The following is a 56775-nucleotide window of genomic DNA, read 5'->3' on the forward strand; positions in this document are numbered from 1 at the left end:
CTGCAGCATCGTGTTTGCCGCCAACCAGCAACCCACCCCGCGGCTCGCGATTACCTGATCATCCGGCCGCAACGACAACTCGTCCACCACCGCCACACGCACAGCCTCGAGACGAAGAATCTCCACACTCGCCGACACCGCAGCAGCACGCAACTCAGAAGCCGTCAACCGCCACAGTCGTCCGCGCAACCCCACCGCAGAACCAGACACCACATCCGACAGATAGACACTCATTGAATCCCCCGATCCCCACCCCAGACAATACTCGAACACCCGTTCGAGTCAAGAGTGGTAGACCTCGAGCGCCCGCGCTACCGATTCGTCACTCGCAGGTAGCAACGGCAGTCGCACATGGGGAGTCGGAATCTGCCCCAATGCATGCAACACGCCCTTGATGACAGTCGGGTTCGATTCGGAAAAGAGAGCTCCTGACAGCGTCGACAACCGTCGCCCAAGATCGCGAACACTGTCCACATCTCCACTGTCCCAAGCCTTCACCAGGCGCACGAACTCGGCGGTCGACAGATGAGCGGACGCCAAGATTCCACCTGACGCACCCAAGGCCAGAAGCGGCGCGAGAAACAGATCATCCCCCGCCAGTACGGCGAAGTCGTCCGGAAGATCCGCGAAGAGTTCGACGGCAGCTGCGTCGATACCGCCCGCGGCATACTTCACACCAACAATCCCGGGCAAAGCACCCAGCTCCCGCAAAGTGCCGCTGTCCAGATCGCACGCAGTTCGGTACGGCACGTGATAGACGATCAGCGGCACGCGGCTCGACGACTGCAGATGCGCGAAATGCGCCACCACACCGGCTTTCGACGGCCTCGTGAAGGAGGGAACCGGCACCAAGGCCGCCGAGACATCAGGCCACCGAGTCAGCCTCCCGAGCGCCTGCGCACTGCCCGCCGTGTCGTTGCTACCCGCGCCCACGATCAACGTCGCACCTCTCGCACGGCACACGCTCGCACAGATATCCAGAACGGTCACTCTCTCTTGCTCGGTGAGGGTTGCGGCTTCCGCTGTAGTCCCCAGCGCAACGAGTCCGACCGCACCGTCGGAGAGGGCCTGGTGCGCAAGCTGTTCGAGTGCGTCGGTTGCAATACGACCGTCGCTCTCGAAGGGCGTGATCAGTGGTACATGGATTCCGGCCAGGTCAACTCGAGTCGTAGTCATAGAACTCAGCCTCACCGAACAGACCTTATAGGTCTAGTTCGCATTTCCATCGTCGAGCGTAAGCTGAGCTGATGCTCGATGTTCGTCGACTGAAGCTATTGCGCGAACTAGCGCTGCGCGGAACCATCGTTGCCGTTGCCGAGGCGCTGTCGTTCAGTCCCTCCGCGGTGTCGCAGCAATTGGCCGTCCTCGAACGTGAAGCCGGCGTGCCGCTGCTGGAACGAACAGGCCGTCGCGTCCGCCTCACGCCGGCCGGTGAGAACCTCGCACGTCATGCCGAAGTCATCCTGCAACGCCTGGAACAGGCGTCGGGCGAATTGGTCGACGCGCGTCGTGGACTGGCGGGGCCGCTGCGCATCGGAACGTTCCCGACCGCCGCACGGGCGATCCTCCCGCCGGCATTGATCGCCCTCTCTCGCGAGCATCCCGGGTTGGAACCGATGGTTTCGGAGATCGACCCAGCGGACGTCGCCGACGCCCTACGAGCTGGGAATCTGGACTTGGCGTTGATTCACGACTACGACTTCGTCCCTCGTCCCAGCGAACCGGGCCTGACAGCGTTGCCTCTGTGCAGCGAATCGGTCTATCTGGCGTCGAACGACACCGCTACAGATCCCGACAGCACCATTACCGCGCTGACCGACTGCGTGGAGCAGCACTGGATTACTGCGATCCCCGGAACTGCTTGTCATGCAATGACCATTCGCGCGTGCCAAGCGGCCGGGTTCACCCCGAAAGTGCGACACCACATCGACGAGTTCGCCACCGTTCTCGCCCTCGTCGCTGCAGGGCAGGGCGTTTCACTGGTCCCGGAACTCGGAGCCATCCATCCGCCACTCGGAGTGCGCCTGACGCCGATGCCCATTCGACGAAGGACCAAGATTGCACACCGAGCCGGCTCCGACGCTCACCCGGCGGTCGCAACCGTGACAAGCGCGCTTCGCTCGGCCGTCCCGCAAATGCTGGACGCCGAGCAATAGCGGCACCTACATGTCGAGCCCGAGGTCGAGCACTGTCACCGAGTGCGTCAAGGCACCTACAGCGAGGTAGTCGACGCCGGTTCGGGCGTACTCTGCGGCAACGTCGATGGTGAGACCACCGGATGACTCGAGCTTGGTTTCGGGGGCAACAGCGTCTCGGCGTTGGACCGCGATCTGCGTCTGCCACAGCGGGAAGTTGTCCAGCAGAACAAGTTCCACGTTTTCTGCCAGCACCTGGTCGAGCTGAGTGAGGTTGTCGACCTCGACTTCGCACTCGATGTCCGGCGCGAGCTCACGGACCGCACGAAGTGCTGCGACCACCGAACCGGCAGCGGCAACGTGGTTGTCCTTGATCAACGCCGCGTCACCCAATCCCATACGGTGGTTGACGCCTCCGCCCACGTGGACTGCATATTTCTGCAGAGAACGCAGTCCGGGCAGTGTCTTTCGGCTGTCCCGCACTTTGGCATGAGTGCCGGCGATGGCGTCGACCCACTGCGACGTCGCCGTGGCGATTCCCGAGAGATGGCAGACGAGGTTGAGCATCGTCCGCTCTGCCGTGAGAAGGCCGCGGGTGGGCGCGACGACGGTGAGCACCGATTGACCTGGCGCAACCCGAGTTCCGTCGGCCACCCGATCAACGACCTCGTAGTTACCCGCGCCGATCACCTCGTCGAGAACAAGCAGTCCGACGTCGATGCCGGCGACAGTACCCGAGGAGCGTGAGACGACCGAGGCCTTCGCGACCGCATCGGCGGGAACCGTTGCGGTAGAAGTGATATCGGGGCCATAGCGCAGATCCTCGTCCAGAGCGAGCCTGACCAACGTGAGCAGTTCGTCACGGTCGAGCGGCGCGGGCAGGATCTTCTGCTCGGTCATCAATGAACTCCTGTCAACAACATGTCTGGTATTTCGAGCGCTCCATCGGCACTCATCTTGATCCGAGTGCTGCGACGCTGATTCGGATCTGTTTCAGGATAGTCGGTGCGGGTGTGACAGCCTCGGCTCTCGGTTCGTGCCACGGCTACATCGACCAACGCTGTCGCGGTCAGTGTGAGCGCCGCGTCTTCGAGGTCCCCAGCAGCCACCGCCACTGTCTGATCGGCGTCGGCAAGCGCGGCTCGCGCAGTCTGGAGACCGCCTCCGTCGCGAACCACCGACGCGTGTGCTGTCATGACGGACTGCACAGTCTCTCGTGGGAGGATCGGCATCGGCTTGCGCACCACGTTGACCACTTCGGCATGAACCTCTCGACGCTCGGCAGCTGCGATTCCGGCACGCTCCCCGACCACCAAACCCTCGAGAAGGCTGTTGGACGCAAGACGATTCGCGCCGTGCAATCCCGTGCGAGCCACTTCGCCGGCTGCGTAGAGTCCAGGCACTCCCGTTCGTCCATGGACGTCGGTGGCGACTCCACCGCACGAGTAGTGCGCGGCCGGAGCGACCGGAATGAGTTGGGTGCGTGGATCGATGCCCGCTTCGAGACAGGATGCGGTGATCGTCGGGAACCGCGAATCGAAGCCGTCGAGCTTGCGGGCGTCGAGGTAGACGTGATCGGTACCGAGATCTCGTAGGCGTGCTGCGATTGCGCGCGAGACCACGTCACGCGGGGCGAGATCACCCAGCGGATGAACACCTGCGGTGACCGAATCGCCGTTGGTGTCGACAAGAATCGCACCTTCGCCGCGGACCGCCTCACTGATCAAGGGCCGGCGACCCACTCCACCCGGAGTGAAGAGCACCGTCGGATGGAACTGAACGAATTCCAGATCCGCAATTGCCGCACCTGCTTCGAGCGCCAACGCGATTCCGTCGGCAGTTGCGCCGGGCGGATTTGTACTGCAGGCATACAGCTGACCGAGTCCACCGGTAGCGAGCAGTACCGCGGGCGCATGGATCACTCCGAGCCCTTCCGGCGAGGAGACAATGAGTCCACACACCCCGCGCCGGTTGGTCACCACCTGGACTGCCGCTGCACCGAACAGAACGGGGAGGCCGGCAGCGTTGAGAGCCCGCTGCACTTCCGCGCCCGTGGCGTCGCCGCCCGCATGGATGATCCGACGCGTGCTGTGCCCACCCTCGCGGGTGCGCGACACCTCGCCGTCTCGCCCGCGATCGAAGACCGCGCCCAACGCGGCCAGCGCCGCAACTGCGTCGTGACCAGCTTCGACGATGGAATAGACGGCTTCCTCGTCGCACAAGCCGACGCCGGCCTCACACGTATCCGCAACGTGCGACTCGACGGAATCCGTATTCAGATCGTCGACGACTGCGATGCCGCCCTGCGCGTACTGAGTCGAGGTGTCCGTCGGACCACCCTTGCTGACCGTGAGTACTTTCAGCCCCCGCAGAGAAGCGGTGCGCGCAGCGGTGAGGCCCGCGACACCGCCTCCCACGACGACCAGGTCGGCATGAGCCTCCCAGGCGAAACGCCCGGCAGGGCTGGTCACTCGCCGCCGCCCGGATTACCGATCTCGATCATGCGCTGCACCGATTTCTGTGCACGCTTGGCCATCTCGAGATCGACGTGGACCTCGTCCTTGCCCTCGAGAAGGCAGCGAAGCAACGCGGCAGGCGTGATCATCTTCATGTACGGGCACGACGCGCGGTCGTTGACGGCCTGGAAATCGACGTCGGGCGCTGCCTTGCGCAACTGGTGCAGCATCCCGATCTCGGTGGCGACCAGAACCTGCTTGCTCTTGGTGACGCGGGCAGCGTCGAGCATTCCGCCGGTGGAGAGGATCTTGACCTTGTCTGCGGGGACCGCGCCTTCACCGGCGAGGTACAGAGCCGAAGTAGCGCAACCGCATTCAGGGTGCACAAAAAGCTCGGCATCGGGGTGAGCCTTGGACTTCGCCGTCAACTCGTCACCGTTGATGCCCGCGTGGACGTGGCATTCACCGGCCCAGATCTGCATGTTGGTGCGGCCTGTGACGCGTTTGACGTGAGCTCCGAGGAACTGGTCCGGGAGGAAGAGAACTTCCCGGTCGGGATCAATCGAGTTGACCACGTCGACGGCATTGGACGACGTGCAGCAGATGTCGGTGAGACCTTTCACCTCTGCCGTCGTGTTCACGTACGACACCACCAGAGCGTTCGGGTTGTCGGCCTTCCACTCACGAAGCTGCTCGGCATTGATCGAGTCGGCCAGAGAGCAGCCGGCACGCTCGTCCGGGATCAGCACGGTCTTGGACGGCGACAGGATCTTCGCGGTCTCGGCCATGAAGTGCACACCGCAGAAGACAATCGTGTCCTCGGGCGCCTCGGCAGCGATTCGCGAAAGCGCCAGGGAGTCGCCGACATGATCGGCGACGTCCTGAATCGCAGGCAGCTGGTAGTTGTGCGCAAGAATCGTCGCGCCGCGTTCGCGAGCCAGACGTTTGATCTCAGCGGCCCACTCGGGGGTCGCTTCGACTCCGTTGTATCCGCCGGGGCCGTCGTGAATCTGCGAGGCCGATCCCTCCCATAACGTCGTGGTCGTCATGGCGTTCTCCTTCACCGTGAACCCGGGCTCGTCACCCAGTTCAAATCCGGACGGGCTGGCCCGGATTTCCGTATTCGAGGTTTTCGACTTAGGATCGAAAACGTGCCCAATAGTAACACCACCCACGAAGTGCTTGCAGCGGTGTTCCAAGTTCACACCTTCCCCGCAAGCATCGCCGCAGGTGACGGCGATCACTGCCCACAAGGGCGTGAAGAGTTGGCCGTGCTGCTGTGGCAGCGCGCACTCAACCCGCAGAAAGGCACATGGTCACTGCCCGGGGGCACTTTGCGCGACGACGAGGACCTGACGACCTCCGCTCGACGACTCCTCGCCGAGAAGGTCGACCTACGAAAGGTCGCCCACCTCGAGCAACTCTCCGTCTTCAGTGATCCACAACGAGTGCCGGGCCCGCGCCGCATCGCGTCGACCTTCCTCGGACTCGTTCCCCTCAGCGCCGACCCACAACTTCCACCCGACACGGCCTGGCACCCCGTTTCGAAGTTGCCGGAGATGTCGTTCGACCACGGAACCGTCGTACGGCACGCGCGTAATCGACTGGCTGCAAAACTCTCCTACACCAACATCGCATTCGGGCTGGCTCCCGAAGAGTTCGCGATGTCGACGCTGCGTGAAATCTACTGCGCTGCACTCGGTTACCAAGTCGACGCAACCAACTTGCAACGCGTACTGGGTCGCCGAGGCGTACTGACTCCCACCGGCAACACCGCACCGTCCGGCAAGTCGGGCGGACGCCCACCGGCCCTGTACCGCTTCACCGACTCCACCTTGCGAGTCACCGACGAGTTCGCTGCACTGCGTCCCCCGAGCTGACGTCGATCAGGTTCTCAGGCAACGGCTTCGAAACTTCCGCGTTGCAGCCACGCCGAGGTCACCGCGCCGGCCGGATCGATGACCCGATTGATTGCGCCGAACCGCGTCGTCACCCGATCGAGAATCCGATCGGCCTGCCAACGATCCGTCGGATCAGCGACTATCGCAAAGAAGCGATGGGTCGGTTTTCCCGCCATGATGCGCACCAATTCTGTCACCGTCCGCGCAGTGACCGCCACGCTCCAACCGGCGTCGAGAAACTCGGTGGCGATACGCGCACCGTGCTCGAATCCGATGTCCGTGACAAGTACAACTCCCCTGTTCGGGGCGATCTCCGAAACGCTCATTGCGAAACCTCCACTCGGAATCAAACTTCTTGACTCCCATGTAAGTCCGCAATCTTGTGGCTCCCTTGTGTTGGTTCTGTGAGAACTCTGGGGATTCCGCGCCCCACACATCAGGCAGATCGAGACAGCCCCGCCCAGAAGACCGTCGAGGCCGCGTTCACCACATCGCCGACCGGCACGTCGCCCAACATTCCGCCCGCGGCCAGCGTCGCGACGCCATGGAACGTCGCAAAGGCAACCAGCGCAATACTTTCCGGATCACCGGCGGCAATGTCACCCGCAGCCTGCGCTTCCGATACGAGCCGAACGGTCAGGTCCATCGTCGCGTGCCCCGCGTTCACGACAGTCTCGGCCGCACCCGGTGCATGCTTGTTGCTGTACATCAGAGACAACAGACCCGGATGCTCCAACGCAAAATCCACATAGGCGTTGGCGAGCGAGGAGAACCGGGCTTTCGCGGTCGGCGGCGCCTCCGAAACTGCTCGCTCGAGTGCACCGGTCATCCGATGGAATCCGCTTTCAGCCAAGGCGTCGAGCAAAGCCTGACGGTCGCGAAAATGCTTGCCAGGGGCCGCGTGACTCACGCCCGCCTCGCGCGCAAGCTGCCGCAGCGACAACTTGTCGACGCCATCACGCTCGAGGGTCGCTTCAGCTGACGCCAGGAGTTCCTGTCGCAGGCTGCCGTGGTGGTACGGCTGTTCGTGGGCGGGCATGGTGGCACCATATCAAAATGTTGTCATTGACAACTATGGTGTCAGTGCCTACATTTGGGATCACCCGAACCGAAGGAGCCACCATGGCCATCGACGTAGCCGGAACCACCGTCCTCATCACCGGAGCCAGCGCTGGGCTCGGAGTGGAATTCGCTCACCGCTTCGCCGCTCGCGGTGCAAATCTGGTTCTCGTCGCCAGGCGGGCAGATCGCCTCGAAGCCCTCGCTACCGAACTCCGCGTCGCCCACGGCATCACAGTCACAGTTCTGCCTGCCGACCTGGCGGCGCCCGGCGTCGGCGCAACACTGCACCAGGATCTGACAAACCGTGGCATCACCGTCACCTCGCTGATCAACAACGCCGGATTCGGAACACACGGAGCATTCGTGGACGAAGATCTCGAGCGCGTCACGTCCGAAATTCAGCTCAACATCGCCACGCTGGTCGAACTGACGCACACCTTCCTGCCCGATCTCCTGGGCGGACGTGGAGCGCTCGTCAACATCGCGAGCACGGCGTCGTTCCAGCCGACCCCTGGCATGGCCGTCTACGGCGCGTCCAAGGCTTTTGTACTCAACTTCACCGAAGCACTCTGGGCAGAAGCTCGCGGCAGCGGATTGACCGTATTGGCGGTGTGCCCCGGCCCGACACGAACCGAGTTCTTCGACGTCGTCGGCTCCGAAGATGCTGCGGTCGGGCGAATGCAGACGGCAACTCAGGTGGTGGATACAGCTTTCCGGGCACTGGATCGACGCAACGCACCGCCGACAGTCGTATCAGGTTTGCCGAATTGGGTGTCCTCGATCAGCACTCGCTTCGCAACCCGCCGGTTGGGAGCGTTGATTTCGGGTCGACTGTTGGGTGACGTGCGAATGAAGTCCGCAGCGAACCGCCCGTCGACGTCGGCGGTATAGAGAAGCGTCGGCTGTATAGAAGCAACGGCTGTATAGAAGCAACGGCTACGGGAGTTTCGGCTGGACCTCGTCGTCGGTCTGTTCGGCCTCGGTGGCCGGATCTCCAGATTCCGGATCCCCAGATTCCGGGTGGTCCCCCACACCGAGGTCGTCGTACGGATTGAGCACTGCGAGAACCAAAGTCACGACGCACGCCACAAGCGGCTGAAACAGAAGCACGAGCAACGTGCCGATGTTCGGTGCACGCGCGATGATCTCCCCGACCGCCGGATTGTCGGCGGTGGGGAAACGCAGTTTTGTCACGCCCGAACCCACGAGTGCCATCAGTCCGGCACCTGCCGCCGAGCCGACTATCAACCCGCCCAGGGCATACGGGCCTCGACTCAGACGCGCCAACCACGCCGCTACTGCCGACAGCACACCGACGATCAGTGCCAGCCAGATGAACACAGCACTCGCGTCGAACTGATGGAGGCTCTCACCCGTCAACGCGACGCCGCGCCCCTCGGACACCACCAACAGGTGCTCGGCCGGAGCCAAGAACGCCCACACCACACCGACGAGCACGCTCACGCCCGCAGTGGTTGCGGCGATCACGATCGCGGTGCGCAGACGAGTCTGCCGAAGAGAGATCACACAGAGTGACGCTACCTGCGGGCGGCGTCGATCGAGTCGACGACACCGTGTCGAGAGCATTTCGCCCACCATCCGTCAGGGCTGACCTGAACGATCATGCGGCGCCCGCACTGCTCGCAGAAGCGAGGCGGCTCTAGCCCCATCGACGCCGCAGTCGGGGGGGGGGGGGGGGGGGGGGGGGGGGGGGGGGGCTTTGATCGGCATCTGCAGATCCACCAACAAATCCAGATCCTTCTCGGCGGGACGCCCGAGGGTGGTCAGGTAGTTGCCGACGATGACGGCGTTGATTCCGCCGAGGATGCCCTGCTTGGCACCCAGGTCGCCGAGGGTGATCTCGCGTCCACCCGCGAAGCGCAGGATCGTGCGGGGCAGCGCGAGACGGAATGCCGCCACGGACTTGAGCGCCTCGCTGGCGGGCAGCACATCCAGATCCCCGAAGGGGGTGCCGGGACGCGGGTTGAGGAAGTTGAGCGGGACCTCGTCCGGCTCGAGTTCAGCCAAGTTCGCGGCAAATTCTGCGCGCTGCTCCAATGATTCACCCATACCGAGGATTCCGCCGCAGCACACTTCCATGCCTGCTTCGCGAACCATCCGAAGCGTGTTCCACCGCTCTTCCCACGAGTGTGTGGTCACGACGTTCGGGAAATGCGACTTCGAGGTCTCCAAGTTGTGGTTGTACCGGTGCACACCCATGGCGGCCAGTTGGTCGACCTGTTCCTGGGTCAGCATGCCGAGCGAGCAGGCTATCTGGATGTCGACCTCATTGCGGATCGCCTCGATACCTGCCGCTACCTGAGCGAGCAACCGGGCGTCAGGTCCGCGGACGGCGGCCACGATGCAGAACTCGGTGGCGCCCGACTTCGCAGTCTGCTTGGCAGCTTCCACCAGGCTCGGGATGTCCAACCAGGCCGCGCGAACCGGCGACTGGAAGAGTCCGGACTGCGAGCAGAAATGGCAGTCCTCGGGGCAACCGCCCGTCTTGAGGCTGATGATGCCCTCGACCTCGACCTCCGGTCCACACCATTTCATACGCACATCGTGGGCGAGAGCCAGCAGGTCTTCGAGCCTGTCGTCGTCGAGTCGGAGTACGTCGAGCACCTGGCTTTCGGTCAGGCCAACTCCTCTTTCGAGAACTTGCTCACGCGCCTGGTCGAGGATGTCGACCGTCGCAGGGGCCGTGCTAATCGGGGGCGGGGTCACAGACGTCTCCTTCGAAACCAGCAAAATTGAACACCGTACAAGTTGAACGGTGTTCACGTTAGAGACGTGGTGGAATACTGTCAAAGGCGGGTCCGATCGACATCCGATCGCGAGCGCCCCACAGCGGGACGAAACGAGGGGAACAACAAGTGCAGTTGCGACGCGGCGACGTGCTGGACGGCGCCATGGCGATACTCGACGAGTTCGGACTTGCCGACCTCACGATGCGCAGGCTCGCAACGTCACTGGGTGTCCAACCCGGCGCCCTGTACTGGCACTTCCCGAACAAGCAGACCTTGCTCGGTGCGGTCGTCGACAAGATCCTCGAAGACCTCGACACCCCCGTAGACGCAGACACGTGGCAAGAGGCGTATTCCGAACTGGCACACAGACTTCGGTCTGCCCTGCTGACGCACCGCGACGGCGCCGAGTTGGTCAGTGCCACCTTCGCCTCGCGGATGACAAGCAGCAAGGTGCGCGAGCACTTCGTACACGCCGGCGAAGAATCCGGGCTATCACGCGAGCATGCCCAACTCGCGGCGTACGCCCTGCTGTACTACGTGCTCGGCCACACCGTCGACGAGCAGTCCCGAGCGCAGATGGAAGAAATGGGGGCACTTACCCGAGCACCCATTTCCCCCGACTCCCCCGAGGTGATCGGCGGCGGTTCCGACGAGGACCTCCTCGACGGCGATCCGACAGTGCGCTTCCAGTTCGGCCTGGACCTGTTCATCGACGGCATCCGCACTCGCCTGAATTCGACCACACATTCAACGCGCACCGAATCGGCTCTACGACACCCCTGACAGCCGTAGTAGTGCAGTAGTGCCGGCCGCGACAATCACCACTAGTACCAATGGCGCCTTGAACCAGGCGCAGATGCCTCCGGCCACCACGCCAAGCATCCGCGCCGGCCCCGCAACGTCATGCCCGGTGAAGATCGTCGATGTCGCAACCACTGCAAGCAGCAGCACCACGACAGCACGATCGAGGGTTTTCTCGGCAAATCTCGAAAGCTTCACCCGAGCGCGGAGCAGAACGCCACTTGCCCGCAAAGCGTAAGAGCCGCAAGCGAACACGACAATACCGATCCAGACCGACGCGGTGTTCATCGAACCTTCTCCCGGAACGGTATCGTCACCGCGATACTCAGCAGCGCTACGAGCGGCGCGGTACCGGGCGGCAGGAACGGCGACGTGGCCACCGCGACTGCTGCACCGATCAGGGCGGCAAGCAGCGTCACCTTTTCCTTCAGCGCAGGCAGGACAAGGGCCAGAATGACAGCCGGAAACGCGGCATCCAATCCCAACACGCCGGGGTCTCGGACGACGCTGCCGAGCAACCCGCCCAGCAGCGCTCCGATCGGCCACGACACCGCGATCCCGATTCCACAGAACCAAAAAGCCGCACGCTTACGCTCCACCGATCCCTGCGCCATGGCGACCGCGACGCTTTCGTCATTGACCAGGTGCGCGCCGACCATACTGCGCCAGCCTGAATCTTTGTAGCGACCCGTGCCGAGAAATGATCCTGCGGACATCCCGTAGGCGAAGTTACGTGAGTTGATCAACAAGCCCGCCACAACAGCAGCGGTGGCACTGCCTCCGGCTGCGATGATTCCGATGAACAAGAACTCCGAAGACGCTCCCAGAACGAGTACAGCCAATGCCGAAAGCTGCCACAACGAGAATCCAGCCGATCCTGCCGTCACACCGTAGGACACTCCGACGATGGCTACGGAGAGACAGATCAGCACGCTCACCCGAACCGTGTCTCGATCAACTGTTCGCCATAAAGAACGCATGTATTCTATGTTGAACGAAGTGACACCGTTCGTCAAGTAGAACGACCGATCGGAGAATCGAACGATGCCCAGTAATGAAACGGATACAGCGGAGACTCCTCAGAAACTGGTCGCCGTCGCACTCAAACGCGAACGTGCCCGAGCAGGCTTGAGCCTCTCGGAGGTGGCGCGGCGCGCCGACATCGCCAAATCCACACTCTCCCAACTCGAATCCGGCCTCGGGAACCCGAGCCTCGAAACACTGTGGGCACTCGGCAACGCGTTGGGTGTGCCGTTCTCACAACTCGTCGACTCGCAGGCACAGACCGTTCAATTGATTCGAGCCGGAGAAGGTCCCGCGATTGCGTCGGCAAACGCGTCGTACATCGCGACGCTCTTGGCGCCGAGCCCACCGAACGCACGACGTGATCTGTATCGGATAGTCGCCGAACCGGGCGAGCCGCGTGTTTCGACTCCGCATGCGCGCGGCACCACCGAACACGTTGTGATCGGCACCGGGCGAGCGGAGGTCGGGCCCACTGCAGATCCGATCGAGCTCGGACCGGGCGACTATCTCGCTTATCCCGGCGACGAGGAGCACATCTTTCGGGCGCTCGAACCAGGGACGACGGCGATCATGGTGTCGGAACACTTCTGAGCCGCGATGAGTTTCGCCGCTGCGGGAAGTCTGTATCTGGGAGGTGATGTGGCCAGAGCCTCGATTGCCGACGACAGTAACGACCGACAGCAGGAGGACCCATGTCCGGATCCAGCATCAGCAGCATTTTGCTCTCGAGCACCAACCCCGAACGCTTGCGCGACTGGTACGCCGAGGCGTTCGCCCCGAAGGTCGACCGGACTCCCGGTGACCCTGGCTACGACGTCCTCGACTTCAACGGTTTCTACGTAATGCTCGACAGACGCGACGACGTCGGTGAGACCAACCCCCAACCGGGTCGCATGTTCCTCAACGTCGAGACCGACGACGCCCGGTCGATCGCACAGCGCATCGACGCACTCGGCGGAAACTGGCACGCTCCGCTCGAAGTCCGCGGGGGCAGTTTGTTCGCCACCGCGATCGACCCCGACGGAAACTACGTTCAGATCATCGAGTTCAGCGAGGAAGCCAGGACCGATATGGAATCCGGAATGACGGATTCCCAACCCACCTAGTCCGACACCAGCTAGGAACGGAGACAGTCATGCTTGCGGACACCAAAGCATTCAGCGGATTTTCGGTGACAGACATCGATGCTGCAAAGAAGTTCTACGGCGAAATACTCGGGCTGAAAGTGACCGATGAAGACATGGGGCTGATTCGGCTACATCTTGCCGGCGGAACCGAAATCCTCGTCTATCCCAAACCGAATCACGAAGCGGCGACGTACACGATTCTCAACTTCGTCGTCGACGACATCGACACAACCGTCGATCAACTGACCGCACGTGGCGTGGAGTTTCTGAAATACGACGGATTCCCCCAGGATGCGCGAGGCATCATGCGTGGCAACGGCCCCGACATCGCGTGGTTCACCGATCCAGCCGGCAATGTTCTATCGGTAATCAAGGAGTCCTGACGCGCTTAACCGCTGAACAGCTGTGACTGCCGCTGTTCAGCGGTGTCGGTGTTCGAGCGTTCTGCTGCCGCAGTTTCACGCTCGGCCGCCAGTTGCTCGGCGCTTTTTGCGTCGACAACGGGCTCCGACGCGCTGAGGTCGGAAAACAAGCCATTGCTCGATTCGTTCACATGCCACCCTTTTGCCTGGTCATCGTTGCCGCGCGCAGATAAACCTGCGTTAGAGATCGGTCGATGGCTACTTGATTACTGCCGCCCGTACGGCGCCGACAAGGCGCCGATGACCCAGCAGTTCTTGACCCAGTGTTGCACGCCTGTGTTTTCCACGAGAAATTCGGTCCAGACGGGTTGTCATCGCCCGCACGGCGGAGCAATGTGAAAGATGAGCGCGGAGCAGGTCGGCAGCACTTTCGTCGGACACCTGGCCCCTCAATTCACCGCACAATTTTTGGAGGAATCATGTTGGGAATTGCTTTGGGCCTCGGCAGCGCTGCTGTCGGAATCGGCCTCGGACTACTGGGCGCGGGAGCGGGAATACTGCTGAGCGACAAGACCGTCAAAACTGCGCGACGTGACCTCACCGCCTGACGAGGGCGAGCGCACTGAATATTTGGGCACTCGGGTCAACGCGGCGATGCGCCACCCAGCGCAGTGGGTGCTCTCGCACGCCACGCGTCGCCGCGGCGTGGACACAGACGCAGCCGTTCCCACCAGCGCCCAGGACGTGCTCGACCGGTTGACGGCTCTCCGAATCAGCACGTGGAGTTACGGTTTCGACCACAAGTCGATCCGTCATCTCGGACCGATGGCACAGGATTTTGCCGCAGTCTTCGGCCTGGGATCCAACACCCGTCGGATCTCGGCCGTCGATGCAAACGGCGTCTGCATGGCGAGCATCCAAGCATTGAACCGCAAAGTTCTCGCCCTCGAGACAAAGGTCAGCGCGCTCGAGAAGGACATGGACAGACTGCACGAAGAACTGGGAGGCACGGGCACGGATCGAAATGCATTAAAGGTCAACAACAGTCACACACCCCCGCCGCTCGACGAGTTCGGTAGGTCCGCAGGTCTGTAGTTTGTTCGGTGTGACCGCCCCTGATTCAGACTCCGACTCAGAACCCAACGAGATTGCCGCGCTGTTCGACGTGACGTCCGACTCCGTCGGTGACGAACATGTCGAACAGGTACTTTCCGAATTCGGCCTCGGCGCAACGGAGATCACGCAGACCGCGGCCCGCATCCGGGCCAGTCGGTCGGAATTCCGCCGACTGCGCCGTCGCGAGAACGAATTGGCGGTCCTCTACTCGAGTGCGCGTGAACTCGCGCAAGTTCGCGACGTGGACACTCTGCTCCAGCGACTCGTCAACCGAGCACACGACATCATGGGCACCGACGTCACGTACCTCTCCGAGTTCGATGTGGTCACCAGAGATCTGAATGTTCGAAAGACAGCAGGCGCCGTCTCGCCGGAACTACAGCATCTACAGGTTCCCGCCGGCGCGGGACTGGTCAGTGCGATTGCCGAATCTCGAGCAGCCCAATGGGTTCAGAACTACAGCGACTACACGCAGTCGCGTCACGACGAGGTGGTCGACGCCGCGATAGTCGCCGAAGGTCTGGTGGCGATTCTCGGCGTGCCGATGCTCTCGGACGGCCAGATCCTCGGAGTCCTGTTTGCCGCCGACCGCCGGGAACGACGATTTACTGCCGATCAGATAGCCCTGCTCTCGGCGCTGGCGGATCATGCCTCGGTGGTCCTGCAAACCGCGCGGGCGCTCGACCGCGCCGAGGAATCCGCCGCCGAGACCGGGCGAGCACTCGACGAACTGCGGGAGCACGTGTCCGCGCGCGACAAGTCGAACATCGTCCACCAGGATCTGATCCACGCCGTTCTCCGTGGCGGCGGATACGCCCAGGTTGCACGAACCCTCAGCAGCGCACTCGAGCGCGGCACCGTCGTGGTCGACAGTGAGCTACGCCCTCTGGTCAAATCCTCGGGCGAGCAGATCACGACGGTGCCGTTGTCTCTACCTCGCGCCGTGTCCGAGGCCATCGACCAGAGTCGCCGAAGCGGCCGATGCACGTTTGTCGCCGATGACAGTGAAACCGTGATCCAACTCGTCAGCGCCATCACCGCCGGCGAATCATTCCTCGGGGCCATCTTGCTGAAGCGTTCGGACGCGCCGATCGGACCTGTCGAACTCAGGACCGTGGAACGGGCCGCTCAGGTTACTGCGATCCTCGTGTTGCAACACACGGCGGCGGCAGCAGCGGATCGGCGCGCACGTGACGAACTGGTCGCCGATCTGTTGAGCACTGCGCCCGAGCGCAGGCGCGATCTCGAACGTCGGACCCGCAACCTCGGCATCTCCCTCGGCGAACTCGATACCGTCCTCGTGGTGTCGGTTGCTCCGGAACTCCGCACCGCTGCGCTCCGCGCAATCGGGCAGAGTTTGCCGGTCGGGGCTTTGGCGTCGCAGCACGCCGGATTGATCGCGGTGGTCTCGCGCTCGGGGAACCCGGCAGCCGCGGCGACCGTCGTTCACCGCCAGATCACCGGTTCGGTGGGACCTCACGCCGTGGTGATTGCGCCGGCAACGGCGGAGCGTCCCGAAGACCTCCCGGCGCGCTTCACCTCTGCCCTGCGTACTGCTCGCCTGCTCTCGGCGTTGGGCAAGACCGACGGCGCGGTCACGACGGCGTCGTATCTGCCGTACACCGTTCTGTTCGGCGAAAATCCGGAATCACTTCATCAGTTCATCGATGACGTGATCGGCCCGGTACTCGCCTACGACCGCGACAAGGACACCGATCTCACTGCGACCCTGCGCGCCCTCGTGCGCAACGAAGGAAGCCCGACCAAGGCTGCCCGCGCCCTCAACTATCACCCGAACACCGTCATTCAGCGTCTCGAGCGCATCCGCACGCTCCTCGGTCACTCGTGGCGTGAAGACGAGAACTTCTTTCGGGTGTCGATGGCGACGAGGCTCGACGAGCTTCGGCAAGTGGGCGCCGAAGAGGCCGGGGGTGAGACCGTCGACAAAGACGGTGGTGCATGACACTACAATTTCGACCGATCGATGTGCCCTGAGCACGTGGCCTGGCAGCCATCACCCTCCCTACTGTGAAGCGGAGCACAGAATCACTTCAGGAGGACCACCCCCCGTGTCAATCAACAGTCGGTCTATCAATAGCCGTATCGCCAATTTCCGGTCCTACGATGTCGCCGCACGGCGCGCCGAGATCGTCCGCCAGACGGACCTGACCGAAGCAGACATCGCGGTCTACGACGCTGCCGACGGTCTCACCATCGATCAGGCCGATCGCATGGTCGAGAACGTAGTCGGTGTCATCGGCATCCCGGTCGGCGTCGCCACCAACTTCACGATCAACGGCACGGACTACCTGATCCCTCTCGCCACCGAGGAGCCATCGGTAGTCGCAGCCGCGAGTAACGCTGCCCGCATCGCACGCGGACTCGGCGGCTTTCACGTCTCGAGCACCCCGCCGATCATGCAGGCCCAGATACAACTCGTCGACGTCGTGGATCCGGCGGCCGCCCGAATCCGACTCCTCGAGGCTCGCGAGGAAATCATTGCACTCGCCAACGAGCAGGACCCGAAGTTGGTCAGCGTCGGCGGTGGTGTGAAGGACATTTCGGTTCGCATCGTTCCTTCGGACAAGGCCACCTACGTGGTCCTCCATCTTCATGTCGACGTACGAGATGCCATGGGCGCCAACGCCGTCAACACGATGGCCGAGGCAATCGCGGATCGAGTCGCCGAGATCGGCGGCGGACACGTCGTCCTGCGCATTCTCACCAACAAGGCCGATCTGCGGCTGACGCGCGTGCGCGCCGTGTTCGACGCCGAATTGATCGGCGGCGCAGAGGTTGTGGACAACCTGATCCATGCCGCGCGCTTGGCGGAGCTGGATCCCTACCGCGCCGCGACGCACAACAAGGGCATCATGAACGGCATCAGCGCCGTAGTGCTGGCTACCGGAAATGACACGCGCGCAGTCGAAGCCGGATGCCACTCCCATGCAGTCAACGCCGACGGAATCTACTCCTCGCTCTCGCATTTCGAGAAGAATGCCGACGGAAACATCGTCGGCACCCTCGAGCTGCCCATGCCGGTCGGCCTCGTCGGCGGGGCCACCAAAGTGCACCCCGTAGCGCAGGCCGCAATCAAGATGCTCGGCGTCGAGAGCGCCGAGGAACTCGCCGGCATCATCCTGGCAGTCGGTCTGGCGCAGAACCTGGCCGCTGTCCGCGTTCTGGCCAGTGAAGGTGTCCAACGCGGACACATGGGACTGCACGCCCGCAACATCGCTGCCACCGCCGGAGCGCAGAAGAGCGAGATCGACGCCGTGGTCGCACGCCTGATCGCGGACAAGAGCATTCGCGTCGAACATGCCGAGAAGGTTCTCACCGAGATCCGCGGCGGAAACTGACGACAATGACCGAAACAGTTGCAGGATCACCAGTGTGGAAGCCGGCGCCTCATCGAGTGCCGGCGCCGGGACTACCGACCTCGGTCCGGATCTACGAAGTCGGGCCACGCGACGGACTTCAAGCAGAGACGGCGGTGATCCCGACCGAGACGAAAGCCCAGTTCATCGAACGCCTCGTCGCGGCCGGTTCCCGCACTGTCGAATTGACGAGCTTCGTCTCACCTCGATGGATCCCGCAACTCGCGGACGCGGAAGAATTGATGGATCGGCTGCACCTGCCGGACTCGGTACGTACGGTCGTTCTTGTCCCGAACCGCAAGGGTCTCGAGCGGGCCGTTGCCGCCGGAGCGCGTGAAGTTGCAGTATTCGTCAGCGCTACAGAGGAATTCGCTAAACGAAACCTCAACTCGACGGTAGACGGCGCTATAGCCGCGGCCACCGAGGTCACTGCCGCCGCAAGAGCTCTGGGACTTCCCGTCCGCGGCTACATCTCGATGTGCTTCGGCGACCCTTGGGAAGGCACTGTGCCCGTCGAACGTGTCGCCGACATCGCGAAGACCCTGGTCGACAGCGGTGTCACGTCACTCTCACTCGGCGACACCATCGGCGTCGGCACACCTGGCCATGTGCTCGCCTTACTCGACGCCCTCCGAGAACGTGGCATCCCCACATCGCAGATCGCCATGCACTTTCACGACACCTACGGCCAGGCGCTGTCGAACGTCTATGCGTCATTGACCGCTGGAGTATCCGAATTCGACAGTTCCGCAGGTGGTCTCGGACGGTGCCCGTACGCCAAGGGCGCGACCGGGAATCTCGCCACCGAGGATCTGGTGTGGATGCTCCACGGCCTCGGGATCGACACCGGCATCGACCTGGATTCCCTTACCGACACAAGTAGTTGGATGGCCGAACAGATCGGACACTCGAGTCCGTCCCGAGTCGTCACCGCCCTCCGCGCAGCACGCACCTGACACTCGCAAGCAAGCCCCTCCCTGTACGACCCCCTGCCATGCATGACACTGGAGAAGACTGATGTCACCACCGCAGTCGGCAACGACGCCGACCACCACAACCGCGCCGACCGATCAGCAGACATACCTCGAAGTCTGGGGCGACACTGTCAACGGTCGACACCTCGCGRTCTCCGTCGCAGTCGGCAGTGTCGTGGGCGCCTYGGCTCTGCTTGCGGCCCAGTCTCTGTTCGAACGGGTCGTCAGCGAACCGTCGTTGGCCCAGGCGTACAGCCTGCTGGTCGGTATCGCTGCCTGCCTGCTCGCCGGCGTCGTCTGCGGAATCTTCATCAAGCCGAAGCGGATAGTCGCCTTGGCCGCCGCCGACGCGGAGTCGATCGACGGTGTCATCACGACGATGAGTGAGCAGCGTCAGGGTCTGGGCACTCTCGCCGACATTCCGGAGCAGAGTCGACAGGAACTTCGCGAACTCGGTCTGTACGACCACTTCGCCGCTGCCGAGGCCGAGCACGCACAGGCCTCGAAGACATCGCCCTCGAACCCGCCGAAGGACGGTGGGCGCGCATGAGTTCGGTTCTGACCAACGAAATTCTCATCGCCGTTCTCTTCGGCATCATCGGTGCTGTCGCGTTCACGTTCATCGGATTGATCTCCGGCACGGACGAGACCGCCACCATCGCACCGCTGACTCTGCTCGTGATTCTGCTCGGCGCTCCCCCGGCGGCAGTCTTCACGTTCTTCCTCTCCGGTGCGATCGCCAAACACATGACGCATGCGGTGCCGACGATGCTGCTGGGCATTCCCGGCGACACGATGGCGATTCCGCTCTTGCCGGAAGCGCAGATGATGCGCTCACTCGGCATCCCGCACATCGCACTCCGCAAGGCGATCTCGGGAGCAGTGATCTCGGCGTTCGTCGCCGTGCCGGTTGCCGTCCTGTTCGCGACCATCCTCGCGCCGTTCGCCGACACCGTTCAGTCGATCGCACCGTGGCTGTTCCTGGTCGCCGCCATCGGCATCGCCTATGCCTCACCAGGCCGCTGGGCCGGGGTGGTCGCCCTCGTTCCGTTTGTCATCTTGATCCTCGGCGCCCGCGCGTTGACGTCGAATTACGATGTGTCGCTGAACATCAGCTACTTCCTGGCCATTGCGGTCGGGCCGCTGATCGCCGACCTCGCGCTGACCCTGGGGCCGTCGAGCCGCRAGGACATGGAACGCAGCGAACCCAAGACCGTCGCACTGGCCCCGGACATCAAAGGATGGAAGGGATACTTCCCCAATCCTCTGAAGGTCCTCGATCGCAAGCAGATCGGTTACACCGCAGCCGCTTCCACGGTGTCGAGCGCAACGTTCGTTTTCAGCCCCGTCGCCATGACAGTTCTGATGGGTGAGCTGGTAGGTGCGCGGATCAAGAACGGATATCACCGACTGACCACCATGGTCTCGGCAAAGAACGGTACGACGGAATCCACCTACATCGCGGAAACCCTCATCCCTCTCGTGGCCTTCGGCCTTCCGCTCAGCCCGCTGGCAGCAGGTCCCGCGGCCCCTCTGTTCAACGCTCCGCCGGTCTTCGAGACCAATCAGGAAACCGGAGTGATCAACAATCTCTCCACGTACCTGACGCAGTGGGAGTTCCTGCTCTACGGACTGCTCGCAGTGGTCACGGCAACGGTCATCGCGTACCCGTTTGCCATGAACTACGCGTACCGCGCTGCGTCAGCGGTGGTCAAGCACATCAGTCACGAAGCTGTGATCGCGGTGTTCACGGGACTGGTCGTGGTCATCAGCATCTGGGAGGGCGGCATCCTCGGGCTTCTGATCACCGTGACGGTCGGCCTGGTCGGTGGCCTTCTCGGGCGCCTGTTCAAGATTCACGGCGGTGTTCTGTTCATGGGTTACTACGTGGCGCTGTTCAGCGTTCCTGCCCTGATCAATCTGTTCTGATTCGCTGGATTCCACCAACACGTGCGGACCCGCAAGAATGTGGGTCCGCACGTGTTTCTTCAGCTACCGACCGTGAGAGCCACGGTTCGATTCCGGTCCAGCTTCTTCGCTCGGTACAACGCCTCGTCAGCGCAATCGACCAATTGCGTCAGGTCTGCGTCGCCGTGGGGTGAACATGCGACGCCGATGCTGACCGTCGGCCCGAGTTCACCCAATACCGCCGACGAATTCTCCGCTTGTGCGCGTCGAATCATCTCGGCCGTTTCGGTCGCACCCTCGAGATCGACGCCGGCCATCAGTACGACGAACTCCTCACCGCCCAACCGGGCGAAGAGATGCTTGTCATCGAGGTTCCGCCGCACCTGATCGGCAAAACTCACCAACGCGGTATCGCCGGCGCGATGGCCGAGGTTGTCGTTCACCATCTTGAAGTGATCCAGATCCATCATCAGGACGCTCACCGGACGACCAGAGTGGCGACGCGGATCGGGCGCACCCGTCACGCTGCCGCCTCGCCGCAAGAACTCGTCCCGGCGCAACGCACCGGTGAGATCGTCGTGGGTGACGGCCTGTGTGAGTGCCTCGAGCGCGCGGCGGCGCTCGAGGATCACACACGCCACCGCGATCGGCGCTACCGCCAGCAACGACAATCCGATCTGGACGGACGCACTGACGGGCGAGACGCCTTCGCTGGACAATCCGAGATGCCCGTCGGCCGTCAGTACCAACGTCCAGGCAGTTGATGCGGCGGTGAGCACCGACGTGACAAAGACATTGGTGAGCAAAGCGGCAGTCACCAGCGCCGGCATGGCAAACGCGATCGCTCCGGCGCCGCCGATCACCCACTCCAAGATGATGCAGATGGCCAGCAGCGCTGTCGGAACAACTGATCGACGCAGAAGTGTGGCAACAGCTTTCGGGTCTCGATCCACCCGCCGAAGCGAAGGGAAACTCAGCACCAACGGGACGATGGTCATGTAGTTGACGAACTCACTCGAGAACCAGAGCAACCAGCCGTCCCACCACTGCCCGCCGAACAGCACGCGGTTCGCGATTCCGCCCACGAGCGCCGCCATCGACGCGGCCACGACAGTCATCGACACGAGATAGCCGACGGACTGAATACTGGTCAGTCGACGATCGTCGCCGCCCACCCAGCGGAAGGCGTAAAAGCCACTCGCAACACCGACGATGTTGGCCGCGTTGAGCCACACCGTGGACTCCCACGCCCCGCCCGTGATGAGGTCGGCTCCAACGTAGCCGGCTGCAGCGCAGATCCAGGTGAGCGGTGTGGCCGAGCGCGGCGATCGAAAGAGAATCCCGAGAAGCAGCGCATTGGCCGGCCAGAAGACAGCAAGCGTGCCCGGTAGGCGGCTCAGAATTCCGACCAGGCACGAGGCGAAGACGACTACGCCGACAAGCAGTGCGCGACGTACGGCCGATGACGACAACGACTTTTCGACCGTGCTCACCACCTACATTCGGCTGACCTACTCGCAATTCGCCCCACTGTGCCTTGGCTATCGATGCAGACAAATCGGATGTTACGGCGTCAGTTGGCCAAAGGAGACTTACCGAGCGCGCCCCAAGCGGTCTGAGCAAACTCTTGGACACTCTCGCTGCCACTTCCCGCAGGCATCAACCCGAGAAGGGGAACACCACTGACCGAGACAAGATCCTCGCGATTGCATCTCTCGGCGAGGTCCGGTTCCTGCGGCCACGAACCGATCACCAACCCGGCGCATTCCACACCGGATGCACCCAGCGCTTCCACGGTCAGAGCGGTGTGATTTAGCGTGCCCAGGCCGGACGCAACCACCAGCACTGCCGGTGCTGCCAGAGCTGCGGCGAGATCGCGCGCGGTGAACCCGTCCACACCCAACCGAACCAGCAAGCCGCCGGCACCTTCGATCAAGGTCAAGTCGTGGGTGGTGTCCAGGTCGCGAGCAACTCGGACTACGTCGTCGAGCGCCAACAACGGGAGACCACTTCGACGTGCAGCAGTATCCGGCGCCAAAGGTTCGGGATACCGCGCCAACTCGACCACCGTCACGCCGCCCCCGGTCAGACGCTCGATCTCGGCCAGATCACCCGCACCGTCCACGTCGACGCCGGTCTGGGCCGGTTTGAGCACTGCAACCGACTTGCCCGACTGCAAGGCCACCGATGCCAATGCGGCTGTCACCACTGTTTTTCCGACGTCGGTCGACGTTCCGGTCACCAGGAAAATGCTCATGCTCGGGCACCGGCCAAGACGTCGCGCAGTACGAGAGCGATCTGCTCCATCTCGGATGCGGACAGCGTCGCTCGTGCGGTCAGGCGCAGCCGTGACGTTCCTTCCGGAACCGACGGCGGGCGGAAGCAACCGACATGCAACCCCTGATCCCGGCACGCCGACGCGGCATCGAACGCCCGTTGCGGATCGCCGAGAACGACCGAGACGACAGCAGATTCAGGCGACGGTGCACCGGTGACGTCGGCGAGTTCGGATGCCCGGGCCAGGACGTCGAGCGCTCGCGTCGGCTCGCGCTGGAGTACCGCGAGTGCAGCTCTGGCCGCGCCGACAGCGGCGGGAGCGAGACCGGTATCGAAGATGAACGTTCTTGCCGCGTCGATGAGATGCGCGCGAATCTTGTTGTCGCCGAGTACAACTCCGCCCTGGCTGGCGAGCGACTTGGACAGCGTTGCCGTCACGACGACGTCAGGTTCACCCGCCAGGCCCGACTCGTGGACGAGTCCACGTCCACCGGCACCGCGCACACCGATGCCATGCGCCTCGTCGACCAGCAGGATCGCCCCGTACTCGCGGCACACCTGATGCATCTCCCGCAGCGGCGCGAGGTCTCCGTCGGCGCTGAAGACCGAATCCGTGACGACCAGCGCTCGCTCTTCCACTCTGCTGCGCAACGTGTCGGCGAGAAAGCTCACGTCCGAATGCGGAGCTACCGCAACCCGGGCACGTGACAGGCGGCAGGCATCCACGAGTGAGGCATGCGATCCCGCATCGGAGACGATCAACGATCCGGGACCCGAGAGCGCCGTCACCGCGCCGAGATTGGCTGTGTAGCCGGACGAGAAGACCAGTCCGGAGTCCGCCCCGACGAACTCGGCCAGTTCGACTTCGAGCAGTTCGTGTTCGGTGGTGGTGCCGGTGACCAGACGCGAACCCGTGGCGCCCGCGCCCCAACGACGCAGAGCCGCCGTTGCACCCTCGATCACGTCGGGGTGCCGCACGAGTCCAAGGTAATCGTTCGACGCCAGGTCGATCAACGGGGAGTCGACCGTGCGAGGACGGAGTTCGCGACGCAGTCCAGCGGCCCTACGGTCCGCTTCGACGGCAGTGAGCCAATTCAGCGAGGTGTTCACTTTTCCGACCATACTTGAACACCGTTCAACTCAATGGTTAGGGTGCATCCGTGCTCACAACCGGACTTGATCCCCATGACGTCTCCGCCATCGATGCCGATGTCCTCTGGCATCCGTACGGATCATTTCCCGCGTCGACTCGTCCGCTGATCGTCGACTCTGCCCAGGGGGCTACCCTCACGCTCTCCGACGGCCGCCGATTGGTCGACGGAATGAGCTCGTGGTGGGCCGCCATTCACGGCTACCGCAATCCCGTGCTCGACACTGCTGCTGCACGGCAGCTGGGCAAGATGAGTCATGTCATGTTCGGCGGACTGACGCACGAACCCGCCGCTCGCCTCGGGCGACTGCTCGTCGACATCACACCACCTCACCTCGACAAGGTGTTCCTCTCCGACTCCGGTTCGGTGGCCGTCGAAGTAGCAGTCAAGATGTGCCTGCAGTACTGGCGGAGCCTCGGAAAACCGTCGAAAAATCGTTTGATGACCTGGCGCGGTGGATATCACGGCGACACATTCACCCCCATGAGCGTCTGCGACCCCGACGGCGGCATGCACTCTCTCTGGACCGACGTCCTTCGCCCTCAGGTCTTCGCGCAGACTCCCCCGGCGGACTATCTCCCCGAATACGTGCAGGAGTTGGAAACGCTGCTGGCCGAGCATCACGAGGACCTCGCAGCGGTGATCGTCGAACCGGTAGTCCAAGGCGCCGGCGGAATGCGTTTCCACGACCCCGCATACCTGATCGACCTCCGTAACCTCTGCGACAAATACCAAGTCCTCCTGGTCTTCGACGAGATCGCGACCGGATTCGGACGCACCGGTGAACTGTTCGCCGCCGATCATGCCGGCGTCAGTCCCGACGTCATGTGCGTCGGCAAGGCACTGACCGGCGGGTACATGAGTCTGGCGGCAACGCTGTGCACCACGGAGATCGCAGAGACCATCACTGCCGGCGAGGGCGGCGGACTGATGCACGGCCCCACCTTCATGGGCAATCCACTCGCGTGCGCTGTCGCGGTCGCGTCGACCGAACTTCTGCTCGCAATGGACTGGCGGCGTGATGTCGCAACCCTCGAACGTGGCCTCACTCGCGGCCTCGCCGAAGCCGTCACAATTCCCGGGGTGGTGGATGTTCGAGTCAAAGGCGGAATCGGGGTGATCGAACTCGAGCAGCCGGTCGAGATGCAGAGCGCCACCGATGCGGCCGTCGACGCCGGGGTCTGGCTTCGACCGTTCCGCAACCTCGTGTACGCGATGCCTCCGTACCTGTGTTCGGACGCGGAGGTGGAACAGATCACAGCCGGAATGCTTGCAACCGCCCGCAGCCAGGCGAAACGGTGATCAGTGGCGTAGACAGTCGACAAGATTCGATCGGCTGCACCCGATAGGGTCTGATTCATGGATCAACCGCCGAGCGCGCCCTCAGCCACTCCCATCCCGGTATGGCCTGGCAGTGCGTACCCACTCGGTGCCACCTACGACGGCGCGGGGACCAATTTCTCGCTCTTCTCCGAGGTCGCCGAAGCCGTCGAACTGTGCCTGATCGCCAAGGACGGCACCGAAACCCGCATTCGGATGGACGAGGTCGACGGTTACGTCTGGCATGCGTACCTTCCGTCCGTGTCCCCCGGCCAGCGATACGGCTACCGCGTGCACGGGCCGTACGATCCGGCCGCAGGTCTGCGATGCGATCCGAGCAAACTCCTGCTGGACCCGTACGGAAAAGCGTTCGACGGAGACTTCGACGGAGACCGTTCACTGTTCTCGTACGACGTCGAGTCGGCGGCGGACCCCGAACCTGCTGGAGACGACGAAACTCCTGCCGTGGAGCCGGAAGAAGCCACCGACGAAACGAGTTCGGAAGCCGAATCGGGCGAGGTGGGCCTCGAAGACGTGTCACCCACGGGCGATCAGGAATCGGACGAGAGCCTCGAGCCCGAACCCTTCGATCCCGAACCACTCGTCGACGAACCCGCTACCATCCCTTTCCCCCAACATGATTCGCTCGGTCACACGATGTCGACCGTCGTCATCAATCCGTTCTTCGACTGGGCGTCCGACCGCTCGCCGAAGCGTCCGTACCACGAGACGGTCATCTACGAAGCGCACGTCAAGGGTATGACCGCGACGCACCCCGGAGTTCCGGAGGAATTGCGCGGCACTTACGCCGGACTCGCGCATCCGGTGATCATCGAGCACCTCACCAATCTGGGTGTCACGGCGATCGAACTGATGCCGGTCCATCAGTTCATGCACGACCAGGTGCTGCTCGATCAGGGACTGCGAAACTACTGGGGCTACAACACCTTCGGCTTTCTTGCTCCACATACCGACTACTCCTCGGCCGCCAAACCCGATGCGGCCGTGGCGGAATTCAAGGCAATGGTGCGCAGTTTCCACCAGGCGGGTATCGAGGTGATCCTCGACGTGGTCTACAACCACACTGCCGAGGGCAACCACATGGGGCCGACCATCAGCTTCCGCGGAATCGACAACGCCGCCTACTACCGACTGGTCGACGGCGACGAAGCGCACTACATGGACTACACCGGAACGGGCAACAGCCTCAATGCCCGTCATCCGCACACCCTGCAATTGATCATGGACTCGCTGCGGTACTGGGTCACCGAAATGCATGTCGACGGTTTCCGCTTCGACCTGGCCTCGACACTCGCCCGTGAACTGCACGACGTGGACCGCCTTTCCGCCTTCTTCGATCTGGTGCAACAGGATCCGATCGTCAGTCAGGTGAAACTGATCGCCGAACCGTGGGACGTCGGCGAAGGCGGTTACCAGGTCGGCAACTTCCCAGGCCTGTGGACCGAATGGAACGGTAAGTACCGCGATACCGTCCGCGACTACTGGCGTGGTGAGCCGGCAACGCTGGGCGAGTTCGCTTCCCGCCTCACCGGATCCTCTGATCTCTACGAGGCGACCGGACGTCGCCCCGGCGCGAGCATCAATTTTGTCATCGCCCACGACGGTTTCACCCTGCACGACCTCGTCTCGTACAACGAGAAGCACAACGAAGCCAACGGCGAGAACAACAACGATGGCGAATCGCACAACCGATCCTGGAACTGCGGCGTCGAAGGCCCCACAGACGACCCCGAAATCCTCGAACTGCGTGGACGTCAGAGCCGAAACATCCTGGCTACGCTGATGCTCAGCCAGGGCACCCCGATGCTTGCTCACGGCGACGAGATGGGCCGAACTCAGCAGGGTAACAACAACGTTTACTGCCAGGATTCGGAACTGTCATGGATGGATTGGACTCTCGCGGAAACCAATGCGGACCTCGTCGAGTTCACCAAGCGCGCAATTGCCTTGCGCGCCAAGAACCCGGTCTTCCGGCGTCGTCGATTCTTCGAGGGCCGACCCATTCGAAGTGGCGATCAGGGCCGAGACATCGCCTGGCTCACGCCGTCGGGCGAGGAGATGACTCCGGCCGACTGGGACAGCGGTTTCGGTAAGTCGTTGGCCGTCTTTCTCAACGGCGACGCGATCCCGGAACCGAACTACCGCGGCGAGCGTGTCACGGGAGATTCGTTCCTCCTGTGTTTCAACGCTCACTACGAAGATCTCGAATTCTCCACCCCCAACGCGGACTACGCGTCGGAGTGGACCGTCGTACTCGACACCTCGGTCCCCACCGGGGAGAGCGATACCGTGATCAAGGCCGGAACAACATTGGATGTAAAAGCGCGAGCATTGACGGTACTTCGCAGAACCGCCTGAGGGAGACGTGCACATGGCCCCGATAACCAGCACCTACCGACTGCAGTTGCGACCGGATGCATTCACTCTTCGTGATGCGGCCGCACAGGTGGACTACTTCGAGGCATTGGGGGTCTCACATCTTTATCTCTCCCCCATCCTCACTGCGACGTCCGGGTCGACGCACGGCTACGACGTCACCGATCCGACGACCGTGTCCGAAGGACTTGGTGGCCGCGAGGCTTTGGTGGAGTTATCGCGCGCGGTTCGATCACGTGGGATGGGCCTGATCGTCGATCTGGTCCCCAACCATGTCGGTGTCGCCAAACCTCGCGAAAATGCTTGGTGGTGGGACGTTCTCACGCACGGGCAGTCGTCGGAGTACGCGGACTTCTTCGACATCGACTGGGCAGACGACAACGGGGCCAACGGCAAACTCTCGCTCCCGGTGCTGGGCAGCCAGGACGATCTCGACGCACTGACTGTCGAGAAAGACGGTGAGGAAACACTTCTCGCGTTCTACGAGCACCGCTTCCCTGTCGCCTCCGGCACCGAACCCGGATCTCCACAGGAGGTCCACTCCAGGCAGTCGTACCGACTCGTACCGTGGAACGCCGGAATCATCAACTACCGACGGTTCTTTGCCGTCAACGAACTCGCTGCACTGCGCCAAGAGGACCCCAAAGTCTTCGAACTCTGCCATCGGCAATTGAAGTCGTGGGTCGACGAAGGACTGATCGACGGCGTTCGCATCGATCACCCGGACGGACTCGCCGATCCGGCGGAGTACCTTTGTCGCCTGCGGGAACTGATCGGACCAGATCAGTGGCTCGTGATCGAAAAGATCCTCGGCCATACGGAACCACTCGATCCGCTGCTCCCGATCGACGGCACTACCGGATACGACGCACTCAATCAACTGGGCGGCATTTTCGTCGATCCCGCCGCCGAACTCGAATTGACCGAACTCTCGGCAGATCTGACCGGCGACGACGGGGACAGTACGTGGTTGCATCACACCGAACGTCAGTTCAAACGCGACACCGGGCGCGGTGACCTTGCACCCGAGGTTCGCAGACTCGTGCGCGCAATCCGACGCGAAACCGGAAGTCGTTGCAGCGAGACCGAACTGAACGACGCAGTCGTCGTCGCGATCGCTCGGATGCCGGTCTATCGATCCGACTACAGTCCCCTCGCCGGTTTGGCCGCTCGCATCGTCGGCGACATGCACGAATTGGCGCCCGGGCATGAAGCGGCGTTCAACGTGCTGGCGCAATCCCTGGTGAACGGCTGTGAAGCGGCGGTTCGCTTCCAGCAGGTGTGCGGCGCCGTCATGGCTAAGTCCGTCGAAGATCGACTCTTCTATCGGACGGCGCGACTGGTCTCACGTCAGGAAGTCGGCGGCAACCCGGCATCACTTGCCGTCTCCGTCGCCGAATTCCATCTCCACAACGCGGACCGAGCGAAGCGGTGGCCGCGGGCGATGACGAGTCTGTCCACTCACGACACCAAACGCGGCGAGGACGTGCGGGCACGGATCGGTGTTGTGTCTCAGGTGCCGACCCTGTGGTCCCGGCTGATTCGCGACTGGGAAAACGTCTGCCCCAGCCCTGATCCGCTTACCGGATTGTTCTTGTGGCAGAACATCATCGGCGTGTGGCCGGCGGACGGTCGCCCCGCGTCCTCGGTTCCAGAGCTGCGCGAGCGTTTACACGCCTATGCGGAGAAAGCCGTCCGCGAGTCCGGCGCCAGGACTTCCTGGAACGATCCGGACGTCGGCTTCGAGTCGGCAGTGCACCGCTGGATCGACGAGGTGTTCGACGGACCTGTCGCTGATTCGGTCAGCGAATTCGTCGGCCGGATCGCGCGTCACGGCTGGACGGACTCTCTGGGCCAAAAGCTGCTCCAACTCCTCGGGCCCGGAGTTCCCGACGTCTACCAGGGCACGGAGCTGTGGGAGGACTCGCTGGTCGACCCGGACAACCGGCGCGTTGTCGACTACGGAACGAGGCGATCACTGCTCGAATCCGGCGCCGCGCCGATCGACGCAACAGGAACCGCAAAGTTGCACCTCGTTCGCACGGCACTGACACTGCGGCGGGAGAACCCCTCGTGGTTCGATCACGGTGAGTACCGGCCGGTCTTCGCTTCAGGTTCCGGATCCGGTCATCTGGTCGGCTTCTCGCGCGGCCCGGCAGGTGATCCGCCCATGGTCGTTGCTCTGGCGACGCGACATTCGCTCGGACTCTCGTCGCACGGCTGGCGAGACACACGAATCGACCTTCCCGAAGGCGAATGGCTCGACGCACTGAGCGGACAACCCGTCACGTCCGCAGATGCGCGCGATGTCTTCGCCGACGGACCATGTGCCCTGTTGACCAGGGTGTGCTGAGCGGTTTCCGCTGACTGGACATTCACCCCCGAAAAGAACTTCGTCGCGCTAACTTCCGAAGAGCAGATCGTCACCACTATTCGGAGGTTTGAGCATGACTGCCAATCGATACACCGGAAAAGTTGCCTTCATCACCGGAGCAGCCCGCGGTCAGGGGCGGGCGGAAGCTGTCCGGCTGGCAGAAGAGGGCGCAGACATCATCGCCGTCGACGCGTGTGTTCAATTCGAATCCACGTCTTACGCCGGCGCCACCGAAGACGACCTGGCCGAGACAGTCGAACTGGTCAAGGCTCTGGACCGACGAATTGTCGCTACCAAGACCGACGTCCGCGACTTCTCTGCGCTGTCCGCGGCGCTCGATGCCGGCATCGACGAACTGGGGCGCCTCGACGTCGTCGTCGCGAACGCCGGAATCTGTTCTGCCAACATGTCCTGGGAAATCACGCCCGAGCAGTGGCAGGAAACGCTCGACGTCAACCTGACCGGCGTCTTTCACACCGCCAAGGCAGCGATCCCGCACCTGATCAAGCAAGGCACCGGTGGCTCGATCATCTTCACCAGCTCCGTCGCCGGCCTGCGTGGGCTCCCCTTCCTCGGCCACTACGTCGCGAGCAAACACGGCATCACCGGTCTGGCCAAGACGATGGCCTCGGAATTGGGGCAGTACAACATTCGGGTCAACACCATCCACCCGCACGGCGTGGAAACCGGAATGCAGATGACGGACATGCGGCCGCTCATCGACGCCAACGCTCACACCCTCGGTCCGATCTTCATGCAGACCTTGCCAGACCCGGTCAGCCAGCCGGAGGACATCGCCGCAGCCGTCGCGTTCCTCGGTTCCGACGAGGCCCATCACATCACCGGCATCGCGATGCCGCTCGATCTGGGCACCCTGATCCGCTGATCGAATCTTCTCGAGTTTTTCCCGTCCTCGGGGAATATCGCTTCCCCGAGGACGGTTGCGCGAGACATGACCAAAACTGTTGTAGCGCAGACGTACGGCACGCCCGAGGTCCTGGAGCTGGTGGACATCGATTTACCGGCACCGAAATCAGGCGAAGTCCTGGTCGACGTGAAGGCGATCGGCGTCAATCCCTTCGACTTCAAGCTCTACAGCGGTGCTTTCGGCACTGATCCCGAGAAGCTTCCGATCCGCCTCGGCGGCGAGGCAGCGGGCGTCGTCTCGGCGGTCGGCGACGGCGTTACCGGTGTTGCAGTCGGCGACGAAGTGATCGTCAGCCCCGGCAACGGTCTTTACGCCGAACAGGTAGTCGTTCCGGTCTCCTCGATCACCGCGAAGCCCGCCGGCATCAGCTGGGAACAGGCGGCCGGACTCCTTCTCGTCGGCGGAACTGCAGTCGATGCCCTCGACACCATTCGCGTCGGCTCCGGGGACACCGTCCTCATCCACGGCGCGTCCGGTGGCGTCGGCGCTATTGCGGTTCAGCTCGCCGCAGCACGCGGTGCCACCGTGATCGGCACTGCGGGAGCATCGAATCAGGACTACGTGCGCTCGCTCGGCGCCACGCCGGTGCTCTACGGCGAGGGCCTCGAAGCCCGCGTTCGTGAACTCGCACCGAACGGTGTCGACGCTGCTTTCGACACCGCCGGAACTGACGAAGCCGTCGATACATCTCTGGCATTGGTCGCCGACAAGAGCCGTGTCGTCACCATCGTCGCGTTCGGACGCGCCCAGACCGACGGCTTCGCGTCTGTCGGCGGAGGCAATCCGGCAAGTGCCGAAGCACGTTTGAAGGCTCGCTCCGAACTGGTCGAACAAGCCGGGTCGGGACACCTCACCGTGAAGATCGCCAAGACCTTCCCGCTCGCAGACGTCACCCTCGCTCACACCGAGTTGCAGAGTTCTCATCCCGCCGGGAAGTTCATCCTCATTCCCTGAGGTTCCCTAAGCCTGAACGGCGAGTGGAACCAAGAGGGTAGTGCCGAACGCGACGAGCACGGATTCGCCTTCGCGTTCGGCATGTACCTCGGCAGTGACGAACACCTGCTTGCGCCCAGCCTTGACCGAGCGTGCCGTGGCGACGAATGCCGTTCCTACTCCCGGGCTCACGAAATTGACCGCGCAGTTGGACGCCGCCACGACACCAACCTGTGTAAAGGCAGCAAATCCGCACGCCGTGTCGATAAGTCCCGCCACAAGCGCAGCGTGCAAGTGTCCCGAGTACTGGCCGAGATCCTCACGCCATTCGAGCCGCAGGCAGACACGGCCTGGTTCGGCCTCCGTCACTTCGAATCCGGCCCACCGGTTGAAGGCCGCCGAGGCGTTGACTGCGCGCAACTGTTCCAGCATTTCCGAATTTTCCATGTAGACCAGTCTACATAGATTGTGATGGATCGCTGGGGTGTTTAAGCTCCAACTCGTGGCGACTCCCCCTAAACACCGCGAAGCACTGGTACGAGCTGCAGCCGATCTGTTTCGCCGCCAGGGGTATGCGGCTACGGGACTCAACGAGATCCTCAAGTCGAGCGGCGCCCCGAAAGGTTCGCTCTACCACTACTTTCCCGGCGGCAAAGAGCAGATCGGCGAAGAGGTCGTCCGCGTCGGCGGGCAGTTGGTCACCGACACTCTGACCGAACTCGCCGACAACCATCCGGACGCCGGAGCACTGCTGCGCGAGTATGCGCGGCTGCTCGCTGGATGGGTGAGCGATTCGGACTTCCACGAAGGCTCGCCGATCACGACGGTGTTGTTGGAACTTGCCCCCGATTCGGAGAGCGTGACAGCCGCAGGGCAGGCGGTCTACCGACAGTGGACTTCGCTACTGCGCGACTCACTGATCGAGTCCGGTGTCGCACGCACTCGAGCGGAACGGCTTGCCGTCCTGGCAGTGTCCGCACTCGAGGGTTCGCTGGTGCGGGCTCGCGTCGAACGATCAGGTCAACCGATCCTCGACTCCCTCGGCGAGGTCGCCGACGTGTACGCCGGAGCAATCGCTGCGGCAGCCGTGCACTGAGCCGACACACCCTGAGCGAACGGCACTCTCGGTCTCATGAAGGCGCCGAAAGGTACGTTCGCTCGGAATCGGAGGGTGGGCCTGCCGGCATCCCGCCACCACCCCGAGCACCACCGCGGGCCGCGCCGATCCCCGCGACGACGACGCATGCGATACCTGCCACTGCCAGAACACTCGGAACTTGTTGCAACACAACAAGACCGATGAGCTGCGCGAAAGCGGGCTCGAGACTCATCAGCGTGCCGAATGCTGCCGTCGACAGCCGCCGCAGTGAGACCATCTCCAGAACGAACGGCACGACGGGCAGCAAGATCGCAAGTCCGAGGCCCACGAGAACCAGGTGCGGGGTCAGCCGCCCAATGGCCGAGTGGCCCACGGCAATTGTCGCGGCCGACCCGGCAACCGCCATCGACACCGCCAGCCCGTTGATACCGGCAACCTCGTCGCCGACCCGCTGGGTGAGCAGTATGTACATCGCCCAGCAGAGCGCCGCGCCAAGTGCGTACGCCACACCGACCATATCGACTGTCCCTGCCCACGGTTCGGTGAGAAGGACTACGCCCACGCCTGCCAGAACCGGCCACAGAACGCGGCCACGCCCCCGGAGCAAAGCAACCGTCAGCGGACCCAAGAACTCCAGCGCGCTTGCCGTTCCCAGAGGAAGACGCTCGACGGCCGCCATGAACAACAGCGTCATGCCGGCGGTGACCACACCCAGGACCACGCAGGCCAGAAACGCTTTGCGAGTGAACGCGGAGGGACGGGGCCTGACGATGATCAGAAGAATGATGCCCGCCCAGGCGAGACGTATCCACGCTGCTCCGTCTGCTCCGAGCTGATCGATCAGACCCACCGACACGGCGAGTCCGAGCTGCACGCACAACATCGCCAGAACAGCCAGGCCCACTCCGGCCCGCGCTTTCGTATCCATAGCTGAATTGAACGGGACGCCAACCGTTCGTGTCCACGCGATTTTGACCTACATTATGTTCACGATTAGTGAATGATCGAACGATGGAAACCCGTCGACTCCATCTCCTCCTCGAACTCTCCCGCTTGGGTTCCATGCGCGCGGTCGCCGAAGCTCACAACCTCACGACATCGACAGTGTCCCAACAGCTCGCGGCTTTGACCGCGGAAACCGGTACTTCATTGATCGAACCGGAAGGCCGACGCGTTCGCCTCACGCCTGCCGGTCAACGACTCGCCGATCATGCCGTCACCATCCTGGCAGCCGTGGATGCAGCTCGCCTGGACCTCGATCCGACCGCCGAACCGGAGGGGACATTGAGAGTCGGCGGATTCGCTACTGCCGTCAGAACCGCGATGCTCCCCGTCGCCCTGAGCCTGCAACACAGCCATCCACAGTTAGACGTGGTGATCTGCGAGTACGAACCGGCCGAGGCTTTTGCCCTACTCGAACGAGATGACCTGGACCTCGCGCTGACGTACGACTACAACCTCGCCCCCGCATCCCCGAGCTCGTTACTCGAAGCACTACCGCTCTGGTCGACGCCGTGGGGATTATGCGTTCCCGACAACGCCCACACACCCGACGAGTCCACGAAATCCGGGATCGATCTCCGTGCCTTCGCAGACACACCATGGATAGTGAACTCGCGAAATACAGCCGACGAGCGGGCCGTGCGAACCCTCGCGTCACTGGCTGGATTCACCCCTCGGATCACTCACCAGATCGACAGTCTCGACTTGGTCGAACTCTTGATCCTCAGTGGTTACGGCGTGGGGCTGATGCCACTCGAACGCAAGACCCGCGAAGGCGTACGCGTCATGCCGCTGACCGATCCGCCTGTCATCCTCACCGCCTATGCGGTGACGCGTCGCGGCCGATCGTCGTGGCCGCCGCTTCGGCTCGTGCTGGACCGCCTCACGGACTACCGATAACTCAAATCCGATCAGCGTCGCCGTCGCGGCGCTGCTGCTTGGCAATTCGACGCTGCTCTTCCGCCCGCTCGCGGCACTGACGCAAGAATGCTTCGTCCGCCGCCGGATCCTGCGCAACGGCGCGTCCCGGACGCTCGTATTCGCCGTAACCGGTTGGGCCGACGTAACCGCGGGGCGCGTTCTGTCCGCGCCCGACCACCAGCCACAGAACGGACCCCAAGGTGGGAAGGAAGATGATGATCAGAATCCAGACGACCTTGGGTAGGTACTGGATGTAGGCGTCATCTCTCGTGATGGCGTCGACGATGCAGAAAATCCACAGCAACATCGTGATGAGGCCGAACAAGGCATAGGGCACGCTGGCGATTCCTCCCGAGAATAAAAAACCCTCGCCATGCTAACGAAAACAGACCGATTAGTACATTAGATTCTGGCGAATGTTGAACTCGAGCCATCCTCGGTATGCATCGACATCCCATCCACTGACCCGACGCAATTGCTGATGAAGCTGAGGCGAGACGAAAGCGGCAAGTATGCCCGCGGCTTTCTCGAGCGAAATCTCGGGCCTCAACAATCCGTGCTCGGACAGACCCTCGGCTATCGACATCGCATTGACGGCCGACTGATCCGACGATTCCTCGGACAGTCGCCGCATGTCGGCATCCGCACCTGACGATTCGACCGCGACCATCATCAGAGCGCCGGCACGTTCGAGCAGTCCGATGCCCTGTGCCACGATCTGGGAGACGATCCGGCGAACGTCATCGGGGTCCGAGGCCAGGTTCGGCGCGCCGAGTGGAACCTCGTCGGCATCGAGCGCCGCGGCGAGGGCCGCTTCGAAGATCTCGAGCTTCCCGCCCGGGAAGGCTGTGAACACCGTCCGATTGGCGACGCCGGCCGAGTCGGCAATCTGTTTGACGGTGGCACTGACGTATCCGTCTCGGACAAACAAGGTCGTCGCCGCATCACGAATGAGTTCACGCGTTCGCTGTGCGGAAGCTTCACGCACGCGGGAGTGGTACTGGCGTCTGCCCTCCATTGCGCACACTTTAGCCGCATTCGATGCAACGGCCATGCATGGAAAGAATCGTGCAGTTCAGGACCCTTTTCCGGGGTGATCTATCCAGCCGTCGCTACCGGGAAACACCAACGCCTCGTGCCCGTTGTCGTACCTGACCAGATAGGGCGGCCCTCCGTCCTCCCCGTGGACTTCAAGGACCTCGGCAGTTACCTCCGCCTGCCCAACCACGCGTCCCTGGACATGGAGACGGTCACCCACTTCGGCATGCATCACTCCTCCTCGCTGCCCGCTCGCGCGGGCGCAGACCAACCACTGACGTTGTTCCCGCGATACCGACTTGGAAACCCTGGGCGGGTTGCCGTCGTGAGGAATCGCATATTCACCGAAGGTGACAGCGAGGGGTGAACAGTGGTTCACTCATGGGTGAATTCCCGTTCACCACCGCCGCGTGAAGGACCGTCTCTTGGCATTGCACTCGTCTCCGACCACTCGCCGTTCAAGTCGGCTCATCACCGCAATTCTCTGTCTTTCCGGCACCGTGGTCGCGCTGCAGCAAACGATGGTCATTCCGTTGTTGCCCGATTTCCCGAAAATCCTCGGCGTCAGCGCTGACGACGCCTCCTGGCTCGTCACCGTCACACTCCTCACGAGCGCCGTCGCCACTCCGATCGTCTCCCGCCTGGCAGACATGTTCGGAAAACGACGCATGATGCTGATCTCGATGATGATGATCGTGGTCGGATCACTGGTCGCGGCGATCGGCGGCAACTTTGTCGCCCTGCTGATCGGACGTGGCCTCCAGGGCTTCGCGATCTCGATGATCCCCGTCGGAATCAGCATCATGCGCGACGAACTGCCCAAGGAGAAGGTGGCGTCGGCAACAGCCTTGATGAGTGCCACTCTCGGAATCGGCAGCGCACTCGGGCTCCCCCTGTCCGGGTTGATCTTCGAGCATCTAGGCTGGCCCGCCATCTTCTGGCTCTCGGCAATCGTGGGCGTCCTGTTGATCATCGCGGTAGCCGCCGTCGTCCCGGAATCGAGTGTTCGCACCCGCGGCAAATTCGACTTCCTCGGCGCGGTCATGCTCTCGACAGCACTCACGGCGACCCTCCTCGCCATCTCCAAGGGCGCCCGTTGGGGATGGACGAGCGAACTGACATTGCTCATGTTCGTCATCGGAATCGTGACGCTCGCACTGTGGTTCCCGTACGAACTTCGCGTCACCCAGCCGATGGTCGACTTGCGAACGTCGGCCAAGCGGCCCGTTCTCCTGACCAACGTCGCCTCGATCCTCGTCGGCTTCTCGATGTATGCGAACAACCTCTCCACCACTCAACAACTCCAGATGCCGAAGATCTCCGGCTACGGCTTCGAACTGGGAGTGATGGCGGCCGGACTGTGCATGATTCCGGCAGGCCTCGCGATGGTCTTCTTCGCTCCCGTCTCCGCGAACATCACGAAACGATTCGGAGCCAAGATCACCCTGATCGTCGGCGGCACTGTGCTCGCGCTCGCCTACATCGCGCGCGTGTTCCTGACCGGCTCGATAGCACTGATCATCATCAGCGCGGCGGTGGTCAGCATCGGAACTGCAATCGCCTACTCCGCGATGCCGATGCTGATCATGCGATCGGTTCCGATCACCGAAACCGCGTCGGCAAACGGCCTCAATTCGCTGCTCCGCTCAGTCGGTACGTCCACATCCAGTGCAGTGGTTGCCGCCATGCTCACCTCGATGGTCATCCCGTCCGGGCCGGGCGAGGGCCTTCCGTCGATCGACGCCTTCAAGAACATCTTCTGGCTGGCCGCCCTCGCCGCCGTGGCTGCTGCCGCTGCCGCTGCGTTCATTCCTCGCCGCGGCGCAAAACCGGAAACGGCGCTTCGCCCGGTGACCCCGGAAGGGTTCGAGCTTCCCGATGCCGCCGTGTCCGAAACGGAAATTGTGGTTGCCGGTCGTGTGGTCCGAGCCGACAGCCGACCGATCCGGCAGGCTGTTGTCACCGTGATGGATATGGAGGGGCGACCGATCGACTGGAGTCGCGCCGACAACGAGGGCAACTTCTCCCTCGCACTACCCCGGCCCGGACGGTATTTGGTAGTGACGAGTGCCGACGGCTGGTCCCCTCGGTCGCAGGTGATCGCTTTCGACAGCGCGCAATCGACGCACACCGTCGAACTCGGTGACCGCCTCACCATCTCCGGCAAGGTCGGAGTCGACGGCCGAACAACCTCGGGAACCGTCGTCACACTCACGAAACCGACCGGCGAATTCGTCGCATCCACCGTCACCGACGGAACCGGGCACTACGGAATCGCACTCCCGACATCCGGCCGGTACATCCTGACCGCGCTGACCGAGAGTGGACACGGCACATTGGCTCGTCAGATAGCGGTCATCGCGCAGTCCACCGTCGTCGACTTCGACGTACCCGTCGATGCCGAGCCGTTGACGACAGTATGAGCAACCAAACGCATGGCGATCGGGTACCGAGGCGAGCGGCATGAGCAGCGGTGAAGCCAGCATCCTCACAGCAGCAAAAGCCTTGTTCGCGGAACGAGGTTACGCATCGACGACCATCAAGGACATCGCGGTCGCGGCCGGTTACTCCCCTGCCCTGGTCATGAAGATCTACGGCAGCAAAGCTCGGTTGTATTCGGCTGCGATCCCGTCCGCACCTCCGATGGACGAGGATCCGAATGCCGACGCCACCGGAAACATCGGCTGTCAACTGGTCGAGAAACTTGTCGCTCGTAGAGAATCCGACGAAACCGATCCGTGGGCAATGCTCGCAGTACACGTTCACGAGGCGCCAGATCCGGACGCCGCCCGGGCAGAGATCAAGGAACGATACGTTCACGGGATCGCGCGACGCATCGGCGACACCGAGCCCGGTTTGGTTCGCAGTCAGGTCGTCGTCTCACTGTTGCTCGGACTTGCCACCGGCATGCGGACGCTCGAACTCCTCGGTGAGGATTCGTTGTCGTCGAAGGACCTGATCCGGCGCTACGGAAGTCTGATTCAAACAGTCGTCGACGAAATCGAACCGGTATCCGAGCACGAATCGGACATCAGTGGCACGGTGGAGGAATGACCACCTACCGATACCTCGACGCCGATCGAAACCTCCTCGAAGAGAAAGATTTCGAAACCGAGCAGGACGCACAGGAATACCGACTCTCGGTCCTCGGCGCCGAACACATCGAGCCCGCGGGCGAATGATCCTGTCGATTCCCCGATCGGTCAGGGAGACTTCGCGGCAGTGGTGAGTTCAGCGATCAAGGCTTGAACGCGACGCTCGATTTCGTCACGGATCGGGCGAACCGCTTCGAGGCCCTGTCCGGCCGGATCGTCGAGAACCCAGTCTCGGTAGCTCTTGCCGGGGAAGATCGGGCACGTGTCGCCGCAGCCCATGGTGATGACGACATCCGAATCCTGGACGGCGTCAACGGTGAGGATCTTCGGAGACCGAGCTGAGATATCGATACCGCGCTCTGCCATCGCCTCGACCGCTGCCGAATTGACGGTCTCGGCGGGTGCGGATCCGGCGGAACGGACCTCGATGGCGTCGCCTGCGAGATGGCTCAGGAATCCCGCGGCCATCTGAGATCGGCCGGCATTGTGGACGCAGACGAACAACACCGATGGTTTGCTCATGACCTCGCACTTTCTCGACTGGATGAAACCTCTTCGACTGCAAAGCGTTTGCGTAGAGCAAGGGAGACATAGACCAGCCCGACGAGCACCGGTACCTCGATCAGCGGGCCGACAACACCGGCAAGAGCTTGCCCCGAGGTGGCGCCGTAGGTGGCGATGGCTACGGCGATCGCGAGTTCGAAGTTGTTGCCCGCGGCGGTGAACGCCAGGGTCGTCGTGCGTTCATAGCCCAATCCGATTGCGGCGCCGAGGATGTAGCCTCCGCCCCACATGAGCGCGAAGTACGCGAGCAAGGGCAGCGCGATCCGGACGACATCCCAAGGCTGGGAGGTGATCTGTTCGCCCTGCATCGAGAAGAGCACGACGATGGTGAACAGCAGACCGTAGAGCGCCCAGGGGCTGATCTTGGGGATGAACTTGTTGTCGTACCAGTCGCGGCCTCTGGCGCGTTCACCGAAGAAGCGGGACAGAAAACCTGCCAGCAGCGGGATACCGAGGAAGATCAGGACCGATTTCGCAATCTGCCAGGGCGAGGTGTCGATGGTGGTCTGTTCGAGGCCGAGCCACCCGGGCAGGACCGAGAGGTAGAACCAACCGAGCACGGCGAACATGATCACCTGGAACACCGAGTTGATGGCGACCAGCACCGCGGCGGCTTCGCGGTCTCCGCAGGCCAGGTCGTTCCAGATGATCACCATCGCGATACAGCGAGCAAGACCGACGATAATCAGCCCGGTGCGATATTCCGGCAGGTCAGGCAGAAACAGCCAGGCGAGGGCGAACATCAGCGCCGGGCCGAGAACCCAGTTCAGGAACAGGGAGCCGGCGAGGAGTTTCTTGTCCCCGGTGACAGTGTCGAGGCGGTCGTAGCGAACTTTCGCCAACACCGGGTACATCATGATCAGCAGGCCGAGGGCGATCGGTAACGAGATGCCGTCGATCTGCACCTTGTCCAGGGCAGTGTTCACACCCGGGATCCAGCGTCCAACCAGCAGGCCGACGACCATGGCCACGCCGATCCAGACCGCCAGATAGCGGTCGAGGGTGGAGAGTTTTCCGACGACTGCGGGGTGTCCGGTGGTGGCAGCGGTGTTGCTCATGCGGTGACCTCTCCGCACGTGTCCGCGACACTCACGCTCGTACCTTCAACCAATAGAACGGCGGAAAGCTGTTGCAGCGCAGCCGGAATAACCCAGTAGTACACCCAGGTCCCGCGTCGTTCACAGTCGAGCAGCCCGGCCTGACGCAACACCTTTAGGTGATGCGAGATAGTCGGCTGAGACAGATCGAACGAGTCGGAGATGTCGCAGACGCAGGCTTCACCACCCTCGTGACTTGCCACCAAGCTGAGCAAGCGGAGGCGAACCGGATCGCCGAGGGCTTTGAACATCCGCGACAGGTCGCCGGCCCAATCCTCGGTCAGCGGTTCACGGACGAGCGGGGTGCAGCAAGCCTCGGACTCCCGTGGCTCTTGATTCGACATTCTTCGATATTGACAGATATCGAATCAACGCGCAATCGAGTGCCCGGTCGGCCGGATCCCGGACTCACCCCTCGGCGGTCACCGCACGTCGTTCGAGCAGAACGGTGTCACGCCACACACCGTCGAGCTGGGCAATCTTCTCGCGGAGACCGATAGTTCTGAACCCGGCCGAATGATGCAGCGAGATGGAGGCGCGATTCTCGGGAAATATCGACGTCTGCAGTGTCCAGAGGTCGTCGACATCAGCGGCCATGACTTGCTTGCGCAACAACGCCTTTCCGACACCCCGACCACGCATTCCGCCCGCGACGTACACGGAGTTTTCCGCCACCCCGCGGTAGCAGTCACGCTCGGAAACTGGACTCAACGCAGCCCAACCGACAACAACACCCTCGATAGTCGCGACCCACCGATGCTTCGACAGCCACCGTTCGTGGAGATGCTCACGCGAGGGGACCTCAGTAGCAAAGGTGGCATTTCGGGTGTCGATACCCTCGCCGTAAATACGGCGAACCGCATCCCAGTCGTCGTCGATCATGGCCCGGACAGAGACATCGTCGGGCAGATCACTCGGGCAGCAAGGACGCGGAGCAAGGACTCCCATCACCACGTCCGCCGCCTGCGGCAAGGCAACGCAACACGTCGGATTCACCGCGACGACCGTGCTCGTCCCCTCCTTACGCATGGTCACAAAACCCACATCGGCGAGCTTGCGCAGGTGGTGCGACACCGTCGGTTGTCCGATCCCCAACGCTTCGGCGAGCGCTCCGACGGTAATACCACCGACCGCGCTCGCCACCCGGTGAAGCAATCGGACGCGCATCGGCTCGGCAAGGCAGGCGAACCACTGCGCGTGGGTATCGGCATCGCCCTGCGCGAGGACGGAAGAACCAATCTGATCCGGGTCCGAATCACCGACGCGCACCGTCGGAGTCTGCAGCGATGTCATCTCTCCACTATATCGACAGCTGTCGATGGTTGCCTACATTGATGATTGTCGATACAGTTCCACTAAGATCGATAATCGTCGATGAAAGGTACGAGATGAACCCCCTACCCGTTGTCGTGATCGGGGCCGGCCCGATCGGCCTGGCGGCCGCAGCAGAACTGCGCGAACGCGGACTCACACCCCTTGTCTTCGAGCGCGGAAGCACAGCCGGTGCTGCGGTCTCCGAGTGGAATCACGTTCGACTGTTCTCCCGGTGGTCCGAACTCGTCTCCCCCGCCGCGCAGCGACTCCTCGAGCAGAATGGATGGCGCTCTCCCGCCGCTGAGACGTACCCGACCGGCCGGCAATGGCGCGACCTCTACCTCGGGCCACTCGCCTCAACACTCGGCGACGCCATCCAGTTCGACACCGAAGTGATCGGCGTAGCCCGACGCGGACGTGACCTGGTCGTCGACGCCGGCCGCGATACCGAACCCCTCTCGATTCATCTGCGCCGCCGTGACGGAACCGAGGACCGCGTGTTCGCCCAGGCGGTTGTCGACGCATCCGGCACCTGGGGTACTCCCAACCCGCTCGGCGGTGAAGGTCTTCCCGCCCTCGGCGAGGGCGCTGTGGGCACTGCGATCAGGTACCGGGTTCCTGATCTCGACGATCCGGCGGTGCGTGCACAGTTTGCCGGAAAACACACGGTCATCGCGGGGAGCGGCCACTCTGCGCTGACGGCGATCGTTGCGCTGTCGGGGTTGGCGGAGCAGGCTCCGAGCACCCGCATCATCTGGGCGGTCCGCCGAGGAAACGTCGGCTCAGCGTTCGGTGGCGGCGAAGCTGACGAACTGCCCGCGCGCGGCGCCCTGGGACTGCGCGCAAAGAAGGCCGTCGAGGACGGACTACTGAGAGTGGTCACCGGCTTCCGCACCGCAGAGGTGACAACAACCCCTTCGGGACAACTCGTACTTGCCTCCGATGCCGGTGATCGCATCGAGAACGTGGACAACGTCATAACGCTGACCGGATTCCGCCCCGATCTTTCCTGGCTTTCGGAAATTCGACTCGGCCTCGACCCGGTCTTACAAGCACCGGTCGAGTTGGCTCCACTGATCGACCCGAACGTCCACTCGTGCGGCACGGTGTACCCGCATGGCGCGAAGGAGCTTCGCCATCCGGAGCCAGGCGTGTACTTGGCAGGAATGAAAAGCTACGGCCGGGCACCCACCTTCCTGGCGATGACCGGCTACGAGCAGGTTCGCAGCATCGCCGCCGAACTCGCCGGCGATCACGAAGCGGCAGCCCGCGTCGAGCTGATCCTTCCGGAGACCGGAGTCTGCGGCGGTGCAGGTGTTTTCGACGAAGCTGACGCAGCGGAAGCCGAAGGCGGGGAAGCCGAGGGCGGATGCTGCGGCGCACCCACTCCGGAACTGATCACGTTGTCCGCTCCGTCTGGCAACACCCGCGGCTAGAAACAGTCCATGACGACGGATCCACCCCGCCGGGCTGCCACATCCGACCGAACAAGGCATGCTGATCGTGTGCATACTTTCGAGGTCTGGGCGCCAACGCCGGAATCGGTCCGGGTCGAAGTCGATGGCATCACGCACGACATGGAGCGGACCGACGACGGGTGGTGGCGAGGCGAGGTCGACTGCGACAACGAAGCTCGCTACGGCTTTGTCGTCGACGGTCAAATACTCCCGGATCCGCGGTCACCACGCCAGCCCGAAGGCGTGCACCTTCTCTCCCAACTGCACCAGCTCGACGAGGCGTCCTGGACCGACTCTCAGTGGACCGGACGGCAACTCCCGGGATCGTCGGTCTACGAACTGCACATCGGAACGTTCACCCCCGAAGGAACTTTCGACGCCGCGATCGAGCGTCTCGATCACCTCGTCGACCTCGGTGTCGGGTTCGTCGAGATCATGCCGGTCAACGGTTTCAACGGAACTCACAACTGGGGCTACGACGGTGTGCTCTGGTACACGGCCCACGAGATCTACGGTGGCCCGGACGGGTTACAGCGCTTGGTGAATGCAGCCCACGAACGTGGACTCGGCGTGATCCTGGACGTGGTCTACAACCACCTGGGCCCGTCGGGCAACTACCTCGAAAAGTTCGGCCCCTACATTGCCGATGGCGCGAACACCTGGGGCCGAACGATCAACATCGGAGGCCCGCAGTCGGGCGAGGTTCGCGAATACATCATCGGGAATGCCCTGCGATGGATGCGTGATTTCCACATCGACGGCCTACGCCTCGACGCCGTCCACGCGTTGGTCGATCACACCGGAACGCACATCCTCGAGGAACTCGCCGTCCGAACGGAAACACTGTCGGCCCATCTGGGCCGACCGCTCACGTTGATTGCCGAAAGTGATCTAAACGACGCCACTCTGATCACGCCACGAGCGGCCGGCGGGTTCGGCTTGGACGCGCAGTGGGACGACGACATCCACCACACCATTCACACAGCCGTCTCCGGCGAACGTCAGGGTTATTACGCCGACTTCGGATCCTTGGAATCCCTTGCAAGTACATTGCGGCGCGGGTTCTTCCACGCCGGAACGTATTCCTCGTTCCGTGGGCGGGTTCACGGCCGGCCGATCGACATCACGCATCAGCCCGCCAGTGCTCTGCTCGCATACACGTGCACCCACGATCAGATCGGCAACCGAGCGATCGGCGACCGCCCGAGCGCCTATCTGACGCCAGGACAATTGGCGATCAAGGCAGCACTGGTCCTGCTCTCGCCGTACACGCCGATGCTGTTCATGGGCGAAGAATGGGGAGCCACCACTCCGTTCCAGTTCTTCACCTCGCATCCGGAACGGGAACTCGGCGAGGCCACCGCCAAGGGCCGTAAGGCGGAGTTCGCGGCACACGGCTGGAACAGCGACGACATTCCGGATCCGCAAGATCCACAGACATTTCTGCGATCGAAACTGGACTGGGACGAGCGAACCGACCAGACACATGCTCGCGTCCTGGCGTGCTATCGCGATCTCCTTGCACTGCGCAAGAAGCGAATCGAGATCACCGACCCCTGGCTGGGGCACCTGCACGTCGACTACGACGAGGACGACCAGTGGATCACCCTGCGCCGCGGCGCATTACAGATCGTGTGCAATCTGGGAACGGACGCGGCCTCGGTCCCAGCCGGCGGAACCCCCATCCTCTGGTGGGATCCGCCGACACAGGACGAGACCGCGTCCGCAACAGTCGTGCCTGGGCACTCGTTCGTCGTACTCGAAAGCTGACTACCCGGATTCTGCAGGAGCTAGCGCTTCGCGTTCTACCGTTACACGCGTTACCGCTTCGCGTTCTCTGGTGTACTCCGCAGCATCCGCAATACCAATGCGGCACTGACGAACAGAACCAAAGCGGTTGCACCGGCGGCAACGTGCATACCGTCGACAAACGCCGCCTTCGCGGAATCGGCAAGCACCGAACCGAGTTCACCAGGTAGGTACGTCGCCTCCTGCAGCGCACCGCCGAGGGTGCCCTGCGCAGCGTGCGCCTGATCTGCTTCGAGCATGGACGTGTCGATTCCCTTGCGGAAGATCGCCATCACCACGCTGCCCAGGATCGCCACACCGAGCGCGATACCGAGTTCGTACGCAGTCTCCGACACCGCGGACGCAGCGCCGGCACGCTCGGGTTCCACCGAACTGACCACAAGATCCGACGTCAGGGTCAGTGCGACACCGACACCTGCACCGGCCAGACCGAAGCCGATCACGAACATCAACGGGCCGCTGTCCACCCCGAGGGCGAGCAGCATCGCAGCACCGATACCGGCAACCGCGAGGCCTGCGCTGAGCACGTGAGACACCGACCACCGGCGAATCAACCAGGCCGCCGCAACCGCGGTGAATGCGCTGAGCAACATACCCGGGAGCATCAGCAGGCCGGCGTCGAGCGCCGAGTTACCCAGCACCAACTGCAGGTACTGCGAGCCGAAGAACAGGACACCGGCGAGTGCGAAGATCGAGAGCAGGTTGGTGATGACGGCGGTGGAAAACGACGCATTGGCAAACAGTTTCAGATCCAACATCGGATCCTTCAGCATCCGCTGACGACGCACGAACACGTAGCCGGCGGCGAGACCCACAAAGCCGATCACCAGCAACGTGATGCTGACGCCGTGCACCACGGATTCCTTGACCGCGTACACCAACGGCAACATGGTCGCCATCGACAGACCAGCGCTGATGAGGTCGAATCGACCCGGGTTGGGGTCTTTCGACTCCGGGATCAGGATCGGGCCGAGTACAACCAGCGCGATCATGACCGGAATGTTGATCAAGAAGACCGAACCCCACCAGAAGTGCTCGAGCAACCAACCACCGACCAAAGGGCCTGCCGCTGTACCGCCACCGGCCATCGCGCCCCAGACACCGATTGCCTCGGTGCGCTGACGCGGGTTGACGAAGATCGTGCGGATCAGACCGAGGGTGGCCGGCATCAGCGTTGCACCGGAAATACCCTGCAGCACGCGGGCGGCAATGAGCATCTCGGGACTGACAGCGAGAGCGGCGATGATCGAGGCGAGACCGAAGCCGACTGCGCCGATCAGGAGCAGTTTTCGCCTACCGATCCGGTCACCGAGCGTACCCATGGTGATGAGCAGACCGGCGAGCACGAACGAATAGACGTCGATGATCCACAGCAACTGCGTGCTGCTCGGCTCGAGATCGGCGCTGATGAACGGAAGCGCAAGATCGAGCACCGTGCCGTCGACTGCGATGAGCAACACAGCAAAGGCAAGGACTATCAAGCCCGCCCAGTCACGCTTTGTCGCCCGAACCTCGTCGGGATTGATTGCAGACGTCTGATCTGCCGACACTGACATTGCTCCCCTGCGACTTTCTCTGAGTTCTTTCGAAAAGATTTCACTGAACCGTCCAGCCGGTACAGTAGGTCTACGGTAACAGTGAACCGTCCAAGCGGTAAAGTTATTTCCGGGTAGGGTCACATCACATGGCTGCCGACACTCGCGATCGAATTCTCGACGCACTGGAGAAGCTGCTGCTGGTCAGCGGCGTTGCCCAAGTCACGCTCGAAGGCGTTGCCGCCGAAGCCGGGGTTTCCAAGGGCGGACTTCTCTATCACTTCCCCAGCAAGGAAGCACTCCTCGCGGCGATGGTCCGCAGACTCGGAGAACGCTCGGATCAACAACTCGAAGACGCCGTAGCAGGCGGTACGACGGTCACCGAGTTCTATCTGCAGATCCCCGATGCGAACGAAAGCGAAGAACTCTCACTCTTCCGGTCGATCATCGCGGCACTGAGAACAGTCGACGGACAACACGACGAGATCCAGAAAGCCGTCACCCACGTGATGCGCAGCTGGGACAAAGGCCTTCAGACCGAGATCGCCGATCCCATACAAGCCGAGATCATTCGACTCGTCGGCGACGGTCTGTACCTGGCGGCCATGCTCGGGCTCCCCCAGCCAGATCCCGAATTGCATCGACAGGTGGTCGAGCGACTGCGGCCCTGACCGGGGGGCGTCCCTTACGTCAGATAGCGGTACGCCGGGCTTCCCGGCTCGAGCCTCTCGGACTGCATCGGCGCGCGCTCCATCCGCTCGAGCAACGCCGCCAACCCGTCGGCGGAACCGAGTTCGATACCCACCAACGCGGCACCCGTCTCGCGATTGTTTCGCTTGACGTACTCGAACAGCGCGATGTCGTCGTCCGGCCCGAGCACGTCCGAGAGGAAGCGACGGAGCGCTCCCGGTTCCTGCGGAAAGTCCACCAGGAAGTAGTGCTTGAGCCCGAGGTGAACGAGCGAGCGCTCGAGGATTTCGCCGTAACGGGAGACGTCGTTGTTGCCACCGGAAATCAGGCACACGACGGTCGAACCCGGCTCGAACGTCAAATTCTGAAGTGCCGCAACGGAAAGCGCTCCCGCGGGTTCGGCGATGATGCCCTCGCTCTGATACAGCTCGAGCATCGCCGTGCAGATAGCGCCCTCGTCGATCTGATTGACGACAAACGATCCCGAACCGGACCGTGTCTGAAGTTGACGAGCCACGAGCGGCAACGACGCGTGCGACACCACGGCGGCACCCAGACGTGAGACGACCTCGTAGGGAACATCGCCGATCCTCTTGACCGCTGCCCCGTCGACAAATGGATCGACGTCGGGAAGAGTCACCGGGCCCCCGGCAACGAGAGCGGCCGTCATGGACGCCGCGCCGGACGGCTCGATCCCGACGATCGACGTCTTGGGCGATCGCTCGTGCAGATAGGTGGCTATGCCCGCGATGCAACCGCCGCCGCCGACCGGCACGACGATCGTGTCGAGAGGTGCGTCCAGTTGCGTGAGAATCTCCGCTGCGATGGTTCCTTGCCCCGCAGCGGTGCGCACGTCGTCGAACGGGGGAACCATGGTTGCGCCGGTTTCGGCTACGTCCTCCGCGGCCGCAGCAGCAGCGGCGTCATAGGTCTCACCGATCATGAACAGTTCGACAAACGCTCCACCGTGGGCGCGGATGCGATCACGCTTCTGCTTGGGGGTATTTGCCGGAACGTAGATCCGACCCTTGATCTGCATCGTTCGGCACGCGAAGGCAACACCCTGCGCATGGTTACCGGCACTGGCAGTCACCACGCCGGCCGCGCGCTCGGCCTCGTTGAGCTGAGCGATCAGGTTGTACGCGCCACGAATCTTGTACGAACGAACGCCCTGGAGGTCCTCGCGCTTGAGGTACACGTGCGCGCCGGTCAACGCCGAAAGACGGTCGCTGTACTGCAGGGGTGTCGCCGCAATGACGTGCTGAATTCGCTCGATGGCCGCGTCGATCTCCTGCGCGTCGAGCGCGGGGACGGTGGACTTCGTTACTACGACATCGGGCGAGTTAGACACTCCGCCATTTTCGCACGTCGGGGATCAACCTTCCCACCACCCCGCCCCGCATGGTCTGCGAGGCAGGGCGGCGGGTAGGTCAGCCGCGAGGATCCAACTGTGAGGGACGTGGCACGTTCCGCAGGTTCGACTTGGCCATCTGCACAGCCTCGCCGACGCCGCCGTTCATCACCATCTTCGACATCGCCAAAGCGAAGCCCTTCATCTGACCACCGGTGATGGTGGGCGGCAACGACAATGCCAGCGGATCGGTCACCAGATCAACCAAGGCCGGACCGTCGTGATCGAGCGCGGCGCGTAGGCCCGCTTCGATGTCCGCGGGATTCTCGATTCGGCGCGAGAAGATACCGAGCGCAGCAGCAACCGCCGCGTAGTCGACCGCGGGCACGTCGACCCCGAAATCCGGAAGGCCGTCGACCAGCATCTCGAGCTTGACCATTCCGAGCGTCGAGTTGTTGAACACCACGATCTTGACCGGCAACTTGTACATCGCGACGGTGACCAACTCACCGAGCAGCATCGACAATCCACCGTCGCCCGACACCGAGATGACCTGACGCCCCGGACTCGACCATGCCGCACCCATCGCATGTGGGAGCGCATTGGACATGGATCCGTGCAGCGCCGAGGAGATGAAGCGTCTCGATCCGTTCGGATTGAGATAGCGCGCCGTCCACACGTTGCACATCCCGGTGTCGGCGGTGAAGATTGCGTCGTCGGCCGCCAGATCGTCGAGGATCGAGGCCGCATACTCGGGATGAATGGGTGTGCGCTGCTTGACTGGATCCGTGTACGCACCAACCACTTTGGTCATCAGAGTGTTGTGCTTTGCGAGCGTATCCTCCAGGAACCCGCGGTCGGTCTTTCGATCGAGCTGCGGAATCAGTGCGCTCAAGGTGCTCGCGACGTCACCGTGCACCGCCAGGTCCAGGCTGGTTCGACGCCCCAACCGCTCGGCCGCGATGTCGATCTGAGCGGTACGAACGTCATCGGGCAAGAACTGGTCGTAAGGAAAGTCCGTTCCGATGAGGAGCAGAAGATCGGCGCCGTGGATACCGTCGTGCGCCGCACCGTAACCGAGCAATCCCGTCATCCCGACGTCGTACGGGTTGTCGTACTGGATCCATTCCTTGCCGCGCAGCGAATGCCCGATGGGAGCCCCGACGGTTTCGGCCAGCGCCAACACCTCGGCGCGTGCGTCTCGCACGCCTGCGCCGGCGAAGATCGCAACCTTACGCGAGCCGTTGATCACATCTGCCAACGCCTTGACGTCACCGGCATCCGGAACGACTGTCGGCCTTCGGGTTTCGACGAGCGTCGGCGGGGTGCCTTCTGCCGGACAATCGGCGATGTCCCCGGGAAGCACGATCACCGAGACGCCGTTTCGAGCCACCGAATGCTGAATCGCCGACTGCACCACGCGAGGTGATTGGACTGCCGTGCTGACGAGTTCGGTGTAACTCGAACATTCGATGAAGATCCGCTCGGGATGCGTTTCCTGAAAGTAGCCCATTCCGATCTGGGCGCTGGGGATGTGTGAGGCGATCGCGAGGACCGGCGCGCCCGAACGATGCGCGTCGTACAGGCCGTTGATCAGGTGAAGGTTTCCGGGACCGCAGGATCCGGCACACACTGCGAGTTTTCCGGTGATCTGGGCATCCGCTGCGGCCGCAAACGCAGCTGCTTCCTCATGACGGACGTGTATCCAGTCGATTCCGCCCTTTTCGGAACCACCGGTGCGACGTACCGCATCGACGATGGGATTGAGACTGTCACCGACAATTCCGTAGATCCGACTGACACCCGCGTCAACGAGCTGCTGAACCAATTGATCTGCAACGGTTTTCGGACTCATCAGACCTCCATGACACACTCCCGGGAGTCGGGATCCCCGACCCCCGCGAGTGACGATTTGCTTGTGGTTTATGCAGTGCTTCTTGTGGACTGCCGTTTCGTGAGGACTGCAGTGCGTTACTTGGGTTCGAGCACGAACACCGGGATCTCACGATCGGTCTTCGTCTGATAATCGGCGTAGTCGGGGTACGCAGCGACAGCGCGCTCCCACCAGATCGCCTTCTCGTCTCCGGTGACTTCACGAGCAACCAGGTCGAAGACCTGCGTCGCGTCACGCAGCGTGACGTGCGGATCGGCTTTGACGTTGTAGTACCAAACCGGATTCTTCGGAGCGCCACCAAGCGAAGCCACAACGGCATACGAGCCGTCGTGCTCGACGCGCATCAGCGGCGTCTTCCTGACCTTGCCGGACTTTGCCCCGACGGTCGTGAGAACGACGACGGGCATGCCGTTCATGTCGTTTCCCTCGGTGCCACCGGAGTTCTCGATGCGTGCGACCTGATCGGCGGCCCACGACGCTGGACTGGGTTCGTACTCACCTGTGATTGGCATGTGTACCAGTGAACACCCACTCGAGCACCTTGGCCACCGAACCACACCGACCAGGTCCGTCGTCGGCACACTCCCCTGGTTGATCGATTAAGTGAGCTGCCGATCAATAAAGTTCGCTTGCCCGAACTCTCATCTCTGGTTACTCTGAAACCACAGCTTCGAACAGCCGTATCGCTAACCAGGCCGCAGCGAGAACAGACTGCACCGAGAAAGGGACGAGATGACTACCGCAGATATCTCCACTCGCGAATCACGCCCCTCGTCCGACCATTTCGTCGATCTGGCCGGGACTCAGTGGCCGCTGTACAAGATCGAAGCTCTCGCGGTCGGTTTTGTGCTGTTCGTGGTCGCCGGAGCTGTCACCCAGTCGATGCAGGTAGCCGTACTGACTGCCGCAACAGCAGCCGTGGTCACCTGGTGGGCGCGTCGCGTGTACTACTCACGCACCACCTGATCACCCCACTCCCCGATCTCCCGCGAACCACGAAGGGACCTTGCTGCTGATGCAGCAAGGTCCCTTCGTTCGGTTCAGATCCGCTCGATCGGCGGTCAGACCGTCAGACAGCTCGGCCCGAGTAATGCCTTCAGGTCGCCCATCAGCGCCGAGGACGGTTCGACCCGAAGGACATCGTCGACCTTCCACAAGCTGATCTCGGTTCCGCCGATCAGCCGGACATGGACGTCGGACGTTCCGGGGTGCCTCGTCAGCACCTGCTTGAGAGCACTGAGCTTGTCCTTGGTGCATTGCCGAAGCGGCAGTGAGACCGACAGGGGGCGTGCGACCCCGATCGCCGAAATATCAGGCACCGCAAGGTCGTTGCCGATCAGCGACATCCGATCGTCTCGGATCGAGACGCGAGCCTTGACCAACACGATGGCATCCTCGGCGATGTCCATTCCGTACACGGCGTACGCCTGTGGGAAGAACAGCACCTCGATTCCACCCACGAGATCTTCGAGCTGCACGATGCACCAGGTCAGACCGTTCTTGTTGACCCGGCGGTCCACCGAGGCGATGATGCCGCCGAGAGTTACCTGGGCACCGTCCTGAACGCCGCCTTCGAGTATCGCGGCGATGGACGTGTCGGACTGCTGGCGAAGAATGTGCTCGACGCCGTTGAGCGGGTGACCGGAAACGTACAGCCCCAGCATCTCTCGTTCGAGCGCCAGGCGATGCTTGGAGTCCCACTCTTCGTCAGGAATCTTGACGTCGAACACCGAGGTGATCGACTCGTCCGCCTCGGCACCGCCGAAGAGGTCGAACTGTCCGATCGCCTCTGCCTTCTTGGTGCTCATCACGGAATCGATGGCGTCGGCATGTACCAACATCAGGCCCTTGCGCGGGTGACCCAACGAGTCGAAAGCACCGGCCTTGATGAGAGATTCGGTGACCTTCTTGTTGCAAGCCATCGCGTCGATCTTGCCGAGATAGTCGGAGAAATCGGTGAACTTCGATTTCTCCGTGCGCGCCTTGATGATCGAGGCGACGACGTTGGCGCCGACGTTGCGCACCGACCCCATACCGAAACGGATGTCGTCGCCGACCGTCGCGAAGTCGACGCGTGACTCGTTGACGTCCGGTGGGAGAACGGTGATGCCCAACTTGCGGCAGTCTGCGAGGTAGATCGCGGACTTGTCCTTGTCGTCACCGACGGAGGTCAGCAGACCTGCCATGTACTCGGCCGGGTAGTTCGCCTTGAGGTACGCAGTCCAGTACGACACGAGTCCGTAGCCGGCGGAGTGCGACTTGTTGAACGCGTAGCCGGCGAAGGGAAGGACCGTGTCCCACAGCGCCTTGATGGCCGCTTCGCTGAAGTTGTTGTCCAACATGCCCTGCCGGAAGCCGGCGTAAGCCTTTTCCAGCTCGGACAGCTTCTTCTTACCCATGGCGCGACGCAGCAAGTCGGCCTGACCCAGGGTGTAACCGGCCACCTTCTGCGCCAGTTGCATGATCTGCTCCTGGTAGATGATCAGGCCGTACGTCTCCGAGAGGATCTCCGCGAGCGGCTCCTCCAACTCGGGGTGAATCGGCTTGACGTCTTCCAAGGCGTTCTTGCGCTTGGCGTACGAGATGTGGGCGTCCACACCCATCGGCCCCGGTCGATACAGCGCCAATGCCGCGACGATGTCGCCGAATCCGGTGGGCTGCATCAGTTTCAGCAACTCGCGCATACCGCCGCCGTCGAGCTGGAACACACCGAGAGTGTCGCCGCGGGCGAGCAGTTCGTATGTTGCCGCATCGTCCATCGGCAACGTGTCGAGGTCCAGATCGATGCCGCGGTTGGCTTTGATGTTCTCGAGCGTATCGCCGATAACCGTGAGGTTTCGCAGACCGAGGAAGTCCATCTTGAGCAGGCCGATAGCTTCACACGATGGGTAGTCCCAACCGGTGATGATGGCGCCGTCCTGGGCGCGCTTCCAGACCGGGATTGCGTCGGTGAGCGGTTCGGACGACATGATGACCGCGCAGGCGTGCACACCGGCGTTACGGATCAGCCCTTCCAGACCCACCGCGGTCTTGTAGATCTTCGCGACGTCCGGGCTGGAGTCGATGAGCGCTCGAACCTCGACTGCCTCCTTGTACCGCTCGTGCTTCGGATCGGTGATACCGGAAACCGAGATGTCCTTGGCCATGATGGGCGGCGGGAGCGCCTTGGTGATCTGATCGGCGATGGCAAAGCCCGGCTTGCCGAACTGGACGCGAGCCGAGTCCTTGATGGCAGCCTTGGTCTTGATGGTGCCGAAGGTGATGACCTGGGCGACCTTGTCGTTGCCCCACTTGTCCGTCGCGTAGCGAACCATCTCGCCGCGACGGCGATCATCGAAGTCGATATCGATATCGGGCATGGACACACGCTCGGGGTTGAGGAATCGCTCGAACAGCAACCCGTACGGGATGGGGTCGATGTTGGTGATACCCATCGCGTAGGCCACCAACGAACCGGCAGCCGATCCACGGCCGGGCCCGACGCGAATTCCGACGTCCTTGGCGTGGTTGATCAGGTCGCCGACCACCAGGAAGTAGGCCGGGAAGCCCATTTCGTTGATGACGCCGATCTCGTAGTCGGCGCGGGCGAGGTACTCCTGCGGAGGTCCGCTCGGGAAGCGGCGATCGAGTCCGCGCATCACCTCGGCGCGCAGGAAGGTCTGCTGCGTGTGACCCTCCGGGACCGGGAAGATCGGCATGCGGTCGTGGAACGCCCACACGTCCTCGTACGACTGCACACGCTCGCCGATGGCCACGGTGTTGTCGCACGCCCCCGGTACTTCGTTGTCCCAGATGGCGCGCATCTCGGCAGCGGACTTGAGGTAGTAGCCGTCGCCGTCGAACTTGAAGCGAGTGGGGTCGGACAGCGTCTTGCCGGTCTGGATACAGAGCAGCGCCTCGTGGTTCTCGGCGGCGTCCTTGGTGACGTAGTGGCAGTCGTTGGTGGCAAGTGGCGGAATACCGAGTTGCTTGCCGATGTCGAGCAGACCCTCGCGCACCCGGCGCTCGATCGAGAGACCGTGATCCATCAGTTCGAGGAAGAAGTTGTCCGGTCCCCAGATCTCCTGCCACTTCGCGGCAGCTTCGAGAGCCTCGCGATCGTGGCCGAGACGAAGGCGCGTCTGGATCTCACCGGACGGGCAGCCCGTGGTGGCGATGATGCCCTCGGCGTGCGCCGCGATGAGTTCCTCGTCCATGCGAGGCCACTTGCCGAGCTGTCCCTCGATTGACGCGAGAGAAGACAGCTTGAAGAGGTTTCGGAGCCCCGTGGCGTTCTCGGCCACCATCGTCATGTGCGTGTACGCACCGCTACCGGAGACGTCGTCGGACTTCTGGCTGCGATCTCCCCAGAGAACTCGTTTGGTGTTGAAGCGGGATTCGGGTGCGATGTACGCCTCGATGCCGATGATCGGCTTGATGCCGGCACTCTTGGCCTCGTTGTAGAACTGGCTGGCGCCGTACATGTTTCCGTGGTCGGTCATGCCGACAGCGGTCATTTCGAGACGAGCGGCCTCCTCGAACATGGCGCCGACCTTGGCCGCACCGTCGAGCATCGAGTACTCGGTGTGATTGTGAAGATGTACGAACGAGTCAGCCACGTGCGCCTCTCTGAAGGTCTGGGAGCGAGATCGAGTGTATGCCGCGTTGCCGACACGTTCGGCGACCGCCATCGTGGAGTCGCAGTGTGCCGCCTCCGATCACGTGACCGGAACCTCGGGTTCGGCGCTCGACCTCATCGAACGCCGCGAACGTCGACTGGCGACGAAGGTATCTGTCGTGAAGATCACCAGCGCAGCCCAGATCAGAACGAAGCCGATCCAGCGTGAGGCCGGCATGTCCTCGTGCATGACGGCCACACCCCACGCCATCTGCAGCGCCGGGGTGAGGTACTGCAGCATGCCCATCGTCGCCAACGGAACTCGCTGAGCGGCGACGCCGAACAGGAGCAGTGGCAGTGCGGTGACCGGGCCGGCGGCAAGCAGCAACAAGCTGTGTCCGGCGCCGCTGCTGATGAATGCACCGGCCCCGGTCAGGCCGAGAAACACGAGGTAGCCGACCGCGAAGGGTGCGGCGACGACTCCCTCGGCAGTCAAACTGGTTCGGGGATCGAGCGGAACCACCTTCTTGACCAGCCCGTAGGTGGCAAACGAACCGGCGAGCACCAATGCGACGATCGGCGGTTTTCCGAAGTCGACCGTGATCACGACAACTGCCGTTGCGGCGAGGACGAGGGCGGCGATCTGAGCGCGGCGCAATCGTTCGCGGAAGATCACGACACCGAGCAGCACGGTGACCAACGGGTTGATGAAGTACCCGAGGGCCGCCTCCACGACGCGACCTGACACCACGGCATAGATGTACGTTCCCCAGTTCACCGCGATCGCCGCTGATGCCGCGGTCACCAGCAGCCAGGTGCGTGCGCTGATTCCGCGAAGCGATCCGAGGCGGCCGGCAAAGGCCAACACGATCAGCATCAACAGAAGGGTCCACACCACTCGGTGCGCAAGGATCTCGACCGGATCGGCGAAGTCGAG

At 62.8% G+C, this 56775-nt stretch carries 57 protein-coding genes and 2 pseudogenes (1 of these 59 only partly in view); 28 read left to right on the plus strand and 31 right to left on the minus strand.

The annotated features are described in order from the left end of the window. Positions 1-234 (minus strand): annotated as a pseudogene (locus AC1DVN_RS08710) (HNH endonuclease); the annotation flags it as partial. A gap of 48 nt (positions 235-282) precedes the next feature. Next, entirely contained in the window at positions 283-1176 is an 894-nt protein-coding gene (gene dapA / locus AC1DVN_RS08715; RefSeq protein ID WP_477993715.1) for a 4-hydroxy-tetrahydrodipicolinate synthase, read from the minus strand. A 71-nt stretch (positions 1177-1247) separates the two neighbouring features. Here dapA and AC1DVN_RS08720 point away from each other — a divergent pair, with 71 nt between their 5' ends. After that, complete coding sequence (locus AC1DVN_RS08720) at positions 1248-2156, plus strand: LysR family transcriptional regulator (protein ID WP_020908025.1); 909 nt, start codon at positions 1248-1250, stop codon at positions 2154-2156. A gap of 6 nt (positions 2157-2162) precedes the next feature. On the opposite strand, the gene nadC is transcribed toward AC1DVN_RS08720, so the two are convergent. From nadC to nadA, 3 genes are read right to left on the minus strand one after another with little or no spacing between them, the layout of a single operon-like run. Further along, positions 2163-3035 (minus strand): carboxylating nicotinate-nucleotide diphosphorylase, encoded by an 873-nt coding sequence (gene nadC / locus AC1DVN_RS08725; protein ID WP_003941805.1) that lies wholly within the window; start codon positions 3033-3035, stop codon positions 2163-2165. Continuing rightward, positions 3035-4606 carry an L-aspartate oxidase gene (locus tag AC1DVN_RS08730; RefSeq protein ID WP_029255523.1) on the minus strand — a complete coding sequence of 524 codons (1572 nt, stop codon included), beginning with the start codon at positions 4604-4606 and terminating at the stop codon, positions 3035-3037. Before AC1DVN_RS08730 ends, nadC begins: the two co-directional genes overlap by 1 nt. Beyond that, a complete protein-coding gene (gene nadA / locus AC1DVN_RS08735) occupies positions 4603-5640 on the minus strand; it encodes a quinolinate synthase NadA (RefSeq protein WP_020908027.1) in 1038 nt (345 codons plus the stop codon). Before nadA ends, AC1DVN_RS08730 begins: the two co-directional genes overlap by 4 nt. A gap of 102 nt (positions 5641-5742) precedes the next feature. Between nadA and AC1DVN_RS08740 the strand changes: the two genes are divergently transcribed. Continuing rightward, entirely contained in the window at positions 5743-6471 is a 729-nt protein-coding gene (locus AC1DVN_RS08740) for an NUDIX hydrolase (protein WP_477993716.1), read from the plus strand. Positions 6472-6485: 14 nt separating this feature from the next. Here AC1DVN_RS08740 and AC1DVN_RS08745 read toward each other — a convergent pair whose 3' ends face one another. After that, positions 6486-6818: an SDR family NAD(P)-dependent oxidoreductase gene (locus AC1DVN_RS08745; RefSeq protein WP_029255524.1), complete on the minus strand. Its 333-nt coding sequence runs from the start codon at positions 6816-6818 to the stop codon at positions 6486-6488. A 110-nt stretch (positions 6819-6928) separates the two neighbouring features. Next, positions 6929-7531, minus strand: a complete 603-nt coding sequence (locus AC1DVN_RS08750; protein WP_019748809.1) for a TetR/AcrR family transcriptional regulator — start codon at positions 7529-7531, stop codon at positions 6929-6931. An 83-nt stretch (positions 7532-7614) separates the two neighbouring features. Here AC1DVN_RS08750 and AC1DVN_RS08755 point away from each other — a divergent pair, with 83 nt between their 5' ends. Then, the gene (locus tag AC1DVN_RS08755; RefSeq protein ID WP_283385378.1) at positions 7615-8445 is read left to right on the plus strand and encodes an SDR family NAD(P)-dependent oxidoreductase; all 831 of its coding nucleotides are present in this window, start codon (positions 7615-7617) and stop codon (positions 8443-8445) included. A 45-nt stretch (positions 8446-8490) separates the two neighbouring features. Here AC1DVN_RS08755 and AC1DVN_RS08760 read toward each other — a convergent pair whose 3' ends face one another. The 3 genes and pseudogenes from AC1DVN_RS08760 to bioB form a co-directional block, all read right to left on the minus strand. Then, positions 8491-9081 carry a DUF2567 domain-containing protein gene (locus AC1DVN_RS08760; protein WP_477993717.1) on the minus strand — a complete coding sequence of 197 codons (591 nt, stop codon included), beginning with the start codon at positions 9079-9081 and terminating at the stop codon, positions 8491-8493. 11 nt (positions 9082-9092) lie between these two features. After that, on the minus strand, positions 9093-9293 hold the full coding sequence (bsaP, locus tag AC1DVN_RS08765; protein WP_477993775.1) for a biotin synthase auxiliary protein BsaP: 201 nt from the start codon (positions 9291-9293) through the stop codon (positions 9093-9095). Further along, positions 9271-10266: pseudogene (gene bioB, locus AC1DVN_RS08770) on the minus strand (biotin synthase BioB); the annotation flags it as partial. The pseudogene bioB and the gene bsaP, both read right to left, overlap by 23 nt. Positions 10267-10430: 164 nt before the next feature. Between bioB and AC1DVN_RS08775 the strand changes: the two are divergent. Then, complete coding sequence (locus AC1DVN_RS08775; RefSeq protein WP_113684156.1) at positions 10431-11087, plus strand: TetR/AcrR family transcriptional regulator C-terminal domain-containing protein; 657 nt, start codon at positions 10431-10433, stop codon at positions 11085-11087. Here the strand turns inward: AC1DVN_RS08775 and AC1DVN_RS08780 are convergent. Then, positions 11073-11393 (minus strand): AzlD domain-containing protein, encoded by a 321-nt coding sequence (locus AC1DVN_RS08780; RefSeq protein ID WP_020969820.1) that lies wholly within the window; start codon positions 11391-11393, stop codon positions 11073-11075. The genes AC1DVN_RS08775 and AC1DVN_RS08780 overlap by 15 nt on opposite strands. Beyond that, entirely contained in the window at positions 11390-12085 is a 696-nt protein-coding gene (locus AC1DVN_RS08785) for an AzlC family ABC transporter permease (RefSeq protein WP_477993718.1), read from the minus strand. The genes AC1DVN_RS08780 and AC1DVN_RS08785 overlap by 4 nt, the downstream gene beginning before the upstream one ends. Before the next feature lie 64 nt (positions 12086-12149). On the opposite strand from AC1DVN_RS08785, the gene AC1DVN_RS08790 reads away from it, so the two are divergent. From AC1DVN_RS08790 to AC1DVN_RS08800, 3 genes are all read left to right on the plus strand, one after another. Next, the gene (locus tag AC1DVN_RS08790) at positions 12150-12722 is read left to right on the plus strand and encodes a helix-turn-helix domain-containing protein (protein ID WP_477993719.1); all 573 of its coding nucleotides are present in this window, start codon (positions 12150-12152) and stop codon (positions 12720-12722) included. Between the two features lie 101 nt (positions 12723-12823). Then, entirely contained in the window at positions 12824-13237 is a 414-nt protein-coding gene (locus AC1DVN_RS08795; protein WP_020969823.1) for a VOC family protein, read from the plus strand. A 29-nt stretch (positions 13238-13266) separates the two neighbouring features. Next, a complete protein-coding gene (locus AC1DVN_RS08800; protein ID WP_019748818.1) occupies positions 13267-13641 on the plus strand; it encodes a VOC family protein in 375 nt (124 codons plus the stop codon). Positions 13642-13646: 5 nt separating this feature from the next. Here the strand turns inward: AC1DVN_RS08800 and AC1DVN_RS08805 are convergent, their stop codons facing one another. Next, entirely contained in the window at positions 13647-13811 is a 165-nt protein-coding gene (locus AC1DVN_RS08805; protein ID WP_019748819.1) for a hypothetical protein, read from the minus strand. A gap of 288 nt (positions 13812-14099) precedes the next feature. Here AC1DVN_RS08805 and AC1DVN_RS08810 point away from each other — a divergent pair, with 288 nt between their 5' ends. The 7 genes from AC1DVN_RS08810 (at position 14100) to AC1DVN_RS08840 (ending at position 21016) form a co-directional block, all read left to right on the plus strand. Next, positions 14100-14228 carry a hypothetical protein gene (locus AC1DVN_RS08810; RefSeq protein WP_021333694.1) on the plus strand — a complete coding sequence of 43 codons (129 nt, stop codon included), beginning with the start codon at positions 14100-14102 and terminating at the stop codon, positions 14226-14228. Beyond that, complete coding sequence (locus tag AC1DVN_RS08815) at positions 14212-14715, plus strand: tail fiber domain-containing protein (protein WP_030244807.1); 504 nt, start codon at positions 14212-14214, stop codon at positions 14713-14715. Before AC1DVN_RS08810 ends, AC1DVN_RS08815 begins: the two co-directional genes overlap by 17 nt. Positions 14716-14725: 10 nt before the next feature. Further along, positions 14726-16699 (plus strand): helix-turn-helix domain-containing protein, encoded by a 1974-nt coding sequence (locus AC1DVN_RS08820; protein WP_195791341.1) that lies wholly within the window; start codon positions 14726-14728, stop codon positions 16697-16699. A gap of 106 nt (positions 16700-16805) precedes the next feature. Continuing rightward, positions 16806-18095 (plus strand): hydroxymethylglutaryl-CoA reductase, degradative, encoded by a 1290-nt coding sequence (locus AC1DVN_RS08825; RefSeq protein WP_020908041.1) that lies wholly within the window; start codon positions 16806-16808, stop codon positions 18093-18095. A 5-nt stretch (positions 18096-18100) separates the two neighbouring features. Next, positions 18101-19069 (plus strand): hydroxymethylglutaryl-CoA lyase, encoded by a 969-nt coding sequence (locus AC1DVN_RS08830; RefSeq protein ID WP_080910802.1) that lies wholly within the window; start codon positions 18101-18103, stop codon positions 19067-19069. Between the two features lie 61 nt (positions 19070-19130). Beyond that, positions 19131-19637 (plus strand): hypothetical protein, encoded by a 507-nt coding sequence (locus tag AC1DVN_RS08835; protein ID WP_477993720.1) that lies wholly within the window; start codon positions 19131-19133, stop codon positions 19635-19637. Continuing rightward, the gene (locus AC1DVN_RS08840; protein ID WP_477993721.1) at positions 19634-21016 is read left to right on the plus strand and encodes a tripartite tricarboxylate transporter permease; all 1383 of its coding nucleotides are present in this window, start codon (positions 19634-19636) and stop codon (positions 21014-21016) included. The genes AC1DVN_RS08835 and AC1DVN_RS08840 overlap by 4 nt, the downstream gene beginning before the upstream one ends. A 59-nt stretch (positions 21017-21075) precedes the next feature. Here AC1DVN_RS08840 and AC1DVN_RS08845 read toward each other — a convergent pair whose 3' ends face one another. From AC1DVN_RS08845 to AC1DVN_RS08855, 3 genes are all read right to left on the minus strand, one after another. Next, a complete protein-coding gene (locus AC1DVN_RS08845; RefSeq protein WP_346343208.1) occupies positions 21076-22488 on the minus strand; it encodes a GGDEF domain-containing protein in 1413 nt (470 codons plus the stop codon). Positions 22489-22568: 80 nt separating this feature from the next. Beyond that, positions 22569-23252, minus strand: coding sequence for a dethiobiotin synthase (gene bioD, locus AC1DVN_RS08850; protein WP_021344538.1), 684 nt, complete (start codon positions 23250-23252; stop codon positions 22569-22571). Beyond that, positions 23249-24394 (minus strand): 8-amino-7-oxononanoate synthase, encoded by a 1146-nt coding sequence (locus AC1DVN_RS08855; RefSeq protein WP_019748828.1) that lies wholly within the window; start codon positions 24392-24394, stop codon positions 23249-23251. Before AC1DVN_RS08855 ends, bioD begins: the two co-directional genes overlap by 4 nt. A gap of 38 nt (positions 24395-24432) precedes the next feature. Between AC1DVN_RS08855 and AC1DVN_RS08860 the strand changes: the two genes are divergently transcribed. The 5 genes from AC1DVN_RS08860 to AC1DVN_RS08880 all read left to right on the plus strand — a co-directional run bounded on the left by AC1DVN_RS08860 (position 24433) and on the right by AC1DVN_RS08880 (position 32396). Next, entirely contained in the window at positions 24433-25725 is a 1293-nt protein-coding gene (locus AC1DVN_RS08860; RefSeq protein WP_020908047.1) for an adenosylmethionine--8-amino-7-oxononanoate transaminase, read from the plus strand. Positions 25726-25782: 57 nt separating this feature from the next. After that, positions 25783-28122, plus strand: coding sequence for a glycogen debranching protein GlgX (glgX, locus tag AC1DVN_RS08865; RefSeq protein WP_021344539.1), 2340 nt, complete (start codon positions 25783-25785; stop codon positions 28120-28122). Positions 28123-28135: 13 nt separating this feature from the next. Further along, positions 28136-30493: a malto-oligosyltrehalose synthase gene (gene treY / locus AC1DVN_RS08870; protein ID WP_172932064.1), complete on the plus strand. Its 2358-nt coding sequence runs from the start codon at positions 28136-28138 to the stop codon at positions 30491-30493. Between the two features lie 94 nt (positions 30494-30587). Next, a complete protein-coding gene (locus tag AC1DVN_RS08875) occupies positions 30588-31400 on the plus strand; it encodes a mycofactocin-coupled SDR family oxidoreductase (protein WP_019748832.1) in 813 nt (270 codons plus the stop codon). Positions 31401-31466: 66 nt separating this feature from the next. Next, positions 31467-32396, plus strand: a complete 930-nt coding sequence (locus AC1DVN_RS08880; RefSeq protein ID WP_047890062.1) for an NADP-dependent oxidoreductase — start codon at positions 31467-31469, stop codon at positions 32394-32396. A gap of 6 nt (positions 32397-32402) precedes the next feature. Here AC1DVN_RS08880 and AC1DVN_RS08885 read toward each other — a convergent pair whose 3' ends face one another. Next, the gene (locus AC1DVN_RS08885) at positions 32403-32822 is read right to left on the minus strand and encodes a PaaI family thioesterase (protein ID WP_020908051.1); all 420 of its coding nucleotides are present in this window, start codon (positions 32820-32822) and stop codon (positions 32403-32405) included. A gap of 55 nt (positions 32823-32877) precedes the next feature. Between AC1DVN_RS08885 and AC1DVN_RS08890 the strand changes: the two genes are divergently transcribed. Then, positions 32878-33471: a TetR/AcrR family transcriptional regulator gene (locus AC1DVN_RS08890; RefSeq protein ID WP_264612949.1), complete on the plus strand. Its 594-nt coding sequence runs from the start codon at positions 32878-32880 to the stop codon at positions 33469-33471. 34 nt (positions 33472-33505) lie between these two features. Here AC1DVN_RS08890 and AC1DVN_RS08895 read toward each other — a convergent pair whose 3' ends face one another. Continuing rightward, positions 33506-34402: an EamA family transporter gene (locus tag AC1DVN_RS08895; RefSeq protein WP_047890064.1), complete on the minus strand. Its 897-nt coding sequence runs from the start codon at positions 34400-34402 to the stop codon at positions 33506-33508. An 83-nt stretch (positions 34403-34485) separates the two neighbouring features. Here AC1DVN_RS08895 and AC1DVN_RS08900 point away from each other — a divergent pair, with 83 nt between their 5' ends. Continuing rightward, on the plus strand, positions 34486-35376 hold the full coding sequence (locus AC1DVN_RS08900; protein WP_477993722.1) for a LysR family transcriptional regulator: 891 nt from the start codon (positions 34486-34488) through the stop codon (positions 35374-35376). 1 nt (position 35377) lies between these two features. On the opposite strand, the gene AC1DVN_RS08905 is transcribed toward AC1DVN_RS08900, so the two are convergent. The 3 genes from AC1DVN_RS08905 to AC1DVN_RS08915 are packed head-to-tail and all read right to left on the minus strand — an operon-like array spanning position 35378 to position 36667. Further along, on the minus strand, positions 35378-35734 hold the full coding sequence (locus AC1DVN_RS08905) for a PLD nuclease N-terminal domain-containing protein (protein ID WP_019748838.1): 357 nt from the start codon (positions 35732-35734) through the stop codon (positions 35378-35380). Between the two features lie 57 nt (positions 35735-35791). Further along, positions 35792-36415: a TetR/AcrR family transcriptional regulator gene (locus AC1DVN_RS08910; protein WP_019748839.1), complete on the minus strand. Its 624-nt coding sequence runs from the start codon at positions 36413-36415 to the stop codon at positions 35792-35794. A gap of 57 nt (positions 36416-36472) precedes the next feature. Then, on the minus strand, positions 36473-36667 hold the full coding sequence (locus AC1DVN_RS08915) for a DUF1918 domain-containing protein (protein ID WP_003941743.1): 195 nt from the start codon (positions 36665-36667) through the stop codon (positions 36473-36475). 178 nt (positions 36668-36845) lie between these two features. On the opposite strand from AC1DVN_RS08915, the gene AC1DVN_RS08920 reads away from it, so the two are divergent. The 3 genes from AC1DVN_RS08920 to AC1DVN_RS08930 are packed head-to-tail and all read left to right on the plus strand — an operon-like array spanning position 36846 to position 39617. Next, positions 36846-38858, plus strand: a complete 2013-nt coding sequence (locus AC1DVN_RS08920; RefSeq protein WP_477993723.1) for an MFS transporter — start codon at positions 36846-36848, stop codon at positions 38856-38858. A 40-nt stretch (positions 38859-38898) separates the two neighbouring features. Next, positions 38899-39489 carry a TetR/AcrR family transcriptional regulator gene (locus AC1DVN_RS08925; RefSeq protein WP_019748842.1) on the plus strand — a complete coding sequence of 197 codons (591 nt, stop codon included), beginning with the start codon at positions 38899-38901 and terminating at the stop codon, positions 39487-39489. After that, complete coding sequence (locus AC1DVN_RS08930) at positions 39486-39617, plus strand: hypothetical protein (RefSeq protein WP_007733137.1); 132 nt, start codon at positions 39486-39488, stop codon at positions 39615-39617. The genes AC1DVN_RS08925 and AC1DVN_RS08930 overlap by 4 nt, the downstream gene beginning before the upstream one ends. 21 nt (positions 39618-39638) lie before the next feature. On the opposite strand, the gene AC1DVN_RS08935 is transcribed toward AC1DVN_RS08930, so the two are convergent. The 4 genes from AC1DVN_RS08935 to AC1DVN_RS08950 all read right to left on the minus strand — a co-directional run bounded on the left by AC1DVN_RS08935 (position 39639) and on the right by AC1DVN_RS08950 (position 42484). Next, the gene (locus AC1DVN_RS08935; protein ID WP_019748843.1) at positions 39639-40052 is read right to left on the minus strand and encodes an arsenate reductase ArsC; all 414 of its coding nucleotides are present in this window, start codon (positions 40050-40052) and stop codon (positions 39639-39641) included. Next, positions 40049-41152: an ACR3 family arsenite efflux transporter gene (arsB, locus tag AC1DVN_RS08940; protein WP_477993724.1), complete on the minus strand. Its 1104-nt coding sequence runs from the start codon at positions 41150-41152 to the stop codon at positions 40049-40051. The genes AC1DVN_RS08935 and arsB overlap by 4 nt, the downstream gene beginning before the upstream one ends. Next, positions 41149-41535: an ArsR/SmtB family transcription factor gene (locus tag AC1DVN_RS08945; protein WP_387405437.1), complete on the minus strand. Its 387-nt coding sequence runs from the start codon at positions 41533-41535 to the stop codon at positions 41149-41151. The genes arsB and AC1DVN_RS08945 overlap by 4 nt, the downstream gene beginning before the upstream one ends. Positions 41536-41599: 64 nt before the next feature. Continuing rightward, positions 41600-42484, minus strand: coding sequence for a helix-turn-helix domain-containing GNAT family N-acetyltransferase (locus AC1DVN_RS08950; protein ID WP_477993725.1), 885 nt, complete (start codon positions 42482-42484; stop codon positions 41600-41602). 95 nt (positions 42485-42579) lie between these two features. On the opposite strand from AC1DVN_RS08950, the gene AC1DVN_RS08955 reads away from it, so the two are divergent. Further along, the gene (locus AC1DVN_RS08955) at positions 42580-43941 is read left to right on the plus strand and encodes an NAD(P)-binding domain-containing protein (RefSeq protein WP_477993726.1); all 1362 of its coding nucleotides are present in this window, start codon (positions 42580-42582) and stop codon (positions 43939-43941) included. A 69-nt stretch (positions 43942-44010) separates the two neighbouring features. Next, entirely contained in the window at positions 44011-45732 is a 1722-nt protein-coding gene (treZ, locus tag AC1DVN_RS08960) for a malto-oligosyltrehalose trehalohydrolase (RefSeq protein WP_477993727.1), read from the plus strand. A 50-nt stretch (positions 45733-45782) separates the two neighbouring features. Here the strand turns inward: treZ and AC1DVN_RS08965 are convergent, their stop codons facing one another. After that, positions 45783-47327 carry an MFS transporter gene (locus AC1DVN_RS08965; RefSeq protein ID WP_153212579.1) on the minus strand — a complete coding sequence of 515 codons (1545 nt, stop codon included), beginning with the start codon at positions 47325-47327 and terminating at the stop codon, positions 45783-45785. Between the two features lie 128 nt (positions 47328-47455). On the opposite strand from AC1DVN_RS08965, the gene AC1DVN_RS08970 reads away from it, so the two are divergent. After that, positions 47456-47977, plus strand: a complete 522-nt coding sequence (locus tag AC1DVN_RS08970) for a TetR/AcrR family transcriptional regulator (RefSeq protein ID WP_019748850.1) — start codon at positions 47456-47458, stop codon at positions 47975-47977. Between the two features lie 14 nt (positions 47978-47991). On the opposite strand, the gene ilvA is transcribed toward AC1DVN_RS08970, so the two are convergent. From ilvA to AC1DVN_RS08985, 3 genes are all read right to left on the minus strand, one after another. Continuing rightward, on the minus strand, positions 47992-49347 hold the full coding sequence (ilvA, locus tag AC1DVN_RS08975) for a threonine ammonia-lyase IlvA (protein ID WP_019748851.1): 1356 nt from the start codon (positions 49345-49347) through the stop codon (positions 47992-47994). Positions 49348-49426: 79 nt separating this feature from the next. After that, positions 49427-51202, minus strand: coding sequence for a pyruvate dehydrogenase (locus tag AC1DVN_RS08980; protein WP_020969844.1), 1776 nt, complete (start codon positions 51200-51202; stop codon positions 49427-49429). 116 nt (positions 51203-51318) lie between these two features. Continuing rightward, positions 51319-51753: a nitroreductase family deazaflavin-dependent oxidoreductase gene (locus AC1DVN_RS08985; RefSeq protein WP_019748853.1), complete on the minus strand. Its 435-nt coding sequence runs from the start codon at positions 51751-51753 to the stop codon at positions 51319-51321. Between the two features lie 220 nt (positions 51754-51973). Between AC1DVN_RS08985 and AC1DVN_RS08990 the strand changes: the two genes are divergently transcribed. Next, positions 51974-52207: a hypothetical protein gene (locus tag AC1DVN_RS08990; protein WP_408989262.1), complete on the plus strand. Its 234-nt coding sequence runs from the start codon at positions 51974-51976 to the stop codon at positions 52205-52207. Between the two features lie 95 nt (positions 52208-52302). On the opposite strand, the gene dnaE is transcribed toward AC1DVN_RS08990, so the two are convergent. Then, positions 52303-55839, minus strand: a complete 3537-nt coding sequence (gene dnaE, locus AC1DVN_RS08995; protein ID WP_003941755.1) for a DNA polymerase III subunit alpha — start codon at positions 55837-55839, stop codon at positions 52303-52305. Between the two features lie 99 nt (positions 55840-55938). After that, positions 55939-56775, minus strand: partial view of an EamA family transporter RarD gene (gene rarD / locus AC1DVN_RS09000; RefSeq protein WP_037120403.1) — the 3' portion only. 102 nt of this gene lie beyond the right edge of the window; 837 of the gene's 939 nt are visible here — the last part of the coding sequence; the start codon falls outside the window, past its right edge — the gene reads right to left on this strand; its stop codon occupies positions 55939-55941.

This window comes from Rhodococcus sp. P4_E4, from assembly GCF_056401575.1.

Bases quoted from the DNA above. Each gene is read 5' to 3' on its own strand.
- dapA (WP_477993715.1), bottom strand. From the start codon at position 1,176: ATGACTACGACTCGAGTTGACCTGGCCGGAATCCATGTACCACTGATC.
- AC1DVN_RS08720 (WP_020908025.1), top strand. From the start codon at position 1,248: ATGCTCGATGTTCGTCGACTGAAGCTATTGCGCGAACTAGCGCTGCGC.
- nadC (WP_003941805.1), bottom strand. From the start codon at position 3,035: ATGACCGAGCAGAAGATCCTGCCCGCGCCGCTCGACCGTGACGAACTG.
- nadA (WP_020908027.1), bottom strand. From the start codon at position 5,640: ATGACGACCACGACGTTATGGGAGGGATCGGCCTCGCAGATTCACGAC.
- AC1DVN_RS08745 (WP_029255524.1), bottom strand. From the start codon at position 6,818: ATGAGCGTTTCGGAGATCGCCCCGAACAGGGGAGTTGTACTTGTCACG.
- AC1DVN_RS08750 (WP_019748809.1), bottom strand. From the start codon at position 7,531: ATGCCCGCCCACGAACAGCCGTACCACCACGGCAGCCTGCGACAGGAA.
- AC1DVN_RS08755 (WP_283385378.1), top strand. From the start codon at position 7,615: ATGGCCATCGACGTAGCCGGAACCACCGTCCTCATCACCGGAGCCAGC.
- AC1DVN_RS08780 (WP_020969820.1), bottom strand. From the start codon at position 11,393: ATGAACACCGCGTCGGTCTGGATCGGTATTGTCGTGTTCGCTTGCGGC.
- AC1DVN_RS08785 (WP_477993718.1), bottom strand. From the start codon at position 12,085: ATGCGTTCTTTATGGCGAACAGTTGATCGAGACACGGTTCGGGTGAGC.
- AC1DVN_RS08790 (WP_477993719.1), top strand. From the start codon at position 12,150: ATGCCCAGTAATGAAACGGATACAGCGGAGACTCCTCAGAAACTGGTC.
- AC1DVN_RS08795 (WP_020969823.1), top strand. From the start codon at position 12,824: ATGTCCGGATCCAGCATCAGCAGCATTTTGCTCTCGAGCACCAACCCC.
- AC1DVN_RS08800 (WP_019748818.1), top strand. From the start codon at position 13,267: ATGCTTGCGGACACCAAAGCATTCAGCGGATTTTCGGTGACAGACATC.
- AC1DVN_RS08810 (WP_021333694.1), top strand. From the start codon at position 14,100: ATGTTGGGAATTGCTTTGGGCCTCGGCAGCGCTGCTGTCGGAATCGGC.
- AC1DVN_RS08830 (WP_080910802.1), top strand. From the start codon at position 18,101: ATGACCGAAACAGTTGCAGGATCACCAGTGTGGAAGCCGGCGCCTCAT.
- bioD (WP_021344538.1), bottom strand. From the start codon at position 23,252: ATGAGCATTTTCCTGGTGACCGGAACGTCGACCGACGTCGGAAAAACA.
- AC1DVN_RS08855 (WP_019748828.1), bottom strand. From the start codon at position 24,394: ATGGTCGGAAAAGTGAACACCTCGCTGAATTGGCTCACTGCCGTCGAA.
- glgX (WP_021344539.1), top strand. From the start codon at position 25,783: ATGGATCAACCGCCGAGCGCGCCCTCAGCCACTCCCATCCCGGTATGG.
- treY (WP_172932064.1), top strand. From the start codon at position 28,136: ATGGCCCCGATAACCAGCACCTACCGACTGCAGTTGCGACCGGATGCA.
- AC1DVN_RS08875 (WP_019748832.1), top strand. From the start codon at position 30,588: ATGACTGCCAATCGATACACCGGAAAAGTTGCCTTCATCACCGGAGCA.
- AC1DVN_RS08880 (WP_047890062.1), top strand. From the start codon at position 31,467: ATGACCAAAACTGTTGTAGCGCAGACGTACGGCACGCCCGAGGTCCTG.
- AC1DVN_RS08885 (WP_020908051.1), bottom strand. From the start codon at position 32,822: ATGGAAAATTCGGAAATGCTGGAACAGTTGCGCGCAGTCAACGCCTCG.
- AC1DVN_RS08895 (WP_047890064.1), bottom strand. From the start codon at position 34,402: ATGGATACGAAAGCGCGGGCCGGAGTGGGCCTGGCTGTTCTGGCGATG.
- AC1DVN_RS08900 (WP_477993722.1), top strand. From the start codon at position 34,486: ATGGAAACCCGTCGACTCCATCTCCTCCTCGAACTCTCCCGCTTGGGT.
- AC1DVN_RS08910 (WP_019748839.1), bottom strand. From the start codon at position 36,415: ATGGAGGGCAGACGCCAGTACCACTCCCGCGTGCGTGAAGCTTCCGCA.
- AC1DVN_RS08915 (WP_003941743.1), bottom strand. From the start codon at position 36,667: ATGCATGCCGAAGTGGGTGACCGTCTCCATGTCCAGGGACGCGTGGTT.
- AC1DVN_RS08925 (WP_019748842.1), top strand. From the start codon at position 38,899: ATGAGCAGCGGTGAAGCCAGCATCCTCACAGCAGCAAAAGCCTTGTTC.
- AC1DVN_RS08930 (WP_007733137.1), top strand. From the start codon at position 39,486: ATGACCACCTACCGATACCTCGACGCCGATCGAAACCTCCTCGAAGAG.
- AC1DVN_RS08935 (WP_019748843.1), bottom strand. From the start codon at position 40,052: ATGAGCAAACCATCGGTGTTGTTCGTCTGCGTCCACAATGCCGGCCGA.
- arsB (WP_477993724.1), bottom strand. From the start codon at position 41,152: ATGAGCAACACCGCTGCCACCACCGGACACCCCGCAGTCGTCGGAAAA.
- AC1DVN_RS08945 (WP_387405437.1), bottom strand. From the start codon at position 41,535: ATGTCGAATCAAGAGCCACGGGAGTCCGAGGCTTGCTGCACCCCGCTC.
- AC1DVN_RS08950 (WP_477993725.1), bottom strand. From the start codon at position 42,484: ATGACATCGCTGCAGACTCCGACGGTGCGCGTCGGTGATTCGGACCCG.
- AC1DVN_RS08955 (WP_477993726.1), top strand. From the start codon at position 42,580: ATGAACCCCCTACCCGTTGTCGTGATCGGGGCCGGCCCGATCGGCCTG.
- AC1DVN_RS08965 (WP_153212579.1), bottom strand. From the start codon at position 47,327: ATGTCAGTGTCGGCAGATCAGACGTCTGCAATCAATCCCGACGAGGTT.
- AC1DVN_RS08970 (WP_019748850.1), top strand. From the start codon at position 47,456: ATGGCTGCCGACACTCGCGATCGAATTCTCGACGCACTGGAGAAGCTG.
- AC1DVN_RS08980 (WP_020969844.1), bottom strand. From the start codon at position 51,202: ATGAGTCCGAAAACCGTTGCAGATCAATTGGTTCAGCAGCTCGTTGAC.
- AC1DVN_RS08985 (WP_019748853.1), bottom strand. From the start codon at position 51,753: ATGCCAATCACAGGTGAGTACGAACCCAGTCCAGCGTCGTGGGCCGCC.
- AC1DVN_RS08990 (WP_408989262.1), top strand. From the start codon at position 51,974: ATGACTACCGCAGATATCTCCACTCGCGAATCACGCCCCTCGTCCGAC.